This window comes from Acinetobacter lwoffii (assembly GCF_024129735.1).
GTDB lineage: Bacteria > Pseudomonadota > Gammaproteobacteria > Pseudomonadales > Moraxellaceae > Acinetobacter > Acinetobacter lwoffii_H.
On record NZ_JAMXXK010000023.1, the window covers coordinates 1 to 49,730 of the forward strand.

Sequence of the window (49,730 nt, forward strand, 5' to 3'; positions counted from 1 at the left end):
GCTGGACACTTGATTTCTAGAGTTATTCGCATTTCTCTATTTTATCAAAATCCAACCTGCTTTTTTTCAGCATACTTTTTGAAACACCACCAAATAAAAATGAGCCAATCGATAAGATGGTAAAAGAGAAGTATTTTTTGTTTTGAATGGGCTTTTAAATTGTATTAAATCCGCATATAAAAGTAATAAAGCGTAGCGTGATGATCAAGTGCAAAAGAATTTTCCTGTTGAAAACAAACATTCACGCTCGTAAACAGATTTCTTTCAGGCATTTCATAAAATGCAGTTTGGCTCTCTGCCGAAACAGGCCTGCACCCATTCAGTCGTAAAATTATTTGACCTTTCACTCACTTCCTACTCTAATACCGGCTCTCAGGTACATTCCGGAATTGCGTCCCATGCACCCAAAAGTTATTCTACTCGACCTCGAAAATAATTTCCCCACAGCCAAGTTAATGCGTGAGATTGTGGCGCATTATTCGACTTTATATCTGTTTAGCTGTGCCGGAAAATTTGAATTCTCCTTAGAGGACTTAACCGAGCTTGCCGGCTGGATTAGCAGTGGTCAGGTGGTGGTGCTGGACACGCCTGAATCGCCACAAAAAGAATATGAGTATGCAGTCATTGTCGGTCAGCTTATGGCGCTACTGGAGCCAGAAACCGAGGTTGAATTGATCTCGGCGATGGACAGTTGCGAAATGTTGCAACAGATGCTGCAAACTTCTGATATTACGTGTCACCTGATTCAGATTCAGCCTGATGAGACAAACATTCCAACAGATCAACCTAAAAATCATCTTCCGAGTCTGGACGCCATCAAGAACAAACCTGCCTTGCAACTGGTGAAAAAATACTGTGATGCGTTAGGCAAAATGAGTGGCAAACCGAATACGGTGGAAACCCTAAAAAACTCAGTGGCGAATATTCTGCAAGTGATGCCGGTAAAAGCTCAGCATGTGGTCGGCATGTTGATTAACCTGAAAATCGTCAAGCGCTATGATGAGCAAATCAGCTTCCGCAAAAAAGTCCTGAAACAATGGCTGCAACTCAATCTGGATGAGCAAAACCCGGTTGAAAATCCGAAACTGGATCAGGTCATTTCCCAACTGAAGGCAGATGAAGCTCCAGTTGAATCTGAAATACTCAAGTCACCAATCCAGTCGGCACAGCAAGACCTGTTCAAGAACTTTGGCCGGATCGATCCGGTACAACTGGAAGTGGCGCGTAAACTGCGTGAATTGCAGGGCGATAAACCCAAAGACATTTATGAGCTGCGTGATTTACTGGAACAGTTATTTCCAAAATCGGACATTCGCTTGCTGCTGAAAGAGCTGATCGAGAAAGGTTATATTTACTGGAATGGTCACGAAATTTTATATAGTCATGAAATGTTCCTGAATTAATTTTATCGTGCAAACTTGCGTTTTATATTGTGCTTATGCAACTCTAATAATAGAACATAAAGGTTGAACTATGGAAAACACTGGAATCTGGGTGACGGTGGTCATCATCATTTTCGTCATAGGGTCGATTTTCGGGTTACGTGTAAGTCCCCGAGAAAAAGCCTTGGGGCTGATGCGTGATAAAGCCCGTAAAATGGGTTTGCATCCACGTCTGGTGGTGGCACCGGACTGGACCAAAATCCCGAAGGCGACTGAAAGTCGTGCCAGTATGGTCGCATACTACAGTGTGCTGATGCCAGATGCACGTTTGCCCTTGATGCGCGCCCGTGTTGTCGATAATAAACTCGAAATCGTGCAGGGTGATGAGAAATTTAAAGATTTTCCCATTGCATTAAAAGGCATTTATGCTATTGATATGCAGGCCAACTGTGTCGGCGTGTATTGGGATGAAGAAGCTGATTTAAGAGCGACCCAACTCGACGACATCAAAGCGCTGTTACACGCTTTGGCTGAACTTTAATTTAGAAATAAACAGGATTAACGGTTAATTATGGCGAACGCTCCTCGGTCCACATCAAAAAGCAGCACAGCGAAGTCTCCCGACGCTGGAAGCAAGCGTGCCCTAGTGATTGTGGAGTCGCCTGCAAAAGCGAAAACAATCAATAAGTACCTTGGTCCGAACTACATCGTAAAATCATCAGTGGGTCATGTGCGTGACTTGCCGACAGGCGGTTCTGCAAAATCGACAGAGAAAAAACCGGCGACACGTACCAAACTGACGGATGCAGAAAAAGCTGAAAAATCACAGAATGCGTTGATTAACCGCATGGGTGTCGATCCGGAACATGACTGGAAAGCCAAATACGAAGTCCTTCCTGGCAAAGAACATGTGGTTGCCGAACTGAAAAAACTGGCATCGCAAGTCGATGAAGTCTATCTGGCAACGGATATGGACAGGGAAGGAGAGGCGATTGCCTGGCATTTAAAAGAAGTCATCGGTGGTGATGATTCGCGTTATCAGCGTGTGGTCTTCAACGAAATTACCAAAAACGCGATTCAGGATGCCTTTAAGCATCCGTCACGTCTGGATACCAATAAAGTCAATGCACAGCAGGCACGCCGTTTCCTGGATCGTGTCGTGGGCTTTATGATTTCGCCATTGCTTTGGGAAAAGATTGCCCGTGGTCTGTCGGCCGGTCGTGTACAGTCGGTTGCAGTGAAGCTGGTGGTCGAGCGTGAACGTGAAATTCGTGCCTTCATTCCTGAAGAATACTGGCAGGTGTTTGCCGATACCAAATCGAAAAAAGATGATATTCGTCTCGAAGCGGTCAAGCAAAATGGCAAGACGCTCAAGCTGCGCAACAAAGCCGAAACTGATGCCTTATTAAACCTGATCAAAGATGCGGATTATACGGTTTCTGCACGTGAAGATAAGCCAACCAAGGTTAATCCAAGTGCGCCGTATATCACGTCAACGCTACAACAGGCAGCCAGTACCCGTCTCGGTTTTTCTGTGAAGAAAACCATGATGCTGGCGCAGCGTCTGTATGAAGCCGGCTTCATTACCTATATGCGTACCGACTCGACCTTCTTGAGTGATGATGCGGTGAATATGGTGCGTGGGCATATCGAATCTGAATTTGGCGAGAAGTATTTGCCTGCCAAACCAAACCGTTATGGCAATAAAGCCGGTGCGCAAGAAGCGCATGAAGCCATTCGTCCATCCATGGTTGGCTTAAAAGGCGACAGCCTGGTGGGTGTTGAGCGTGATGCACAGCGTCTGTATGACCTGATCTGGCGCCAGTTTGTTGCTTGTCAGATGACTCCGGCAGAATATCTGTCTTCTACCATTTTGGTGGATGCCAATGGCGTAGAACTGAAAGCCAAAGGCCGTACCTTGGTCTTTGATGGCTTTACTCGCGTGCGTGGTGCCAATAAAGCCGATGACGATATTTTATTGCCTGCGGTCAAAGTCGGTGAAGTGCTTAAACTTGAGAAACTTGATCCATCTCAACATTTCACCAAGCCACCGGCACGTTTTACCGAAGCCTCACTGGTCAAAGAACTGGAGAAAAAAGGCATTGGCCGTCCATCGACCTATGCTGCAATCATCTCGACCATTCAGGATCGTGGTTATGTGAAACTGGATAACCGTCGTCTCTATGCCGAGAAGATGGGCGAAATCGTCACCGATCGTCTGAATGAAAATTTTAGTAATCTGATGAACTATGCCTTTACCGCAGATCTTGAAGGTCAGCTGGATAAGGTAGCAGATGGTGAGCGTAACTGGAAAGAGCTATTAGACAGCTTCTATGGCGATTTTAAACAACGTTTGACTACAGCGCAGGGTGAAAACGGAATGCGCCGTAATCAGCCTGTAGAAGTGGATGCGGTACACTGTAAAGAATGTGACCGTCCGATGCAGATCCGTACCGGAACCACAGGTGTATTCTTGGGTTGTTCAGGCTATAACTTGCCGCCGAAAGAGCGTTGTAAGGGAACCTTGAACCTGACACCAGTTGAGTCTCTGGCTGCATTGTCTGATGATGAGGCTGCGGAAACTGCTGACCTGATGTCGAAGAAGCGTTGTCCGATCTGTGAAACTGCCATGGACAGCTATGTGATTGATGGTGGTCGTAAACTGCATATCTGTGGGAATAACCCGGACTGTAGTGGTTTTGAACTTGAAGAAGGCGAGTTCAAAATTAAAGGCTATGATGGCCCGAGTATTCCATGTGACAAGTGTGATGGCGAAATGCAGCTGAAGACGGGGCGTTTTGGTCCGTATTTTGCCTGTACCAGTTGTGACAATACCCGTAAAGTCTTAAAGAGCGGTCAGCCTGCGCCTCCACGTGTGGACCCGATCAAGATGGAGCATTTACGTTCTGCCAAGCATGACGATTTCTTCGTACTGCGTGACGGTGCAGCCGGTTTATTCCTGGCGGCAAGCAAGTTCCCGAAAGTGCGTGAAACCCGTGCACCGAAAGTGGCCGAGATACGTTCTGTTGCTGATCAGCTTGATCCAAAGTATCAGTTTATCTTGCAGGCACCTGATGTGGACCCGGAAGGGAATCCAACTCTGGTAAAATTTAGCCGTAAGAACCAGTCACAATATATTGGTTCGGAAACTGCAGAAGGCAAGCAAACCAAATGGTCTCTGGTTTATCAGGACGGAAAATGGGTTGAAGCCTAAACTCTAAGATTCAAAAAAATGCTGACGAAAGTCGGCATTTTTTATGTCAGAATCATGTATATAAAAAATTAAAAATAATATCTTGGGGTGGATGTGGATATTCAGACAAAAAAGTTCGCTGTATTAATCGATGCGGATAATTCTTCTATCAACGCGATTTCATCGGTATTGGAGGAAGTTGCGAAATATGGAATTGCCAGTGTCAAACGTGTGTATGGGGACTGGAGCAGCGAAACTTTAAAGAAATGGCGAGATGTACTCCTTCCTCATGCCATCACTCCGGTACAACAATTCGCTTATACCAAGGGTAAAGATGCGACGGATATGATCCTGATCATTGATGCTATGGATTTACTTTATGCAGGTGCATTAGATGGATTTTGTATCGTATCCAGCGATAGCGATTTCACGCCCTTAGCTTCACGTATTCGTGAAAATGGTCTAACAGTGTATGGCTTTGGCAAAAAAGCTACGCCTGAAGCATTTAAGAAAGCCTGTGACAAGTTCATTTATATCGAAAACTTACTTGTAGATAGTGAAATTAAAAATAATGAGGATGGTGAAGAAACAGGATCAATAGATAAAAAAGTTTCGGAGATTATCAAGACTAATGGACAAAAAACTATATCTGCGCAAAAGGAAATTCAGTTACCTGAAGGGATGGATCGAGCTACGCTTAACTTAATTTATAAAGCTGTAAAAGATAATGCCGATGATAATGGATGGGCGAATTTAGGGATGGTCGGGCAGTATATCAGTGCAGTAAAGCCTGACTTTGACTCTCGTAACTATGGTAGAGCCAAACTGTCAGGATTAATAAAAACTTTAAATTTATTTGAAACTAAAATAGAAATGAGTCAGATGTATTTAAGAAAAATGAAAAAGCAGAGTGTGTAATCATTATGTGGAAAAAGATTCGGATTCTGATTTTATTAATCATCTTGTTGATTGTCGCAGTCAATGCCTATCGTGATCAAAACCAGGACTGGTCAAAGCCGATTATGGTTTTGTTGCATCCGATTAATGCCGATGGATTGCCGACCACCCAGCAATATATTCAGCAACTGTCAGTTCAGGACCTGAATGGAGCAAGGGAATATCTGGAAAAAGCAGCTCAGCACTATCGCGAACAGCCGACTTATTTTTATTTTAATTTAGGCCGTGAGCTTAAAGTTCTACCTCCCCAAGTCCCTGAGCAGGCCTCACTCATCAATACAGTTTTATGGAGTTTAAAATTCCGGTTCTATGCCTGGAAACAGCAGCAGAGCTCTGATCCTTCAGCCAACCTGACGCTATTTTTAAATTACTATGATCCTGCACAGAGCAAGCAGTTGAAGCATTCAACCGCCTTGCAAAAAGGCCGGATTGGTTCGGTAAATCTATTTGCATCCAAGCAACAGACTGAACAGAATAAAATTGTATTGGTGCATGAGTTGCTGCATGCCTTTGGCGCCTCGGATAAATACGATTTGGCGACCGGTCAGCCGATTTATCCGTTGGGTTATGCATTTCCAGATCAGCAACCCTTATTTCCGCAAGCCAAGGCAGAGCTGATGGCAGGGTATATTCCAGTGTCTCAAACCACCAGCAAAATGCCAGAGTCTTTAAATCAAACCTTGATTAATGAGATAACTGCAATTGAACTGGGCTGGAAATAAAGACTTGTGGATACTTCTGGATTTATCCACAATTTAGACTTCATTTGTGGATAAAAGATCACACCATGCCGCTCACCTTTGTGCTTGCTCCTGACTCGTTTAAAGAAAGTATGTCTGCTGCGCAGGCTTGTCAGGCCATGCAACGCGGTATCCAGAACGTCATTCCGGATGCCCATATCATTCATGTGCCAATGGCTGATGGCGGTGAAGGCACGGTCGATGCGCTGATTTCAAGTTTAAAGGGACAAAGCATTGCATGTGACGTGACCGGGCCATTACCTGAGCAACGTATTCAGACCTATTGGGGTTTGGTTGATGCAGGCCAGACTGCCGTGATTGAAATGGCCAAAGCTAATGGTATGCATTTGCTTGAGCCTGCTCAGCGTAATCCGATGCTCACTTCGACTTATGGCACAGGAGAGATGATCAAACAGGCATTGGACTTGGGTGTGAAAAAAATCATCATTGGGCTGGGTGGTAGTATTACCAATGATGCGGGTGCGGGCATGCTGCAAGCACTGGGTGTACGGTTTCTAAATCATGTGGGTGAATCAATTCAGGTCCGTGGTGGGAACTTAGATCAGGTCAAATCAATGGATTTATCCGAACTTGATCCACGTTTAGCAGATACTAAAATACTCATTGCATCGGATGTCAACAATCCACTGTGTGGACCAAATGGTGCCTCAAATATATTTGGACCACAGAAAGGTGCAACCCCGGAAATGATCAAGCAGCTGGATCAAAACCTCGGTCATTTTGCCGATGTGGTTGCTCAGCAGATTGGCTGTGATTATCGTCATGTGGCAGGTGCGGGCGCTGCCGGTGGATTGGGTTTTGGTTTAATGGCATTCACTGCTGCTTCCATTCGATCAGGTGTAGAGCTGATGATTGAACAGTTTCAACTCAACGAGAAAATAGCGCAAGCAGATCATGTGTTTACCGGGGAAGGTAAAATTGATTTTCAAACCAAATTTGGCAAAACGCCATTTGGTGTGGCGCAGGTTGCAAAACACTTCAATAAACCGGTGATTGCTTTTGCGGGTCTAGTCGGTGAAGGGATTGAGGATTTGTTTGAGTCAGGATTTAGCCAGATTGTTGGGATTAATCCGCCAGATTGTCCTTTAGAGGAAGCCTTAAATAATGCAGAAATGAACTTGGAGAAAGCTGTCGCTGAGATAGTTAAAAATCTTTTGACAGAGTGAAAGTATTTCTCTCTCCTGTAATCCAGCACGCCCTGTCGTTAGCTAATATCAAATCAGGAAATAAAATTGGAGACAGTTTCAGGACAACTGAAAAGCCATAATTCTGGAAGCGATCTGTTAAACTACATACATCCACAAAATGATGAGTGAAAATGAGTTTAGCCACCCTGATTGATGAATTAAACCCCCAACAAAAGCAAGCAGCGACCACAGAAGCAAAACACAGTTTGGTGCTGGCCGGGGCAGGTTGTGGCAAAACCAAGACTATCGTGGCACGCGCAGCTTACTTGATTGAGCAGGGTGTGCCTGCCAACCAGATTCAAATTCTGACCTTTACCCGCCGTGCAGCCAGTGAAATTGTGGCGCGTGTCGAACTTGCACTGGGTGAACAAGCCAAGGGACTGCGGGCCTCGACCTTTCATACCTTCTGTATGTATCTGCTGCGCCGTATTCCGAAAGCTTTTGGTCTGGAACAGTTTTCGATTATTGATCGTGATGATCAGTTGATGATGTTTCGTTTGATTCGCGGCCGTGATGACAAGAAAAATCCCAATCATCTGCCGAAGCCTCAGGAATTATGTGATTTGTATTCTTTTGCAAGGAATACCCGGCAAAAGCTCAGTCTGGCGCTGGAAAAACAGATGCCGGAATATCTGGCCTTAAAGGACCAGATTGCCGAAATTATGAAAGAATATGAAGCACGTAAGCAAGCGCGAAGTTTTCTGGATTATGACGATATTCTGGCGGTAGTAGCTACGGCGCTGGCACAGTCCGAAGGTCTGGTCGACTATGTCGCTTCAATCTGTCGGCATATGCTGGTCGATGAAATGCAGGATACCAATCCATTGCAATGGGCTTTGCTGGAGCCACTGAAAGACCGGATCAGCCTGTTTTGTGTCGGAGATGATGCGCAGTCGATTTATGGCTTTCGTGGTGCAGACTTTGAAAATATTCACCATTTCAAAGAACGTGTGCCAGATGCGCAAATTTTTAAATTAGAAAAAAACTACCGTTCGACCCAGGAAATTCTGGATCTGTCCAACTGGCTGCTCGATCAGTCTGAAATCAAATATGACAAACGTCTGGAAGCGTATCGTGGAGAAGGTGTAACGCCGCGTATGCATATCTTCCCGAATGAGTTTGATGAAGCCAAATGGATTGCGATTGATATTAAAGAACGCCATTATCTGCAAGGCGGCAAATGGGGCGAGCATATGGTGCTGGTTCGTTCCAGCTTTGCCGCGCGGCACATTGAAGCGGCCTGTATTGCAGCCAATGTACCTTATCGCTTTATTGGTGGTATGAAGCTGCTGGAAACGGCGCATGTCAAAGATTTGCTCAGCATGCTGCGGGTGGTCGCTAATCCATTGGATGATATTGCGTGGATGCGTTTCTTGACCCTATGGAATGGTGTTGGTGATGTGGGGGCCAGTAAGCTATCGCAGCAGTTATTGGCTGAACCGGAAATGGAAGCTATTGCAGATAATTTGGAAAAATTTGGCAAGATACCATTAGAAACCATTCTGATCATGCAGCAGATGAGTGTGCTCAAAGGCGAAGTGCAAGCCTGTGTCGGTCTTGCGATTCAGGCGATTGAATCGCAGTTGGCGGAAAACTATAAAAAGGATTGGCCACGTCGCCAGAGTGATTTTGAACTGGTCAAACAGCTGGCCTCCAAGCATTCGCAGCTGAGTGAGTTTTTAGAGGAATATGTACTGGATCCGGTGTCAATCTCGGAAATTGAACGCCAGTCGGACCATGATGTGGTGACCTTGATTACCATTCACTCGGCCAAAGGCACCGAACAAAATGTTTGTTATGTGGCCAATGTCACGCCAGGCAATTACCCGCATGCACGTGCTCAGGGTGACTTTGATGATGTCGAAGAAGAACGTCGTGTGCTATATGTGGCGTTGACCCGGGCAAAAAATGAATTGATTCTGACCAAACAGAACCTGAATCATTGGGCGCGGGAAACGGTCGATGAGCAGGGGCGTAAAGTCGAAAGCTATTTCCTGAATGATCTCCCCCGGCATTTATGCACCACAGAAACCCATTACAAGACCCGGCAGCAAACGGTAAAAAGTGCCTTGATTGAACGCAAGTCGATTAATTTAGATTTTGGGATTGATCTCGATTAAACTATAACAAAGTTGTTTCATGCAAAAAGTAGAGTAGGCGCGTGCTTTTTGATATTTTTTGCCTATCTTCTTAAGGTTGTAAGATGAAAATTTTAGTTCGTAATTTAGAACGTACGGTCACAGAAGCCGAATTACTGAAACTGTTCCAGGAATATGGCACAGTGGAGACCTGTACTTTGGTGCTTGATGCAGCAACAGGCAAATCAAAAGGTTTTGCTTTTGTAGAAATGCCACATGGCCGTGAAGCAGTCAAAGCCATTAAAGGCCTGAATACTTTGCGCCTGCACGGACATGGGATCCGCGTGAAAGCCGCAGAAGATAAGCCTCAGGCTTAAACTCAAAAAAGGAGCACTTGATAGGCTCCTTTTTTATGGCTGAAATTTATTATCGCCGTACTTAATTAGTGAGCTCAATGCTCTGAATTTCAGTGCTGGATGGATTCAGTCTAAACATCTTTTGATTGCGAAATGCGGGCGAACCTTTTACTTTATAAAAGCCAAAATTTGTTTTAACCCTTAGGAAATCTCGATGACCCGTGTTGCTCGCTATCATGCGGACCGTACCAATCAAAAACTGTATTTTGCCCGCCTTTCCTGCCAGCAAGCAGAGCAAACTGAACATGTACAACAGGCTCAGGCACAACGTGAAGCAACTGTGTTTCATTTGCATGGTGCTTTGTTAGCATTTTTACAGGAACTGGTGCGTTACTATCGCCTGAATGATCCTCATCCGACGCTAAAATCGATCGAAGAACTCATGGCGGCCAAAGGCCAAATTTCGCCAGAAGTCGCTGTGCTGCAACATTTGTCCAAGAGCGGTTTCATTGCTGAACTGAAGCACGCTTACCGTCTGTGCCAGTATGCGCCCGAACCAAGTACCCCAGAACCTGAAGACGAAACCTCCTCAAATCTCATCATTAAAGTCACACAGTCTCCACAAGCATGGTTACCTGATACTGCTATATTGAGAGAGTGGCATCGTGACCTGACCCAATTAATTGATGGTTTTCGTAATGAGATGATTGAATTTTAATCGGATCGGCTGTACTTGAAAATGCAATTTTTAACCCTATATCAATTACTCTAATGATGCAAAGTGCACCCGGTGCTTTGCCACCATGTTGAACATGGAGGATATATGTCTATAGAACAGTTGAAAGATTTATTTGGTAATCAAGACGCGATTTTAGAACTCGTTCAACTTGAAGGTGGCGCGTTGGCTCTACGCAATGCAGGCTCACATAAACAGCCTTTGGTCATGATTCAATTTAATGATGAGGTAAAAGCTCTACTTGGAGAGCAGACCCCCGTGATTGCGCAACAGATGATTCAGGCAGCACTCTATGGTTTGCTGGAACAGCAGGTCAATGAATGGCAGGCTGAAGTTGTGGATGAAGAACCAAAGTATATGAGTTAATCGTTGAAATTTATTTAGAAAGCACACTATCGGTGTGCTTTTTGAGTTTTATAGGTTATTAAATTAGGCAGATTTTAAGTATCACAAAAACATTCATTTAAAATGAAGATGAAAAATCAGTATTTTAAAATTTAAGTCGTGAGCAGTCTGAAGCCAGTGTGTTAATAAAATCTTTGGCTCAGAGATATATTGATGTCCATAAAAAAAGTTGCCAGATCCGGCAACTTTTTTATTCAGTGTTTATTCAAAGAAAAACTTTAATGAGAAGGCGTATGCTGATGCGCGATCTCAATCTGGTTCAAAATATGATTGCTCATATTTTTCGCCATTTCTTCTTTGGCATAATAAACCGCACCGACATTATCCCGACGAATGGCTTCAGCTTCTTCCTTGCTTTCTGCACAGACCAGTACCTGAATTTGTGGATTCAAGGTCTTAGCAATGTCGACAATTTTATGAATATCGATGATATCCATAGGGGAAATGACCAGTAAGCGCGCATGCTGAATATGTGCCTGAATCAGGACCCCGGCTTCAGTAGCAACACCAGACACCGCAGCAATACCTTTTTCACGCAGATTTTCGACGATGTCACGGTTTTCTTCGGCAATGACCACCTTGATGTTTTCTTCCATCAATGAGCGGGTAATGCGACGACCGACCTCACCATGGCCAATAATCACCACCTGATCGCGCAGGTAATCCTGTGAGACTTCATCGGGTAACATTGCCAGAGGGTCACCACTGCGTTCCAGTAAACGTGCCAGGGTCGAGCGTTCCCGAATCCATTTCTGTACTGGCTCAATTGCGGAAAAGATAAAGGAATTGAGGGTAATCGAAATCAAGGCACCTGCCAGAATCAGGTTTTGACCTTCCAGCGAAAGCAGGTTGAGTGAAACACCGAGTGCAGCCAAAATAAAGGAGAACTCACCAATCTGTGCCAGAGAAGCACCGACGGTTAAGGCGGTATTGATCGGATAGCGAAAGAACAGCACCAGTGCCATCGCGGCAATAGTCTTACCAATCATGATAATCCCGACCACTGCCAGTACATGTAAAGGCTGTTCCAGCAAAATGCGCGGATCAAACAGCATGCCGACGGAGACAAAGAATAAAATCGAGAAAATTTCACGCAGTGGCAAGGTTTCTTCTTCAGCACGATGACTGAAATCAGATTCCTTAACGACCATTCCGGCAAAGAAAGCACCTAGTGCCATCGACACGCCAAAGACTTTATAGGCACCGAAGGCGATTGAAACCGCAGCAGCCACCACTGTTAAAGTAAACAGCTCACGTGAACCGAGACGCGCCACCACCCGTATGATCATTGGAATCAAGCGTTTACCAATAATCAGCATGAAGGCAATAAAGCCTGCGACTTTGAGCAGGGTAATGCCTAAGGTGAGCCAGATATTCTCATCGCTTGCACCTTCCAGCGCTTGCCCACCTAAAAGCACCGCAGTGGCAGGTAACAGTACCAGCGCCAAGACCATGACCAGATCTTCGACCAGCAACCAGCCAACAGCAATTCGGCCATTGATTGAATCCAGTAAGCCACGATCACCAAGGGCTTTGAGTAGAACCACGGTACTGGCACAAGACAGGCTTAGGCCGAAGACCAGTGCTGAGCCAAAGCTCCAGCCCCACAGCATCGAAACTCCAACCCCGAGCAAGGTGGCAACTGCAATCTGTAAAATCGCACCAGGCAGGGCAATCCGGCGGACCTGCATCAGATCGTTCAGGGAAAAATGCATTCCGACACCAAACATCAGGAACATGACGCCAAGTTCTGCCAGTTGGTTGGCCAGATGAATATCACCGACCACACCGGGTGTATGGGGACTAATCAGAATGCCGGCAATTAAGTAACCGATCAAAGGGGGAAGACGTAACCGTGCAGCGAGATAGCCAAAGACCAAAGCTAAGCCAAAACCAACAGCCAGTAATATAATGAGCTCTACGTCATGTGGCACTAAATACTCCTTTAGCTAGGTTTGCTGGGAAATAAGCACAAAAAGTGCCAAAACATGCAGAAAGTTTATCAAGTCGGATAAAAAAAGTGCAAAAAAAACGACCCGCAAAGGTCGTTTTTTTAAAGAAACTAAAATTATTTGATTTTAGCTTCTTTGAAGATTACGTGTTGACGGATTTTTGGATCAAATTTTTTGATTTCCATTTTTTCCGGCATAGTACGTTTGTTCTTAGTCGTGGTATAGAAATAACCTGTACCAGCTGAAGAAACTAAGCGAATTTTATCACGCATGGTTCAGACTCCTTAGATCTTTTGACCTTGAGCACGTAGGTCAGCAACAACCTTTTCAATGCCCAATTTGTCGATAATACGCATACCTTTAGTGGTTAAACGAAGACGTACAAAACGTTTTTCGCTTTCTAACCAGAAACGGTGGTGGTGCAGGTTCGGCTCGAACCGGCGCTTAGTTTTGTTGTTGGCGTGTGAGACGTTGTTACCAACGACTGGACGCTTGCCGGTAACTTGGCAAACCTTAGACATGGTGTAACTCCATTGATTTAGCCAACAGCAAATCTGTATGGCCAGTCAAAAATAAACGGATTGAAATCATTCAAGGGGCGTTTTATATCAAAAATGCGCTTAAAAGACAAGCGATTTTCGTCAAAACGCGGCACGAACTATATCGATAGCTCATGCCTTGATCATTTAGCGGAGAAGTGTCTTCGAAATCAGCTTGTGAATCGGTTTATTGAACGGTGGCAGAATGTATTTCAAGCTGTACAGCTTTGGATTCGACATTACTGAGCGTTCATGCGACAAACTGAAGAAGCCTTCTGGGCCATGGTATTTACCCATACCTGATGCACCGACACCCCCAAATGGTAGATCGTCCTGCGCAACATGGGTCAGTACCGTATTTTGCCCGAAATGCCCTGAATGGGTACGCTGTGCGACATAATCGGCACGCGCCTGATCAAAGTCGAAGTAGTATAAAGCAAGTGGGCGTGGACGGCTATTAATAAAGTCGATGACATCGTCAATTTGATCATATTCCATGATCGGTAACAGCGGACCAAAGATTTCATGCTGCATGATCTGCATCATCGGGGTGACATTGGTCACGATGGTCGGTGCAATCTTGCGCAGATCAGCCGAGTTTTCACTACGCGGATTAATTTCAATGACTTGCGCACCCTGTTCACGCGCATCATCCAGATAGCCTTGCAGACGGTTATATTGTTTGACATTAATAATCGAGGTGTAATCCTGATTATGGGTGATATCCGGATACATGCTTTCGACACAGGCTTTAAAGTGATCAATGAACTCGGCAGTTTTTCCGAGAGGCAGGAACATATAGTCTGGCGCTACACAGGTCTGACCGGCATTCCAGAGTTTACCCACCGCAATCCGCTGCGCGACATCACGCAGATCAATCGATGGATGCACCAGTACTGGCGATTTACCGCCCAGTTCTAGAATCACCGGAACCAGATTTTCGGCAGCGGCTGCCATGACGGTTTTACCGACCGCAGTTGAGCCAGTGAAAATCAGTTTATCGAAAGGCAAACGACAGAAAGCATCTGAAATCACACCGCCACCATTCACCACAGCGACCAATTCTTTAGGGAAGGCTTCAGCCAGGGCTTTTTCCAGAACTTCACCAAAGGCAGCCGATGCACTGGAAATTTTGATCATGGCATGGTTGCCGGCCGCCAGGGCACAAATTAGTGGGCCAATCGAGAGCAACAGCGGATAGTTCCACGGTGCGATAATTCCGACTACACCCAAAGGCTGATATTGCACCCAGGCTTTGGCCGGCTGATGAATAATGCCCACATGACGCTTGGAAGGTTTCATCCACCGGGTCAGGTTTTTGCTGTAATATTTGATATGTTCCAGACAGGTGAGCAGTTCACCAATCTTGGTTTCCCCAATGGAACGGTTACCATAGTCCTGATTAATTGCATCAGCAAATTGATCTTGATACTTAACTAAGATACGCTTAAGTCGAGCTAAACGATCGATACGTTCCTTTGCAGTCGGCAGAGGGTAGTGTAAGTAAGCGTGTTTTTGTTGCGCTAAGACTTCATTCAGATATTGGCTATCAAAAAAATGTGGTGTCATTGATGTTGTTTTTGTGTGACTGTTCATGCCGCACTACCATTATTCAAAAATCGATTAATTAATTTTTAGAGCAAATACTCTAATTAGTCAAGTGACTTTGTGTGTTAGCCTGCTAATGCATGAACTGAATGGTTATTTTAGGATGTCCCAAACCAAAACCTTAAAAACTAAAGAGCGTATCTTGCAGCTCAGTTTGCAGCTGTTTAACGAGCGTGGCGAACGATCGGTAACCACCAATCACATTGCGGCTGAACTCGGCATGAGCCCGGGTAACCTGTATTATCATTTCCGCAATAAAAATGAAATTATTAAAGAATTGATGGAACAGTACCAGCATCAGACCCTGGAAATGCTGGCGCTGCCGGATGACCGTGCACTGGATGCCAATGATAAGGTGCATTATTTTCAGGTGCTGAGCAGCCAGTTATGGGCTTACCGTTTCCTGCATCGTGATGTCTATCATCTGGTAGAAAATAACGAAGATTTTCGCAAGATGTATCCACGCTTTGCCGGTCAGGTGATGCAGCAGGGCCAGAAAATCTATAAAGGCTTTGTTAATGCAGGCCTGATGGACATGACCGATTCAGAGATTGAAGCACTGATTATTAACCTGTGGATTGTGCTGACCAACTGGACCAACTTCCTGTATATGTCGGGTCATCTGACCGATTCCAATACGCTGGAAGAAAAATGGGTCTGGCAGGCACTGCGTCAAATGGTATTCCTGGAAGGGGCGTATTTACGTGGTGAAAGTCGTCAAACCTATGAAGGTTTATTGAATAGTTTGGGCTCTTCGGAACTTTTTGCCAGCCTGTCGTCGTCTAAAGATTCTGAATCTGAACAAACTATTCAGAATATCCAAGAAACGCGCTAGAATACTCGGCTTATTTTTTAATTTAACTGATTAGTGACTTAAACCAACATGAATATGACGACTGCTAACACCGCACGTTTATTGATTACTTGTGAAGACAAGCCGGGCATCGTGCAGGCTGTTTCGAGCTTCTTGTATCATCAAGGTGCCAACATTACTGCGCTTGATCAATATGCGACAGCAGCGCAGGGCGGACGTTACTTCATGCGCGTTGAATTTGAATTAGATAATCTTCAAAGTCGCAAAGAAAGTATTACCCAGACTTTTGCAGCGAATGTGGCAGAACGCTATGGCATGCAATGGCGTCTGGCTCTGGTCAGTGACGTGAAGAAAGTCGGTATTCTGGTGTCTAAAGTCGATCATGCCTTGCTTGAGCTGTTATGGCGTCATGCGCGTGGTGGTTTGCCTTGTGAAATTACCAAAGTGGTATCGAATCACGAGACTTTACGCGAAGCAGTTGAAAATTTTGGCATTCCATTCGAAGTTGTGCCGGTGACCAAAGACAACAAACCAGAAGCTTATGCAGAAATCGACCAGTTGATGCAGGGCAATGACCTGTTGGTGCTGGCGCGTTATATGCAGATTCTGGATGAAGAATTTGTCAGCAAGTGGGAAATGAAAGTGATCAACATTCACCATTCTTTCCTGCCGGCTTTTGTAGGTGCCAATCCGTACAAACAGGCCTATGAAAAAGGCGTGAAGCTGATCGGTGCAACTGCGCACTATGTGACTGCTGATCTGGATCAAGGTCCGATCATCGAGCAGGATGTGGAGCGCGTGAACCATGACTTTACTGTTGAGCAGTTACGTGAACTCGGTCAGGACGTAGAACGTAATGTATTGGCCCGTGCGGTAAAATGGCATTTGGAAGACCGTATTATTGTCGATGGCAACAAGACTGTCGTGTTCCAATAAGACTTGCATTGAGTTTTAAAAAGGCATACTTTTAGTGTGCCTTTTTTGTTTTGATGCAAAAAAAGTCAGTCAAAGGTAGGATTAGCGGTTGCAAATGAAAACACTTCTCATTTATTATTGGCATACTTTAATTGTGCTAACCGATGAGCTTGATAGTTTGTTCCACATCATCTCCTCAAGGTAATAGATTTAATGAGTCAAGTTGCTGCGCCCCAAATGCCTACACCGCCAAATCAGATGAAAAAGAAAGTCATCTCTATCGTGGCGGCTGTACTGGTTGGGCATGTGGGTGTGTTATATGCGATCAGCCAGATGAAAGCACCTGAGCTGGCACCCATTGATAAGCAACCCTTAAAAGTGCGCTTTGTAAAACTCCAGGAAGCGCCAAAACCTTTACCGCCAAAGCCGAAGGCCGAGCCACAAAAAGAGCCGCCTAAGCCAAAAGAAGTCAAAATTGTCGATAAACCGCTGCCACCACCACCGAAAAAAGTAGAAAAAATCGAGCAGGTGAAAAAGGCTGAAGAGCCAAAAGTGGTTAAAGCACCGCCAGTTGAAGCAAAACCAACCCCAAGTCCGGTTGTACCGACAGTGGTCACTGAAACTAAAGTTAAACCGGCACCTGCTCCAGTCGCGCCGCCTGCGCCTGTGGCACCGCCAGCACCTGCTGCGCCGCCATCCCCGAAAAGTGTATCGATTGGTGGGGGCGTGTCTTGGCAGCGTTCACCAAAAGTCTCACTCTCTGCAGGTGAATTAAAATCAGCCTGTTCACTGGTAGTAGATGTTTCAGCGAATGAGCAGGGTAAAGTAGTTTCTGCGACTGCACGAAATTCAAGTTGTAGCCCGGCGGTAACGCGCAAAGTAGAAGCAGCGGTACGTCGTGCACAACTCACCAAATATGTTGAAAATGGTGTGGCTTATCCAACCCGTGTGGAACAGCCTTTCGATTTTCAGGTTAAATAACGGCTCACCCATTAGGAGTTCGAATATGAACTTTTCAGTTTATTGGCAACACGCTGATGCAGTCAGTAAAACACTGTATTTCGTGTTATTGGCAATGTCGATTGCGACATGGACCATATTTGTGCTGCGTTTGATGGGCACTCGCCAACTGAAACAGATTGCCTATGCTCAGTTATCTAAGGCATTGGAACAACTGAAAACCAAACTGGCTCCTTTGGGCTTTGAACAGCGTAAGGCAGTGGCAGAACAGGCGCTGTTACGCCAGATTTCAGCAGAAAAAGCCAATGCCGAAAAAGGTGTATCAGTTTTGGGTACGATTGCCTCAATTTCACCGTTCGTTGGTTTATTCGGTACGGTATGGGGTATCTTCCATGCGCTGGTTGCTGTTGGTAAAAGTGGTCAGGCTGGTCTGGCACAAGTGGCAACCCCAGTCGGTGAAGCCTTGATTATGACCGGCTTAGGTCTGGCAGTCGCAATTCCCGCGGTACTGGCTTATAACATCTGTGTCCGTGCTAATCGTGGCTTGGCTCATGAATTACAAGATCAGGCACACGGTCTGTTGATTGATACCATGCTGCAACAGGAATCTGCTGCAAAAAAGTCTGATGAAAAAGTTACACAACAGAGTTTTGTGGGAGGTCAAGCTTAATGGCTTTTCAACTGGGTGAAGACAACGATGTAGGCATGAATGAGATGAACCTCATTCCCCTCATCGACATTATGTTGGTATTGATGATCATCTTTCTGGTGACAGCGACCGTTGCGAACCCATCAATTCCATTAACCTTGCCACAAACGACTGCGGAGATTATCGATCTGCCGCCTGAAAATGTCACGATTAGCATCAATGCCGAAGGTGACATTGCCTGGAATGGTGATGTATTGACGCTGGAACAGCTTGAAACCCGTTTTAATGAAGCGGGCCAAGCTGAACGTCAGCCGACCATTGTGTTGAAAGCGGATAAAGAATCACGTTATGACTCGGTGGCGCAAGTCATGTCGCGTGCGAGTGGAGCCGGACTCAGCGATATTGCCTTTGCAACCGATAACTAAGATTCAGATAATAAAAAAAGTGACTGCAATCAGTCGCTTTTTTTATGCCCATTTTTCATGAAACTTAATGGGTTTTTAATAAGGTGGTAAATTTGCTGCGTAATTTGTTCAATTTTGGCGGAATGGTAAAATTGCAATAGCCCTGGGTCGGATTCTTGGCAAAGAAGTTTTGATGATAGTCTTCCGCCGGATAGAAAGTCGGGGCAGGGCTCAGTTCAGTTACCACATTGATGCCATCGGCTTTCAGGGCATCCATCGCCTGCTGCGCCTGTTGCTGCTGTTCATCATTCAGATAATAAATTACAGAACGATACTGGGTGCCGACATCATTGCCTTGACGGTTTAATGTGGTTGGATCATGGGTCGCAAAAAAGACATCGAGCAATTGGTTATAGTTAATCTGGTTTTCATCGAAATCGATCAGAATGACTTCGGCATGGCCGGTATTGCCACCACAGACATCATCATAGTTTGGCTCAGTCGTATGACCACCTGCGTAACCGCTGACGACTTGCTGAACTCCCTGAATCTGTAAAAATACGGCTTCAGTACACCAAAAGCATCCCCCACCGAAAAGTGCCTGTTGCATGGTTGATTCCTCATTCAATTAAATAACTCAATCGGGCTGATGGTTAAATTCCAGCTCATCAGTATGAAAGATAAAAAAGCCTGTCCATACAGGCTTTTTGTTGTAGGGAAGTATTAACGCGGCTGAACAGCACTTTCCAGCTGGATCAAGAGATTTCCATGGCGATCCAGTAATTTTAAGGTTTTACCAAACACTTGATAATGAGTCACTTTGGCTAAAGCTTCATTAAATTTCTGATCAAGCTGATCGTTGTTCATGCAAGCCATACGGGTAGTGGCCATCTGGCTCAGGGTCAGCGTGTCTTTTGCTGCTGTGTAGCTACCCATAATCCGGTTACAGCTATCTGAACCTGAAACGCGCTGGGTACTGGCATCAAATTGCAGACTCGGAACATTGCGTGCGGTTGGCACCGTCTTGATTTCAGTATTGCCAATCTGGGTTGCAATCCAGATACGATTTTGCAAAAGTTGTAAATGATTCGCGGTTTGTGTCGTGGCTGTATTGGGTACAGTTTCGCAGCCCATGACCGTTAAAACCGAGCCTAAAATCGCGATTGCAGTTAATTTTTTTAGCATGAAAGATACTCTGATCATTGACTAGCTGTTTGTATATAAACAAAAAGATGATCAAGGTTCCAGTTGATTTTGTATCTTTATTGAAGTGGATTTGCTACACAGTTATCGCATGTCGGGTTTTGGTAGGCCCTGCCGGATCAGGCGTGAATAGTCCTGACTGGAGAGATTAGCGGTGCGTTCTACCCGTGGATTGACATGTGCCCGTTGATACCAAGTGTGCATATCCCAAGACTGTTCCAGTACTTTAAGATCATAGAGATAATTCGGTAAATAGCCGGAGGCCAGCAACCGGTAATCTGAAGGTAGCTGTTGTTGCGATATCGCCTGAACCATATCAAAGACTAGTGTGGTGCAATTACTGGTCAGGGTATTGTACCATTTTGGCTTTTGGGCCAGCTCATCGGCCTGACGCAGATATTCCTTGAATAGCGCTTTAGCCTGAGCTTGCGGCATTTTGACTGGGAAAAAATAGACCTGTTCACCACGGACATTGCTACGGGTATAGACAATATCCTTTTCATCCGATGCGACCAGACTCAGTTCATATTTTCGGAAAAAGCCACCAATCGCTGAAAACTCTTCATTCTTTTCCTTGCGGATTTCAATCGAGAAGGTGAGTGGCTTTTGATTGGCAAAATCGAAGCTGACCAGGGTATGGGCAATTTTAGGCCCCATCCAGTAGGAAGTAATGATGTTCACGCCAGTAATCTGATTCAGATCAAAACTGCGGCTTTCCCAGCGTTCGATATAGTGACCATCGGCCTGCCAGTCAAAGTTGCGGATATTGTGTAAGGTAACCTGATCGCCTTGCTGCTCATAATGCAGAAGCTGGGAAACCTCAGGATTCCACTCTCGATCCTGACGCGCTTCCAGACTGAAATATCCCAGCAGACAGAATAAAAAGGCCAGAAGATAAAGAACGCTATCCACTTGGCGGGAGATCAGATGCCGGGTGAAATAAATCCCGAGAACGACCAGCGCAAAGGTCAGCCAGAGTCCAATCAGCATCAAGCTGCCGATTTTTCCGAGGGGTTGATGAACCCAGAGCATCAGGCTGAACCACAGGCTCGACAGAATGACGAATAAAGTAAACAGACTGCCCAGCAGCCACAGACTCCAGTGCCTGGAAATATATTCGCGTCCCTGCATCATCACTTTTTCATGAGAAATAGGTTTTATTTTCTGTAGGTTGCGAACTCAAAAGCAATGCCGGTTTTGTCGTCGATATGTTGCTCGGCAGCGACTTTTTTAAATTCTGCTGGAATCGCTGGATAATAGGCATCGCCCTGTACATCCAGTTCGACATGCGTCAGTTCTAGACGGTCTGTGATCTCCATGGTCTGTTTAAAGATTTCACCGCCACCAATGATGAAAATGGTTTCAGGCTTTTCTGAAGCTTTCACATCTGCCACGGCTTGGCTCAGTGCATCTTCAATGCTATAAGCGACTTTGGTGCCTGCAAATACCCAGTCTGGATCACGGGTAATCACCCAGTTCACGCGTTTAGGCAATGTACGTCCCATCGATTCTAGTGTCTTGCGACCCATCACCACCACACCACCTTGGGTGATTTCCTTGAAGTGTTTCAGATCTGCCGAAATATGCCAAGGCAGATCATTACCTTTGCCGATACAACGCTGCTGATCCATGGCGACGACGTGTACAACTTCTAAATCTTGAAATGACATGTATTGAATCCTTCTTATCAAACCCAAAGTCCTTCGTGTAATTTTTTACTGGTACGAAAGAAAGGTTAAAAATCTATATTGATTGCCTTCACGCTTTAGGGCCGGAAATATATTTTGAAAGGAGTTGGCGATTCACGCGTGGTAAAAGACCTCTCCCTAGCCCTCTCCTAGGAGGAGAGGGAACTTTATAATAAAGAAAATTAAACAGCGACAGGGGCTTTAATGCCTGGATGAGATTCATAACCGACAATTTCGATATCTTCAAATTTAAAATCGAACAGGTCTTTGATCTCAGGATTTAGTTTTAATTGACAAAGGCCGAGTGGCTCACGGCTAAGCTGCAACTGTGCCTGTTCAAAATGGTTGCTGTACAAATGGGTATCGCCGCCAGTCCAGACAAAGTCACCAACATCCAGATCACAGACTTGCGCGATCATATGCGTCAACAAAGCATAGCTGGCAATGTTAAATGGTACACCCAAAAATACATCGGCACTGCGCTGGTATAACTGACAAGACAATTTTCCATTGTGTACAAAGAACTGGAACAGTGTATGGCAAGGGGGTAATGCGACCTGACCTGCCTCATTCGGGTTCCAGCCCGATACAATCAGACGGCGCGAATTTGGATTGGTTTTAATTTCATTGATCAACCATTTGATCTGGTCAAAACCGTCCTGATTATAACTATTGTCTGCATTTTTGCTGGCCCCAAAATTACGCCATTGGTGGCCGTAAACTGGACCCAGTTCGCCTTCAGGACGGCCAAAACGCGCAGTTTGTTCTGCGGTCGCCCATTCATCCCAAATCGAGACTTTATTGTCTTTTAAATACTGAACATTGGTATCGCCTTTCAGGAACCACAACAGTTCGATCACGATAGAGCGGAAATGAACTTTTTTGGTGGTCAGTAAAGGAAAACCTTGGGAAAGATCAAAGCGCATCTGATGACCAAATACCGAACGTGTACCTGTACCGGTACGGTCGCCTTTATCGCCGCCGTTGTCGAGGATATGTTGTAATAGGTCAAGATATTGGCGCATAGGTCTCTCTTAAAAATTTGTTTAAATTACCTTTTTTTTCAGCAGAAAAAGTTTATCTCGGATAAATCCACTTTCTGTCGAGCTGGGTAAATTGAATTGAATGCATCATAACATTTTTTTCTAATATTTCTGATATTGCATCTTCTGCAAAAAAGATCGGCAAGCACCCAATCAAAAAAAATACCCAGTGCGGGTGCTTGTTGTAGAAAAGGTTTAAGCGGTTTTATGGCCCGTATGGACGGTATGAATCAGATCAGACAGATCATAACTAAGGGTGCTGCATAACTTAAATATTCGCGTTGAGTCGCTTCGTCCAGACTGGTGTCGCGATGTAATCACCATAAATATTCTTTATTCGGCTCGCCCACGAGTGCCGTCTGATAATCCGGATCGATTTTTAAGACCCAATAATCGCCCTTGGTAAACGGGATCCCATGCAAGCCTTCAGGTAAAAATCTGATTTCAAGCTTGGCATGTTCTGCATCGACAATGATCGCCTCAGCAATGGCTTCATCCACCTTGCCATTTTCATTCAAGCTCTATACCGCAGAAATATCGGTGCTGTCTTCAGGTTGGCGCTTCATCGGCAAGTGTGCAAAGTCATACCAGGTACTTAAATATTGTTCTAAATTAAAATTTGAAACGGTACTTAAAGTCTGACTCATTTTTCTTCTCTGTTTAGTTCAATAGTTAAAGTTTAGTTCAAGGTTTAAAAATGCTGCATCAGTGTAATACAGGCGGTAAAGCTCAAAATGATGTAATCATGTGGTGAAATGTTATCTGAAAATGGCCGAGCTACAGATTAAATCCACACGTTTGAGTAGAAAAAATAACGGCTCATTTTGTATAGTTCAGGCTAAAAAGGCTTTGCAAGGCATCGAAGTTAGCTTTGCTTTACATTTTTTTGCAAAGATGATGGGTTTTGTAACTGTATTAGAAAGAACGGCTTAATTTGAATGCCGCAAAAATAGACAAATTTATTTACATTTTTAATGTGAAAGATAACATTTAAACGACTAGTATTCTCGGCTTGTTAACAATATGAAAGCCTAAATTACAGGCGAGGAGCGGTTGGTAAGGCATGATCTATGATCATCAAGTAAACATGAGCGAAGTATATGCTCCTGTCCAAGCGAATATCATGGTGCGTTCCCAATCGGAGCAAAGACCTAAAAAGTCATCCCACAAAGCCACTGTCCGTAATGCTTCAGGCGTAAGCAATGGCCATCGTATCAATATCGAGAAATTTACCAGTTATCTGCAAGGCATTACCCGAAATACCAGTACACAGAAATGTGCGCGCAGTATTCGTGTCGGTCTGCAATCCTCTGGTGCGAAAATTGTGAACCATCCAGTCGCAGCGGCAGATTGGGGAAGTACCCTGATGCAGCTGGGCTATAAGAAAATTAATGCTTCTTTTGATCGGCCGAAAAAAGGCGATATCTATATTATTGACCGTACTCAGGGACATAAATATGGACATATCGCGGCTTATTCAGGTAGTGCCTGGGTATCGGATTTCAAACAGCGAGATCATGCGGTTTATCGCAATAAAAACGTGACTTATAGTTACTATCGTCTGGAAACTTACTTCTGAGAAAATACTGCGAAGTGATCAGTCCTCAAAACGCTTCGCACGGCTTTCATAGATTGAAACGATAAATAATCCAATCGCGGCAAAGCCAAGACATTGCAGACCCCAGGCAAATTTGCCCCATTGTTGGTGCTGTTCAGGCAAATAGCCAAACAGGGTAATTAAGGCAATGATGGGAATCACCCGGCTCAAGGCGCTAAAGCCATTTGCATAGGGATTGGATTTTGAGATTTTTAGGCGGAAATGGTGCAGTAAATGCACAACAATTCCAATCGCTAAACTCACCCCAACAAATATCGGACCTAACTGGGCCACAGTCGATGCTGCATAAATCAAAATACAGGTCGCGATGATGACAATGAGTTTGATTTGACGGCTACAGCGTTCCGAATACCAAAATTCAAGCATGTGGTGGCTCTGGATCCTGAGAGTTCTGATTGAGCAGCGACAGTGGAGAAAACAAACAAATTGCCAGTGCCATAAAGGCAATGCCTTGTGCACCCGGAATCAGGATTTCGCCCTGTTGCATATTCATAAAAACTAAAGCAATCAATAAGGCAATTGGAATCCAGGTCAGTAATCTATACAGCAAACCGGTCGGATTTTTGCTGGCAAAGTGGATTTTGCAGTAACGACAGATCAGAAAAATGATGCCGGTACCGACAAACATCAAAATAGAATCTAAGGGCAGTGGTTCCATCCAGTACAAGCCTGCAGCTGTCGCTGCAATCACAATAAAGATCAATAGTTTTTTGAGAACAGATACCTGCGGATTAAACCAGAACTCAAGCATAATGATGAAAGAATAGAAGAGATAATCGGCACTTTAGCATATTTTGAGTATAAAAAAGCGAGGCCTTTGCCTCGCTAAATTACGCGATTTTCTCAGCTATTTTTTTGTGGACCCCAGTCATATATTTTCTTCTGATAGGCATACCACATCATCCACAAGCCAATCAGGATCATTGGTAGGCTCAGGAATTGTCCTTTGCTCATCCAGCCAATAAACAGTTGGCCATTGTCCGGCTCACGGAAGAATTCAACCACAAAACGTGCCAAGCCATAACCGATCAGGAACAGCGCAGAAACTGCCATACGTGGACGTGGCTTCGAGCTGAACCACCACAGTATAATAAACAGGATCAGGCCTTCACATAGTGCCTGATAGAGTTGAGATGGATGACGAACCAGTTGCAGCGGATCGGTCGGAAAGATCATGCCCCAGGCAAAGTTTGGGTCGGTGACCTGACGGCCATACAGTTCGCCACCAATAAAGTTACCAATTCGGCCAAACATCAAGCCTGTCGGTACGCAAGGTGCGATAAAATCCAGAGTCTGGAACCAGGTCATCTTATATTTCTTGCACCACCACAACATGGCCAGAATGACCCCGAGGAAACCGCCATGGAAACTCATACCGCCGGTCCAGATCTGGAACAGCCATAAAGGATCGGCCAGGAACTGAGAAAAACCGTAGAAGAAGACATAACCGACACGGCCACCGATGATCACACCGAGTGCACCGAAGAAAATCAGGTCAGACACCATATCCGGTGTCCAGCCACGTTGTTTGGCGCGAAACGTCGCCAATCCCCAGGCAAATAAAAATGCCAGTAAGTACATCAGTCCATACCAGTGGACTTGTAAGGGCCCGAGCGAAATCGCGACGGGATCAATATTGGGATAGGTGAGCATTCCTGTTCCTTGTGATTCTGTTTTGCACAGATTTTAGCTTAAAGCAAAGAAAAATGTTGTACATTCAATGTGTAAAGATCGAGAGCGTAAATTATGTGTATCGTGGCATTGGCTTGGCGGGTTCTGGATCAGAGTTCATTATGTCTGATTTCAAATCGGGATGAGTTCTATCAGCGTCCTACGCAGGAGCTGCATGAATGGGAGAATAGTCCGATAATTGCCGGGCAAGATTTACAGTCGGGCGGTACCTGGATGGGGATTACGGCTTCTGGTCGCTGGGCGGTGATTACCAATTTTCGTGATGGGCAGGACAAAGGGCATTATCCGACTTCACGTGGACATATCATCCAGAACTTTTTAGATTCTGACTTAACGCCGATTCGTTTTGCTCAAGATCTTGAACAACGCCAGTGTGACTATGCCGGCTTTAATCTTTTTATGGGGGATCAAGATCAGGCCGTATATATGAGCAATCGCGGTGAAGCACCACAAGTACTGGCGCATGGCGTCTATGTGGTTTCGAATGGCCTGATGAGCGAAGACTGGTACAAGACCCGACATTTACGTAAACGCTTTACCCAGGAATTTTTACCGATGCTGCAACAACAGGAGATCGCAGAAGCAGATTTGTGTCATGCAGTCTGGGATATTCTGGAAGACGAACGCAAGGTGATTCCTGAACTTCTGCCAGACACCGGCATCTCGGTTGAAATGGAACAGCTGCTGTCTTCGACTTTTATCCAGAGTCCGGCCTATGGCACCCGATGCTCCAATTTTTTGAGAATGCAGCAGGGACAATGGCACTGGATTGAGAAGTCACAACAAGGTACAACCGCAGGTCAAACTATTGAGAAAATAATTAGCCTAAAATAATCACCGGATATAAAAAATGCCGACAGATGTCGGCATTTTTTAGGTCACTTCAGGGTTTAAGCTTTAGGGGTTTCTAACGACTCACCTGCAATGACACCGCCATCTTTACGGGTAATCACGACTGTTGCTGAGCGTGGACGTGAATACGCACGACCAGTACTGATTAAATGTTCAGCTTGGTTTGCAGGCCAAGTGCCACCTGGATGTTGCACGTTTACAAAAATGGCTTTGTAGTCAGGTGTCATAGTGACCCCTGTAATTTCACAGCCAGCAGGACCAACCAAGAAACGGCGTAGCTTCGAGTCATCGAGCTTCGCACCCATAGGTGTTTTTTGTGTGCCTGTCCCCGCTGTTGCGGTTTGTACAGAACCATCGCTCACTGAACCAGGAAGTGCTGCCAGCATCATGCAGTTGGTTGTATCCGTATATGCACCATCGTCAGTTTGTAACCATAATACGCCTCGGTCATCAAACCACATACCATCTGGGCTAGAGAAGTCATTTGCATCCGTCAAGCCAGAAAGGTTTACACCTGGGATTGAATCTGCTTCGGCACCAAATAGGAAAATATCCCATGTAAATGATGTTGCAGTAACATCGTCGCCTGTTTCACGGAAGCGAATCACGTGACCATTAATATTGCCACGTAGGCGGTTCGTTGCATCATCATCATCTGAATATTGGCGTGGATTAGCTGCATCAATTACATGTGCTGAACCGCGTTGTGAGTTATTGGTTAATGTGACATACACTTCGCCATTATGTGGATTTACCGCAACCCATTCAGGGCGGTCCATTTTAGTTGCGCCCGCTGCATCGGCTGCGATACGTGCATTGACCAAAATATCTGCTCGGTCTGCAAATTTGTATTCTGCATAGTTGGCAATCTTTGGATTAGACAAAGAGAGTTCTAACCATTGGCCTTTAGCTTCACCCGTTGCTTCATTGAAATCAAATTGCGCAACATAAAGCTTACCGTTATTCATGTATTTGTCGCCAGCCGCATAGCCACCGTTGACATCAGTAGGATTCCACGGAGTATCTGAGACAAATTTATAGATGTATTCGCCTTGTGAATCATCACCCATATAGAATGCAAGTGGTTTACCTGCAATGGCACGGCTAGCACGGCAGTCTTCATGAGCAAAGCGACCTAAAGCGGTACGTTTTACTGGCATACTACGATTATCAAACGGATCTATTTCAACAATCCAACCGAAAGTATTAATCGAGTTGCGATAATCCTCTTGTTCCGATGCACCGCTGATGACTGTGTTCCAACGGCTGAAATAATCTGGCGTAAAGATTTGTGGATTTCTAATGCTTTGCCAGTTATAACCACGTGCGCCATTATTGACTTTATAGCGTTTTAACGCATGTTCGGTATTGGCATCGCGTACATCCCCGCCTTCGGTGTCTTTTTGACGTGCGAGATATTGGTTGAAGTTTTCTTCAGTGGTGAGATAAGTGCCCCAAGGGGTATAGCCGTTACCACAGTTGTTGATGGTGCCACGTGTTTTGGTACCATCTGGGCTAAATGCTGTTTGTACCAACGTATTACCACGTACAGGGCCACGGTATTCCATTTCAGTTGCTGCTGTAATACGGCGGTTAAATGGCGAGTTTAAATCGACCGTGATTTCTTGTGTCTCAGGATTTTTGTTGATTGCAACAATAGAAACACCATGAGAGTTCACTTCACGGATCACTTCATCTTCAGTGATATCATCTTGATCAAATATGTTACCACGAGGGTGTAAGTCATCACGTTGTAAATATTCGTGATTCATCACCAATAAGCCAGTGTCCGATACAGTCGCATCAAAATTTTGCTTGCTGGTATTTAAACCAAAAAAGGTCATACCATCATGGTTGTCACCGACACGGCGTTCGTAGGATACACCACTAGGAATATTGTTTTCATCCCATACAGGTAGGCTTGGGTGTAAAGGATCACCTACCGCATGTAGGACTTTAAAATCATAGCCTTCAGCCACAGTAAATTGCTCTAAAGTGTTTTTATCCACTGGTTTGAAGGTTAATGATTTAGGTGTTGCAGTTAAATCTGGTTCATTCGGTGTTGCAGGTGTGCTTGGCGGAGTTGATTCTTCATCATTATCGCTACAGCCCGTAAGTGAGGCTGCTAAGGTTAATGCTACTGCACCACCAGCCGTCTTTTTAATTAAATCGCGACGACTCATCTGTTGGTTAAACAGTTGGTGAAATTCTGGGTTCCCCGAAGTGTTGCTGTCATAATCATCATTAAAAGCAATTTGATCAGTCATATTTTGTTCCTAGCAGTATGTGCTTGGTTGTTTTAAATGGTTATGAGTAAATTAACGGCTAAAAATGACAGGGAAGTGAAAGAATTGTTTCAATAAAATTAAATAAATCAGTATTTTATTGAAAATTAAAAACAAAAAGACAGCAAGAGCTGCCTGAGTAAATCGATATTTTTGTTGTTTTGGCTGGTTATTGTTATTCGGTCTTTAAACGACGTTTTTCAATCAGTTTTCCTGCCAGTAAACCCAGTTCAAACAGTAGCCACATTGGGACAGCCAGCATGATCATCGATAGGGCATCCGGAGGTGTAACAAACATTGCCACAAAAAAGCAACCCACAATAATAAAGCGCCGTTTCTCTACCAGAGTCTGTGTCGAAACTGCGCCAATCAAGATCAGAACCAGGGTAATAATGGGAATTTCAAAGGTAAAACCAAAGACCAGAAACAGCTTTAAACAGAAGCTGAGATAACTGTTGATGTCGGTCATCGGGGCCACAGTTTCCGGCGAAACACTGATAAAAAAATGCAGAATCGAGGGCAATGCCACAAAGTAGGCAAAACTGATACCGGTATAAAACAGCACGATACTGCCGATCAAAAGTGGCAAGGCCAAGCTCTTTTCTTTGGCATAGAGCGCAGGCTTAATAAAGGTCCAAAGCTGATACAGGATGAACGGCATCGCGATCATCAGCGCGACAAAGAAGTTCAGCTTAAAAGGTGCCATGAAGGTTGCAGTGACATCCGTGGCAATCATGGTTGAACTGGCTGGTAGCTGTGCACGCAACGGTTCGGACAACCATTGATAAGTCTGATTAGCAAAGGGTAATAAGCAGAAAAACAGGCCAATCAGGACCGCAACCACTTTAAACAGATGCTTTCTTAATATGATCAAATGCTGAGTAATCGGCATCTGTTCAAGGTTCAGCTCTGCAGCATCATTTGAGGCTGGTGTGGTCGGTAAGGATGTCATACGGCCACCTTCATTTCTGTATAGCGTGGTTCTGAAATCACGGTTTGAATTGCTTTAGGCTTGGGTAAATACACGGGGGATACAGGCTGTATCACCGGCTGATAGCTGAGCAAGGGCTGAACAGCTTGCGATTTTATTTTTACTTCATCGGTTGCCATCGGCTGCTGCAAATCTGTTATTTGTGCCTGCATCTTGGCTTCCAGTTCCTGAATCCGTTGCATTTCAGCTTGCATCTGTTCACGTAGCTCGGACAGGCGCAATTCACGGTCAAGATCATTCTGAACATTGCTCACCATACGCTTGATCTTGCCGTACCATGTTCCGACAAAACGGACTGCTTCCGGAAGCTTATCTGGCCCAAGGACCAAAAGTGCAATAATCCCGAAAATCAGCAGCTCGGTCATTCCAATATTGAGCATAGCGAACTCTTAACTTTTAACCGAATGTTCAGGCGTTTTGACTTGGGCCTCAATAGTGCGCGGCTCTGCAAGTTTGGCCTGTTCAGCTTCTTCATCTTTGACTGATTTTTTAAAGTCTTTAATCGCGCCGCCGACGTCTTTACCCAGATTTTTAAGTTTCGATGTGCCGAACAATAAAATCACTACAATTGCAAAAATCAGCACATGCCAAATTGATAATCCTGCCATTATTTTATCCTCTATATTTCATGCACCTATCTCAGCAGGCTTGTATGACAGCGCGGTGACGCTTTGATGACAGTTTGCCGACACAGCAGCGGGGTAATGAATCACTCAGATCAAAAATTCTATCATTTGAGAAAAACTAAGCTGTGCTAGCATACAGCCTGATATGGAAATCTCAGCAGCATTGTCATGGCCTTAATTCTTCCCCTCCTGTCTTTTCTGATCGGTTATTGGGGGGTGCAATATTTAAAACCAGTTCGACCTCTCTTGGCGTCTTTATTGGCCCGAGTACTGATTCCAGTACTGATTATCTACAACATGGTGTTTTACCAAGAGGGCAGTTTGTGGCTGATTGCCTTCAGCTTTTTCTGTTCCTGTCTGTTCTTTGCCCTATTTTATTTCACCTTGAAAAATAAACTGCGTGCCTTATGCCTGAGTTATTTAAATGGGGCATGGCTGGGGATTCCTTTTGCACTGGCAGTTTTTGGCCCGCAAGCGACCAGTACCGTGGTGGCCCTGTACATCGGTGGTTCCTTGTTTGGCAATGTCTGTGCGGTAATGGCAGTCAGTGAAGCCAGACAAGATAGTGGCTATATTTTAAAAAATGTACTGCTCTCACCACCTGTGGTGGCACTGTCGGTGGCAGCTCTATTATCATTTTGGGATTTGAGTCACTGGCAGCAAGTGCCTGGGATAGAGATACTGTATCAGGCCAATAAAGTGCTGGTCACTTTTAGCGGCATGTGTGTGCTGGGGATGTGGCTAAGTAATGTGCGGATCAGCCGCTTCGATTTAATGCGTAGTCTGCAACTGATTTTTTATAGAGGACTGTTTGCGGTTCTGCTGTGTGTTGCCGCTTATTATTATTTACCTATTCCGCAGCAGATGCTGATTTATGCGGTAATGCTGATGTTCTTTTTATTGCCGCCTGCAGCCAATATTGTGGCGCTGGAAACCCATTATCAGGGAACAGGCCATTCCGCCAAATATATTGCTTCGGGAACTTTGGCCAGCGCGATCTTGATTGCCTTATATGGGGCAGTCGTGCATGCATTGATGCCTACACTATAGATTCCCTCTCTTTTTAGGAGATGAGAAACGCTGTTTCGCAAGGGGAGAGGTGTATTTTAAAAATCTCTCACCCCAGCCCTCTCCCAAAGGGAGAGGGCTGGGGTGAGAGGAGGAACTTACTTCTCCAAACTCTTCTTAAACAACTGCATCGCCTGTCCACGATGACTGATTTTATTTTTCTCTTCCTTACTCATTTCTGCACTGGAAATTCCGAGTTCCGGTAACCAGAACAACGGGTCATAGCCAAAACCATTTTCACCACGCGCAGCTTCCAGAATTTCCCCGTGCCAGATACCCTGAAAGACTTGCGGTAAGGGATCTTCGGCATGTTGAACCAGTGCCAGTACGCAAACAAACATGCCCTCAATCACTTCACCATCTTGGCGTAAGGGTTTGAGATCGGCCAGCAGTTTTTCATTATTGGCGGCATCGTTGCCATGCTCACCGGAATAACGAGCCGAGTAAATGCCGGGAGCGCCGCCAAGAACTGGCACACAAATGCCTGAATCATCTGCAATAGCAGGTTTTCCGGAAATTTTAGAAGCATGACGAGCCTTAATAATGGCATTTTCGACAAAGCTTAGACCATCTTCGATCGCATCTTCGATATTCAACTTGCCTTGAGCCACGACTTCAACCGGCAGTTGCAGCTCGGCAAACAGTTTTTCAAACTCGGCAATTTTACCTTTGTTATTACTCGCCAATACCAGTGTGCCTTGGGATAACCAGTCAGTTGCAGCCATGTCAAAAACTCATTATTAGATAAAGAATGAGTACTATTTTAGCAATGGATCAGGAACTTGCGGCAATAAAAAAGCACCCGAAGGTGCTATTTATACCATTCAGCTTATTGTGCCTGAATCCATCTGTCGGCACGGTCACGCGCCTGACGGATCTGTTCTTGGGTCAGGTTGGCCGCCAAGGCAGTTTTTCTGCCTTCCGACAGCGTAATCACTTTATTGTCGAGCATGCCATCACGGGTAGATAGTTCATACCACTGGTAAGCGCCCATATAGTTTTTCTTTTTCTCTTCCATCATGGCAAGATTAAAACTGGCACGGTTATCGCCACGGCTGGCGGCTTTTTCAAAATACTGACGCGCCAGCGCTTCATCTTTTCGGGTGCCCATGCCATCTGCCAGCATACGGCCGACATTCAGCTGGGCAACCGCTAGACCCTGATCCGCAGCAGCTTTATACCAGGCAAAGGCCTGACGTTCATCTTTCTGGATGTCTTTACCATACTGGTATTTGGTGGCCAGATAAAACTGTGCACCCGCCTGACCGGCTTTCGCCGCTTTGGTCAGACTATTGATATCCATAATGGAATACTGAGCCGCTTGACTGGCAACAGAAGGACTCGGTGCAACATAATCTGCATGGGCTTGCATGCCAAAAAGTCCAGCCAGTAGCGTCGTACTTAATAATAATTTTTTCATAGCGCGCTCACTCGATAAATTGCGACTTCACCAAATAGATTAGGGAGATGCTTGCTCAGCAAACTATCTTCTTGATTCCCGTTCACAGCGAGTCGATTAATAATTTTGATGTTATTTTCCGCACAAAGTGCTTCAAAATCACGAAATGTACATAAGTGGATATTCGGGGTGTTATACCACATATACGGCAAGGCTTCAGAAACCGGCATTCTCCCTTTGATTGCCAAGAAAGACCGGGTCTTCCAGTGCGCAAAGTTCGGGAAGGTAATAATGGCCTGTTTCCCCACACGCACCATATCACGTAATAATACGTCAGGCGCATCTACAGCTTGCAAAGCTTGTGCCATGACCACATTGTCAAAAGACTGGTCAGCAAAGCGGCTTAAGCCGAGGTTTAAGTCCTGCTGGATGATATTTAACCCGCGACTGACGGCAATTGCAATCTTTTCCTGATCAATTTCTAATCCGTATGCACGAATATCGTGCTTTTTACTCATTTGTGCCAGCAGTTCACCATCGCCACAACCGAGGTCAAGTACGCTAGAACCGGGCTTAATCCACTTTTCAGCGAGTTGTTGATCGATACGCATTATATGGTCTCCTTCGGTGTTGCTTTCAGGTGTTCTTCACCCCCGAGAAATGCACGCAAAGATTTTACATAGAGCGGAATCGGGAACAGGAAGGAGTCATGGCCTTGTTCCGCATCAATATCCAGATAGCTGACAGGTTTATGGTTGCTAATTAAGGCATCCACGATTTCTTGCGAGCGGGCAGGGGTAAAACGCCAGTCAGTGGTGAATGACACCACCAGGAATTTGCACTGGGTATTGGCCATGGCTTTTTTGAGCGACTGTTCATATTCACGCGACGGATCAAAGTAATCCAGTGCCTTGGTCATGATCAGATAGGTATTGGCATCGAAGTTACGGCTGAACTGTTCACCCTGATAACGCAAATAGCTTTCGACCTGAAATTCAACATCGAAACCATACATAAATTTGCCTGATTTCAAATCGCGGCCAAACTTCTGCTTCATGGCTTCTTCGGACAGGTAGGTAATATGGCCGACCATACGTGCCAGAATCAGGCCACGTTTAGGATAGCTGTCATTTTCCAGATAACGACCATTATGGAAATCCGGGTCTGACAAAATCGACTGACGTGCCACTTCGTTAAAAGCAATATTCTGTGCAGAAAGCTTTGGAGCGCTGGCAATGATCACGCATTTTCTTAAACGGTTTGGATAATCCACTGACCATTGCAATGCCTGCATGCCACCCAGTGAACCGCCAATGATGGCATCCCAGGTATCAATTCCTAAACGATCAGAGAGCAGGGCTTGGGTTTTGACCCAGTCACGTACCGTAACCAATGGAAAATCGGGGCCATAAGGACGGTTGTCATTTTCAGGGTTGGGCGAGATCGGGCCGGTAGAACCGCTACAGCCACCAATATTATTCAGTGAAACCACAAAGAATTTTGAAGTATCAATGGCTTTGCCGGGGCCAATACATGAATCCCACCAGCCGGCTTTTTTATCATCTGCATGATGATAGCCTGCGGCATGGTGATGACCGGAAAGGGCATGACAAATCAGAATGGCATTGGACTTATCGGCATTGAGTTCGCCATAAGTTTCAACCATCAGTTCAAAACGTGGGAGGATGCGACCGCATTCAAGCTCTAACGGCTCTTCAAATTGGAACTTTTGTGGGACAACAATGCCCACTGAGTCAGCTGGAAAAGACACGGGGAGGATTCGCCTTAAATCTTTAGTATGAATAATAAAAGGATACCATTTGCCGGTATCCTTCTAAAGTCATTTTAGTGCTATGAATTATTGCTAATTCTAATACAGCCGTTTAGACCGCAGCAGCAATCACCTGATCAGTGCTTAAAACACCCTGATCAATCAGACGGTTGGTCGAGGCAATAATTGCTTCGATGGAAGAGGTCACGATGTTGTCATGTACCCCGGCACCAAAGGCAGATTTACCAGTACCTTTCACTTGAAGTTCGATCAAGGCCAAGGCTTTGGCATGAGCACCTGAACTGATGCTGCGCTCTTCATAGTTCACCACGTCAATCGGCAACTGAAGTGCATCCAAAATCGCAGAAATTGGACCATTGCCTTCACCACGAACACGACGTGACTGGCCATCAATTTCAAGATCAAGCTCAATCACCTGATTGCCATTGTCATCCGACAATTTATAGTTTTTCGCAGAATAGTGAACGTTTTTAGCATCCACATAAGTTTCTTTGAACAACTTCCAGATTTCAGTCGCACTGATTTCAGTGCCTTGCTCATCGGTACGTTTTTGTACAATTTGAGAGAATTCAATCTGTAAACGACGCGGCAAGATCACGTTGTAGTTCGATTCTAACAAGTAGGCAATACCACCTTTACCTGATTGTGAGTTAACACGGATCACGGCGTCATAGTCACGGCCCAAATCTTTCGGGTCGATTGGCAAGTACGGCATATCCCAGATTTCTTCGTTCTTCTGGAACTCGAAACCTTTTTTGATAGCATCCTGATGCGAACCCGAGAATGCAGTAAACACCAAATCACCGGCATAAGGATGACGCGGGTGCACAGGTAAACCAGTACATTCTTCCACAGTCGCAATGATTTCATTGATGTTGGAGAAGTCTAAGTTTGGTGCTACACCTTGAGTGTACATGTTCAAGGCAATCGCAGCCACGTCGACGTTACCGGTACGTTCGCCATTACCAAATACACAACCTTCGACCCGGTCAGCACCAGCCATAATTGCCAATTCAGAAGCGGCAATGCCACAACCACGGTCATTGTGACAGTGAACTGAAATGATCACGCCGTCACGACGCTGGATGTTGCGGTGCATCCATTCGATTTGATCGGCATAGATGTGTGGGCCTGAAACTTCTACGGTTGCAGGCAAGTTCAAGATCACTTTATTGGTCGGTGATGCTTCCCAGATTTCAGTGACGGCATCGCAGACATCTTTTGCAACTTCTAATTCGGTTGCAGTAAAACATTCCGGGCTGTACTGAAATACGAATTCAGTTTCCGGTTGTTTTGCGGCGTATTCTTTTACTTTCTGTGCAGCATTAATGGCTAACTGTTTTGCACCTTCAACATCAACATTCAAGACTTTGTTGCGGAATGTCGGCGAGTTGGAATTATAGATATGTACAATGGCACGTTTTGCGCCTTGTAAAGATTCAAAGGTACGTTGAATTAAATGATCACGTGCCTGAACCAATACCTCGATATAAACGTCATCCGGAATATGACCTTCTTCAATCAATTTACGGGTAAAGTCAAAGTCAATTTGTGATGCTGACGGGAAGCCGATTTCAATATGCTTGAAACCGATTTTCACCAACATCTGGAACATCTTGAATTTCTGCTCCATGTTCATTGGCTCAAAGATCGCTTGGTTGCCGTCACGCAGGTCGGTACTCATCCAGATTGGCGCTTTGTTGATTTCATTGTTCGGCCATTGACGGTCTGGTAAGTCCACACGTTGATACATGCGGCGGTATTTTTTACTTGGATCAGCCAACATCATGAGAGAGCTCCTTATGCTGACTCGGTTACCGTAATCTTGGTTAAAGCGGTGCGTGAGTCAGCGGCATAGATTTTGTCTATTCATTGGGTTTTAGTGACAGTCTGGTTCAAACCTGAAATATGGTCTAAATATTGGTGGTTTAGCTTCACCAAATGCACTAAATGCCTTATTTATAATTTAAAGTTTAATCCACTTATCCCGAAAAGTTTTTGCTATTTTTATGGATTTTAGTCGTATGGTAATAAAGATTTTCTTATAAAGTTTAAGTGGTGAAAAATATTTTCACTTATTTTAAATATTGTATTTTATATTTTCTTTATTTTAACATAATGCGTTATTTATTACGTTCAATTGTGCCATAAAGCAGTATATTTTGATAAAAAATAAATCCAGTTGTTTTCAAAGATCATTAACGTCAGGGCATGTTTTAAAGTTCAGCCCATTTACGCATTAAATTATGATACAGATTGGTCAGTTTCATGACTTCGGCGTGCTGATCACCTAGCTCAATTCTCAGATTTTGAATGCTCTGATCCAGATTAAACAGCATATGCCGCTCTGCATCATCCCGGATCATGCTTTGTACCCAAAAAAATGAAGCAATTCGACAACCGGAAGTGATTGGCGTGACTTCATGCAGGCTGGTCGACGGATACAGAATCATATCGCCGGCAGGCAATTTTACTTCGTGATAACCATAAGTGTCTTCGACCACCAGTTCACCACCGACATATTCTTCAGGTTCACTCAAGAAAACCGTACAGGATAAATCCGTTCTAAGGCGTTCATTGCTGCCACGGATACGACGAATCGAATTGTCGACATGAAAGCCGAAAGATTCATTATTTTCATAGCGGTTAAACAGGGGAGGAATAATATCCAGAGGAATTGCAGCTGATAAAAATAAAGCATGCTGTCCCAGAGATTCAAGAATGATTGTGCTTAAATGCTGGGTCAGGGGATGATCTTCAGGTAATTGCTGATTCTGTTTCACGGTGGCAGAGAGTGTACCCGCGGTAACTTTGCCATTGACCCACTCAATCTTATTCATCTCCTCACGGAAATATTGCACCTGTTCTTTGCTCAGTACATTTGGAATATGATGCAGCACGAGAAACCCCTGAATAATCGTATTTTAAAAATAACATAGCCCCCATCAGGAGGCTATGCGGTTGCATTGAATTAATATTTAAAGTTGACTGCTAACACTGCACTACGGCCTTCTGCTTCGGTCGCATAATGAGATGAATAGGCTTTTGTGAAATAGCGTTCATCAGACAGGTTATTAAGGTTTAATTGCAAATCAACGTTTTTATTCACGTTATAACGTGCCATGGCATCATAGCGAACATAGCCCGGAACATATTTTGTATTCGCAGCATCGCCATAGACTTTATCCATTGCCACAGCACCCGCACCTAAAGTTAAAGCTGGAGTTATTGCATAAGTCGTCCACAGGGTTGCGCTGTTTTTCGCGACGTTTTGAACCTGATTGCCATTAGTTGGGCTTGGAACATATACTGCTGGTGCTCCTGATGCCGCAGTATTAACAAAACCAGCATCAACAATTTCGCTGTCTAGATAAGTATAGCCAGCTGAAACTGCCCATTTATCAGTAATATTGCCATTTGCACCAAGTTCAATACCATCTACGCGAGTTTCACCAATATTACGAGTAAATCCATCTGTATCAAGAGCACGGGTATTCTCTTTTTCAGTTCTAAAAATAGCAGCAGTTAAATTTAACTTATCATTGAGTACATTCCATTTTGTACCAATTTCATATGTTTTAACTTCTTCTGGTTTTAGATTATTGATCGCTTTGGCCTGTTCTTCAGATGTATTTCTGCCCGGAACGCTAATACCTTCAGAGCCGTCACCAGCGTCCACGCCTACAGGGTTGGCAGAAGTGGCATAACTTGCATAAATCGCGCTGCTTTCAGTAGGTTTAAATGTTAAACCCGCTTGGTAATTAAAAAAGTCATTACTTGAAGTATATGCTGTTCCTGCTTTAATCGTTCCGGAATCTTTATTGTATTTCATATCCGTTTCGAACTTATCCCAGCGAACACCTAGGTCTACCAGCCATTGTGGGGTAATTTCTAGATTGTTCAAAGCATAGATAGATTGTGTTTTAGATGTGATATTAGTGACATTAGGATTTGGGGTAACAGTTCCTAACCAAGCATCATAAGAATTAGGATTGTTCAGATCGGTACACCAACCATTTGAATTGACTAACGAGCAGGCATTATTTGCATTGTTGTTATTGGAACTACCGCCAATTTTAGATGTATTCGGATCAGTGACTATATTCGATCCACGATCTGAATCTTGTTTAGAATATTCGGCACCAACATTGAACTTGTGCGTTAGCACCCCAGTATTGAACTTTCCTGTTAAAGCGAGTTGATCTGTAAAGCTGTCTGTACTGGTTAAATTGGTATTGAGGCGGCGCCAAATTTCATTATTTAAAATATTACCTTGGCTATCATCTGGTTGTGTCCACAAATAATTATTCTCAGACTTATTGTATACAGCGGTATTGCTAAGAGTAAGATCTTCATTTAGATCGTGTTCTAGTTTAATAGTACCAGATTGATTTTCTTGTTTTTGGAAGTCACGATTAAGCCATCCGTAGTAAATACCTTGTTTTACATCGACAGGTTTACCTACGGTTGCTTTTTTTACCGCATCATATTGATAAGGAACACCAGAATCAGGCGTATCATCAGACTTTAAGTAGTAATAGCTCAAAGTCGCGCGAGTAGGGGTGTCTAAGCCGAAACTAATGCTTGGCGCAATACCGGCACGTTTATATTCGGCACCATCTTTCTGACCAGCTTTTTCATTATGATGACCCATTACCGCAACACGTGCTGCGATACCATTTCCGAAATCTTTATTGCCATCTAAAGTAATACGTTGATAGTTATCTGTGCCGCCAGCGACTGAGCCTTCTAAAAAGTCACCTTTCTTCGCAACTTTAGAAATCATGTTGATGCTACCACCGGTCGCTCCTGCGCCGCCCATGGCAGACGCAGAACCTTTAGTCACTTCGACCTGTTCGACAGCAAACATTTCACGGTTTTGTGAAGTGGCATTACGAACGCCGTCTACATACATGGAGCTTTCAGAGTTATAACCACGAATAAATGGACGGTCACCGTTTGGGTTACCACCTTCACCTGCGCCCAAGGTAATCCCCGGAACTGTACGTAGTGCATCAGCTAAAGTCGTCACTTGTGTATCTGCAATCAGCTGTTTTGAAATCACTGAAACTGATTTGGGTGTGTCGAGTAAAGGAGCAACAAATTTGCTATTCGCAGATTGATCTACTTTTAAGCCAGGTGCTTGTTCAGCTTTGACTTCCTGATGGATAGTGTCGAGTCGAACAACATTGTCTTCAGCAATTGCATGTGTTCCCACAATAGACAAAGAGGAAATAATCGCAGAAGAAACGATCTTTTTACGTGTTTTAATAAAGGTCATGCGAAACCTGTTAATTATGTGATTAAACTGTATGCGAATAATAATGATTCTTGTTTTTCTTTATATCTTTGTATGATGGGAATTCATGATCTTTAAGAAAATATTAAATGAGATTTTAAATGTAATAATGTAACAATTTAATTTAAATCCATGTTTTTAATAAATATTGACAAAGCAGTCTGATTATTAAATTCTTATTGAGAATAATGATGTTTATAGAAGGGTAGATAGAGGCAGTATTTTGGGAAAGTATGGGTCTAACCATAAGAAAAAACCCTGCCGGGGCAGGGGGTTTTAAGAAATGTATTTCTTAGAATTTAAAAGTAGTGCTTAACTGAACGCGACGACCTTCTTGGGTATTGCTATACTTATTACGATACTTGCTACCACGACCAGTGAGTGTTGGTAGGTAAACATAATCAGTAAAGTCTTTATCAAATACGTTATACAGACCTACGCCTAAATCCCAGTTATTTGTAATGTTAAAGTTAGCCCCGATGTGGAATAGGCTATAACTTTTGTAATCACCTAAAGCATCTTGGATGATTTTATCATTACCGCTTAAATTACTTTTTCCTAAGAAACGACTTTTCTCAGAACGATATTCACCACGTGCCCATAAATTAGTATTGTCTGCTACTTGCCAATTTGCACTTGCATTCACTATATGTTCAGGTGTGTCATTAAGTTGTAAGCCTTTATCTTCACCTTTGGTAATTTCAGACTGAGTCCATGTATAGTTTGCTGCTAGTTTGACTGCATCAGTGACTTGCCACTGAGAACCTAATTCTAAGCCATAAAGTTCAACTTCTTCGGCATTGACATTGCGGCTAACTTCCCAACTATCATCCGGTTGAATTGCCCAAGGTGTACCACGATCACTTAAGTATGCGTTACATTCTGCATTAGAAAGTAAAGGTGCATCACTGGTCGATGTACCACATCTAAATTCACCTGCTCCACTAACAATTTTGTCATCAATAGTACTGTAGAAGCCTGTTAAATTGGCTTTAAATCCATTAAGGGCATCAAAGTAGAAACCAAGCTCCAGATTTTGACTGGTTTCAGGTTTTAAATTTGGGTTACCAAAACTTGGAGTGGCACCTTGACCACTGACATTATAAATGCCATCAACAAGCTGTTCTAAACGAGGAGCTTTATAGCCTTCTGCATATCCGCCTTTAACAGTCCACTGATCATTGGCATTCCATACTAAATATGCACGAGGTGTAAAGAAGTCACCGAACGTACTATGATCATCGAAGCGAGCACCTAAAGTTAGGGCTAAAGATGGCATGAATTGCCATGTATCTTCAACGAACAAACCTAATTGATCAAAAGAAACATCTTTATTGGTTCTTAGACCGTCGGTAATGGTTGCATCCCACCATTGACCACCAAAAACTAAATTATGGTTTTCGAAATATTGAGTAGAGAATTTAGTATCAAATACAACATCTTCACTTTCTAGGAGACGTGGAACATATTGTTCTGTGAGTTCTTCACCAACTAATGGAAGCATGCGTGCAGGTAATAAACGGCCTACAGTTTCTGTTTTATTTTGAGTAAGATTTGAATCTAATTGACCTAAATCAGTTTTCCACTCATGAATAAGTGCCCATTTCTCACGATTATATTCTTGAGCAGAGTCATAACCACCAGCAGCTCCTAAAGTACCTAACTGACTTTTACTGTTGTCATACCATTGATCTGTTTGTTCATATTCCAATGAGATTGCATGATCATCATTTGGAGTATAAGTCAGGCGGGTTCCAATCGTTTCTAAATCTGATTTAGTCGGGTTATTTCCTTGAGTAAGCTCGGCTGTATCTTCTTCATTCGTAAGATGAGATTGATCACGTTCTGCTTTACGTGCACGTAATTGAATACCTAATTTATCTTGAATCAATGGGCCGGAAATAAAAGCATCAGCTGAGCGCTGGTTACCAAACTCGGAATGGTTTGGAAGGATCGTGCCTTCTAAGGTAACTGCACCAGTCCATTCAGGTGAAACTTTTTTGGTAATAATGTTCACTACACCCCCCATAGCATCTGAGCCATACAGGGTAGAAGCAGGGCCTTTAATGACTTCAATACGTTCAATTGCAGAAATTGGTGGAATAAAACTATTATTTGATTCTCCAAAACCATTTGGAGTAATGCTGCCCACAGTATTTTGGCGACGACCATCAACAAGAATTAAAGTATATTCGGAGTCCATGCCACGCATACGAATATTTAAGCCACCAGTCTTGCCTGCTGAAGGAGAAATATCTACACCTTCAATATCAACTAAGGCATCTGCAATCGAGTTAATGCGTTTATTTTTCAAGTCTTCAGCAGTAATGACATTAATGGTAGCAGGGGCATCCGTAATCTTTTGTTCATAACCCGCTGCTGAAACCACAATCGTAGACATTTGATGTGTTGTTGTAGGAGTCGCTGTCTCGTTCACAGTCTCTGCGAAAGCAGATGTTGCTGTAACTCCAAGAATTGCCAATGTAAGTGGACGAAGACTAAAACTATGCATGACCAGATTCCCGAACCGAAGAATAAATTAGTATTGTTGCTCAAATAAGAAACTGGATATTAATGATAGTGTTTATCATTTGCAATAAAAATATACATTTTCTCCATTTAAATTGGGTTGACTGGGCATCTGGAAAGGTGGCAATTCAACTAAAAAAAGGGCTTAAAAACTGGAACTCGCGCGTATTTTTTGTATATCCTTAAATGTTGTCATATAATGTGGCACATTTTTATAAACCTGTTATAACCTAATATATAGAGGAAGCCATGCAAGTAACTTCTGAAGCGGTTTCGGGCGTTGCCCGTCGTTTAAATGTTTCTGTACCGACGAGCCGTATTAATGAGCAATTTGAAGCTCGTTTAAAACGCACTGCTAAAACTGCGAAGATCAACGGCTTCCGTCCAGGTAAAGTGCCTGTAAACGTAGTTCGTCGTGAATACGGCGCGGGTATCTACCAAGAAGTGGTAAACGATATTATTCGTGACACGGTATTCGAAGCGATCCAGCAAGAAAAAATCAATGCTGTGGGCATGCCAAACATCGAAAAAACTGAAATGAAAGACGACGCGCTGGTATATACAGCGACTGTTGAAGTTTATCCAGAAATCGAAGTGAAATTCGACGGCTTGGAAGTTGAGCGTAAAGCAGCTGAAGTAAATGACAAAGATGTTGAGAAGATGATTGAAAATCTTCAAAAACAACGTGCTGCTTGGGCTGAAACAAAAGGCATGGCTAAAAAAGACATGCAAGTAACTTTTGATTTCGAAGGTTCAATCGACGGCGAAAAATTTGAAGGCGGTTCTGCAGAAGACTTCAAACTAGTACTTGGTTCTGGTCGTATGATCCCTGGCTTCGAAGACGGTATCGTTGGTATGAAGAAAGGCGAAGAGAAAGTGATTGATGTAACTTTCCCTGAAGACTACCAAGCTGAAAACCTTGCTGGTAAACAAGCTCAATTCAAAATCACTGTGAAGCTTGTTGAAAAACAAAAACTTCCAGAAATCGATGCTGAATTCCTGAAAATCTTCGGTGTATCTGAAGAAGAAGGCGTTGAGAAGTTAAAAGCTGACGTTCGTAAAAACATGGAACGTGAAGTGAAGAATGGCCTTCGCAACCAGGTTAAAGGCGCGACTTTCGATGCATTAGTTGCTGCAAACGAAGTTGAACTTCCAGCTACTATGCTTGCTCAAGAAATTGACCGTCAACGTCAACAAATGATCCAGCAGTTCACACAGCAGTTTGGTGCTCAAGGTGCGAAAGCATTTGATTCAAGCATGCTTCCAGACGAATTGTTCAAAGAACAAGCTGAAAAATCTGTAAAACTTGGCGTACTTGTAAGCCGTGTTTTAGCTGATGCGAAAATTGAAGTAGATGCTGCACGCGTTGAAGCGTACATCGAAGACATGGCTTCTTCTTATGAAGATCCAAACGAAGTAATTGAATACTTCAAAAACGATGCGCAACAACGTGCCCAAATCGAAGCAGTTGTACTAGAAGACCAAGTTGTTGATTACATTTTGGCTTCTGCTAAAGTAACTGATGCGACTGTAAGCTATGAAGACTTATTGAAAGAGCAGCAAGCTCGTCAACAAGGCTAATTTAGCTTTCGATAAAAAAGGCGCTTAATGCGCCTTTTTTTCATATTGATGCCTGAAAAAAGCATTTCTGTTTTTCACAAAACTAATGCAAAAAATATAATGGATTTGTTGGCGAATTTTTTGCAATTTCAGTGATTATCCCTCATATTGTGATTATGGGTTAGGTCACAAAAAATTTAGGAATAAATAAACGTATGTATGTTCCAACGATTGAAAACGCTTTAGTGCCAATGGTGGTAGAACAATCCTCTCGTGGTGAGCGTTCTTTTGATATTTATTCACGCCTTTTGCGTGAACGTGTAATTTTTATGACGGGCGAAGTTGAAGACAACATGGCGAACCTGATCGTTGCGCAAATGTTGTTTTTAGAGGCGGAAAATCCAGATAAAGATATTCATCTATATATCAATTCACCAGGCGGTTCGGTAACTGCGGGTATGGCGATTTATGACACCATGCAGTTTATCAAACCTGATGTCGTAACGTACTGCATGGGTCAGGCAGCATCAATGGGTGCGTTCCTGCTGAATGCCGGTACCAAAGGCAAGCGTTATTGCCTTGAAAATGCCCGTGTCATGATTCACCAGCCATTGGGTGGTTTCCGTGGTCAGGCTTCAGATATTGAAATTCATGCACGTGAAATCCTGTTTATTAAAGAACGTTTAAACCGTTTAATGGCTGAACACAGCGGTCAGGATTACGAGAAAGTTGCACGTGATACAGACCGTGACAACTTTATGACTGCTCAGCAAGCGAAAGAATACGGTCTTGTGGACGAAGTTTTAACTAAACGTCCATAAGTTTTAAAGATTGAGATAGTGGAGTAAATATGTCCGAACATCCTCAAGGACAAAAGCATTGTTCATTTTGCGGTAAAACGCAGTCTGAAGTCGGGAAGCTGATTGCAGGCGAGGACGCATACATTTGTAACGAATGTGTGGACGTATGCTTAGATTTGGTTCAAACCAGTCAGCAGGTGGAAACCAATGACTGGGCCAATCGACCTTTGCCGAAACCGCATGAAATTCGTGCGGCCTTGGATCAATATGTGATTGGTCAGGACGTCGCGAAAAAAACCTTGTCAGTTGCGGTTTATAACCATTACAAGCGCTTGAAAGTGCAAAATAATGGCAAGAAAGCTGATGATTCAGTCGAGCTTTCAAAAAGTAATATTATGTTGGTTGGTCCGACAGGATCGGGCAAAACCTTGCTTGCACAAACGCTGGCACGTCTTCTTGATGTTCCATTTGCCATGGCAGATGCAACGACACTGACCGAAGCCGGTTATGTGGGTGAAGATGTAGAAAACATCGTACAGAAGCTACTGCAAAAAGCCGATTACGATGTCGAAAAAGCGCAAAAGGGCATTATCTATATCGACGAGATCGACAAGATTACCCGCAAGTCTGAAAACCCATCCATCACGCGTGATGTATCGGGTGAAGGTGTTCAGCAAGCATTATTGAAAATGATTGAAGGTACGGTTGCATCAATTCCGCCACAAGGTGGACGTAAGCATCCGCAGCAAGAATTCATTCAGATTGATACCTCGAACATCCTGTTTATCTGTGGTGGTGCATTCTCAGGACTTGAGAAAATTGTACAGCAACGTCAGGAAAAAGGTGGCATCGGCTTTACTGCAGAAGTGCGTAAAAAAGATGAAACCAAGAAGCTGTCTGACTTGTTCCGTCAAGTTGAAGCAACTGACCTGGTAAAATTTGGTTTGATTCCAGAATTTATTGGTCGTTTGCCAGTAATTGCCACTTTGGACGAGTTGGATGAAGAAGCATTGATGCAGATTCTGACTGAGCCGAAGAACGCTTTGACCCGTCAGTATCAACATCTGTTTGATATGGAAAATGTGGATCTGGTTTTTGAAGAATCGGCATTACGCGCAGTGGCTAAGAAAGCAGTTGAGCGTAATACAGGCGCGCGTGGTTTACGTTCGATCCTAGAAAATTCATTGCTGGAAACCATGTATGACTTGCCAAGCCGTAGCGATGTCGGCACTGTCGTCATCAATGAAGCTGTGATTAAAGGTGAAGCAGAGCCGGAATACCGTGCCGAGCGTCAGCCACATGATCAGCAAGAGACAGCAACAAAAATAGATTTAAAGGTCGTAAATAGCAAATCTGCTTAATTGCTATTCGTCCGAAACGTGCGAAAACTCCGTGTTTTTGCACGTTTTTTATTTCCAAAAATAAAACTCGGTGTTAATCTGGTTCACTAGGCGTGGATGCCTAAAACTTATAAAAAACAAATCGCAAAGCACTTGCATACAAAAGAATAAAGACGCAGTGAGGGATAAGCATGCGTGGAGTCGCAATTGTACTCATCAGCAGTTTGGCATTGCTGGGGTGTCATGGTAAGAAAGCCGTCGTTGAGCCTACACAGCCACTCAGCACTTTAAAAAATATCGATCTTGAAAAAAAACCGGGCTTTGTCGAGCAGCATCGTATTGGTATGTTCACCATTGGCGGTTGGGTCAATCAAAAGCAAGGCAACCAGTTTCAGACGGTGAAACCGCAGCATGATGAAGCCGCTATCGTCTATTTATACCGACCAGATTCCAGATGGAACCGTCAGGAAATGGTTGCTGCCAGCCTGTTTATTAATCAAGAGCATATTCCAAGCTTATTGCATAATCATTATTACTGGATTGAAGTACCTGCAGGGACGTATCGTTTGAGTACCAGTCGACCGCTAGGCGCGCTACATTTCCAGAAGCCTAAATATCTGGATTTTACTGTCGAAGCGGGACAGTCTTATTTTATTAAATATGATGAAGAAAATATCAGTACACGCCGGAGTGTTTCCGGGCCGCTCATGCTAATGCCGGAAAAAGTTGGCCTGAATGAAATTGCTTTTACTCAGCTAAAATCAGACAGTTTTAACTTCGTGGCACAAGATCAGGAAACAGGCCAGATGCGTAAAAAAGCCCAAAAAATTGAACCGACTGCTTATGACCCATCATTAGATGTACAGTTGAAAGCACCTTTTAAACTTTGGGATCCGCGGACTTGGTAATTTGGACATTTCTTTGAGCACACATCATAAAAAAGCACCCATTCAGGGTGCTTTTTTATACAGTTTTAATTAGCCCGCAGCAGCGTCAACTACTGGAATCTTACCAATTTTTGCTTGCCAGATTTTTGGTGCAGTTGCGTGAATAGAAGTACCATTCACATCAACCGCTACAGATACCGGCATATCTTTTACCACAAACTTGTAAATTGCTTCCATACCCAGGTCAGCAAAGGCAACCACTTCAGCTTCGCGAATAGCTTTAGACACGAGGTAAGCAGCACCACCGACAGCCATCAGGTAAGTTGCCTGGTTGTCTTTAATGGCTTCAACGGCAGCAGGACCACGGTCTGCTTTACCGATCATGCCGAACATGCCAGTTGCTTCAAGAACTTGACGCGTAAATTTATCCATACGCGTAGCCGTTGTTGGGCCAGCAGGGCCTACAACTTCGTCGCCGACTGGATCAACAGGGCCAACGTAGTAGATAAACTTGCCTTTCAGATCAACAGGAAGTTCTTCACCGTTGTTCAGCATGTCGACCATACGTTTGTGTGCAGCATCACGACCTGTATAGATTGTACCGTTAAGAAGAAGTGTATCGCCTGGTTTCCAGCTATTCATTTCTTCTTGGGTAATCGTGTCAAGGTCAACACGTTTAGAAGATGAAGAATCCCAAGTCACAGCAGGGTAGTCTTCAAGTTTAGGTGCTTGAATATGTGCAACACCTGTACCATCTAACTGGAAGTGTGCATGACGAGTCGCAGCACAGTTCGGGATCATACCAACTGGTTTACCTGCAGCATGACATGGATAATCTTTGATTTTAATATCAAGTACAGTGGTTAAACCGCCAAGACCTTGTGCACCAATACCCAAAGCATTTACTTTTTCGAAGATTTCGATACGAAGCTCTTCCATTTTGCTTTGTGGACCACGACGAAGCAATTCGTCCATGTTGATCTCTTCCATCAATGCTTCTTTGGCAAGCATCATGGCTTTTTCAGCAGTACCACCGATCCCGATTCCCAGCATACCTGGTGGACACCAGCCTGCACCCATGGTTGGAACAGTTTTCAGTACCCAATCCACGATTGAATCAGATGGGTTTAACATTGCTAGTTTAGATTTGTTTTCTGAACCGCCACCTTTGGCTGCCACAGTGATATCTACTTTATTACCAGGCACAAGCTTGTGGTAAATCACGGCAGGAGTGTTGTCTTTGGTGTTCTTACGACCAAATGCAGGATCAGCCAGAACTGATGCGCGAAGCACGTTCGAGTTTTCTAAATAACCCTGACGTACGCCTTCATTGATTGCATCATCCAGGCTCATGGTTAAATCGAATTTAACGTCCATGCCCACTTCAACAAATACGTTGACGATACCGGTATCTTGACAGATTGGGCGGTGGCCTTCTGCACACATGCGTGAGTTAATTAAGATTTGTGCGATCGCATCTTTAGCAGCTTTGTTCTCTTCACGATCATACGCACGGCTCATCGCTTGGATAAAGTCTTGTGGATGATAATAAGAAATGAACTGAAGCGCATCTTTAACTGATGTGATCAAGTCATCTTGCTTGATAATAGTTGTCATACAAATATCTCTTGAGCGGGCTGATAGCTAGCGGGCTAAATTATAAGACAAAAGAATCGGGTTGTGGGCATTTTGGGCGAGCATTGGCCGAAAGTTTATAGTTTAAGCAATCTGAGCAAGGACTTTAGCTATTCCATGGGTCAAATATGACAGCAAGTTGTCATATTTCAGATAAAAAATACGCATAATTTTGCTTATTCCGTCTTAAGTGATTGAATTTTATTAATTGTTTTAAATCTAATAAAAAACCAGATTGTCATATAACTGTCATAAAACTTTTACATAATGCAGCTATCAACTAAAGGAGATCCTAACAATGGTTACAGGTATTTTGATGGCAGCTGGTTTTTGTGTATATATCGCTGCAACTTGGATGTACGGTCAGAAAGAAGATCAAGCCTAAGCTTTATCTTCTTTTTTATTTTAAGACCTCAAAGAATTAACCTATCTTCAAATCTTCAAATCTTCAAATCTTCAAATCTTCAAATCTTCAAATCTTCAAATCTTCAAATCTTCAAATCTTCAAATCTTCAAATCTTCAAATC

50 protein-coding genes are annotated in these 49,730 nt (G+C 43.9%); 23 read left to right on the forward strand and 27 right to left on the reverse strand.

The window, feature by feature from the left end; translation table 11 throughout:
* Positions 1-398 precede the first annotated feature (398 nt).
* The 10 genes from NI469_RS08130 (at position 399) to NI469_RS08175 (ending at position 11,016) form a co-directional block, all read left to right on the forward strand.
* Positions 399-1,403 carry a hypothetical protein gene (locus NI469_RS08130; protein ID WP_253144918.1) on the forward strand — a complete coding sequence of 335 codons (1,005 nt, stop codon included), beginning with the start codon at positions 399-401 and terminating at the stop codon, positions 1,401-1,403.
* 70 nt (positions 1,404-1,473) lie between these two features.
* Positions 1,474-1,923: a hypothetical protein gene (locus NI469_RS08135; protein WP_004278475.1), complete on the forward strand. Its 450-nt coding sequence runs from the start codon at positions 1,474-1,476 to the stop codon at positions 1,921-1,923.
* A 30-nt stretch (positions 1,924-1,953) separates the two neighbouring features.
* Positions 1,954-4,596, forward strand: coding sequence for a type I DNA topoisomerase (gene topA, locus NI469_RS08140; RefSeq protein ID WP_253147102.1), 2,643 nt, complete (start codon positions 1,954-1,956; stop codon positions 4,594-4,596).
* Between the two features lie 93 nt (positions 4,597-4,689).
* Complete coding sequence (locus tag NI469_RS08145) at positions 4,690-5,493, forward strand: NYN domain-containing protein (RefSeq protein WP_034439084.1); 804 nt, start codon at positions 4,690-4,692, stop codon at positions 5,491-5,493.
* A gap of 5 nt (positions 5,494-5,498) precedes the next feature.
* Positions 5,499-6,254, forward strand: a complete 756-nt coding sequence (locus NI469_RS08150; RefSeq protein ID WP_253147100.1) for a hypothetical protein — start codon at positions 5,499-5,501, stop codon at positions 6,252-6,254.
* 65 nt (positions 6,255-6,319) lie between these two features.
* Positions 6,320-7,459, forward strand: a complete 1,140-nt coding sequence (locus tag NI469_RS08155; protein WP_253174827.1) for a glycerate kinase — start codon at positions 6,320-6,322, stop codon at positions 7,457-7,459.
* A gap of 152 nt (positions 7,460-7,611) precedes the next feature.
* Entirely contained in the window at positions 7,612-9,600 is a 1,989-nt protein-coding gene (locus tag NI469_RS08160; protein ID WP_253174829.1) for an ATP-dependent helicase, read from the forward strand.
* Between the two features lie 83 nt (positions 9,601-9,683).
* Entirely contained in the window at positions 9,684-9,935 is a 252-nt protein-coding gene (locus NI469_RS08165) for an RNA recognition motif domain-containing protein (RefSeq protein WP_004729489.1), read from the forward strand.
* A gap of 193 nt (positions 9,936-10,128) precedes the next feature.
* Positions 10,129-10,632 carry a DUF6586 family protein gene (locus tag NI469_RS08170; RefSeq protein ID WP_004729491.1) on the forward strand — a complete coding sequence of 168 codons (504 nt, stop codon included), beginning with the start codon at positions 10,129-10,131 and terminating at the stop codon, positions 10,630-10,632.
* 105 nt (positions 10,633-10,737) lie between these two features.
* Positions 10,738-11,016, forward strand: a complete 279-nt coding sequence (locus NI469_RS08175; protein WP_004278462.1) for a hypothetical protein — start codon at positions 10,738-10,740, stop codon at positions 11,014-11,016.
* A 257-nt stretch (positions 11,017-11,273) separates the two neighbouring features.
* On the opposite strand, the gene NI469_RS08180 is transcribed toward NI469_RS08175, so the two are convergent.
* The 4 genes from NI469_RS08180 to NI469_RS08195 form a co-directional block, all read right to left on the reverse strand.
* Positions 11,274-12,989: a cation:proton antiporter gene (locus NI469_RS08180; protein ID WP_004729493.1), complete on the reverse strand. Its 1,716-nt coding sequence runs from the start codon at positions 12,987-12,989 to the stop codon at positions 11,274-11,276.
* Positions 12,990-13,123: 134 nt separating this feature from the next.
* Positions 13,124-13,279, reverse strand: coding sequence for a 50S ribosomal protein L33 (gene rpmG / locus NI469_RS08185; protein WP_001205031.1), 156 nt, complete (start codon positions 13,277-13,279; stop codon positions 13,124-13,126).
* Between the two features lie 12 nt (positions 13,280-13,291).
* Positions 13,292-13,528, reverse strand: a complete 237-nt coding sequence (gene rpmB / locus NI469_RS08190) for a 50S ribosomal protein L28 (RefSeq protein WP_000048256.1) — start codon at positions 13,526-13,528, stop codon at positions 13,292-13,294.
* Between the two features lie 165 nt (positions 13,529-13,693).
* A complete protein-coding gene (locus tag NI469_RS08195) occupies positions 13,694-15,142 on the reverse strand; it encodes a coniferyl aldehyde dehydrogenase (protein ID WP_004278439.1) in 1,449 nt (482 codons plus the stop codon).
* A gap of 115 nt (positions 15,143-15,257) precedes the next feature.
* Between NI469_RS08195 and NI469_RS08200 the strand changes: the two genes are divergently transcribed.
* From NI469_RS08200 to NI469_RS08220, 5 genes are all read left to right on the forward strand, one after another.
* Positions 15,258-15,989, forward strand: a complete 732-nt coding sequence (locus tag NI469_RS08200) for a TetR/AcrR family transcriptional regulator (RefSeq protein ID WP_180082934.1) — start codon at positions 15,258-15,260, stop codon at positions 15,987-15,989.
* A gap of 48 nt (positions 15,990-16,037) precedes the next feature.
* Positions 16,038-16,904: a formyltetrahydrofolate deformylase gene (purU, locus tag NI469_RS08205; protein WP_004278437.1), complete on the forward strand. Its 867-nt coding sequence runs from the start codon at positions 16,038-16,040 to the stop codon at positions 16,902-16,904.
* A gap of 192 nt (positions 16,905-17,096) precedes the next feature.
* Positions 17,097-17,864: an energy transducer TonB gene (locus NI469_RS08210; RefSeq protein WP_005267494.1), complete on the forward strand. Its 768-nt coding sequence runs from the start codon at positions 17,097-17,099 to the stop codon at positions 17,862-17,864.
* Between the two features lie 25 nt (positions 17,865-17,889).
* Positions 17,890-18,513, forward strand: coding sequence for a MotA/TolQ/ExbB proton channel family protein (locus NI469_RS08215; protein WP_005250649.1), 624 nt, complete (start codon positions 17,890-17,892; stop codon positions 18,511-18,513).
* The gene (locus tag NI469_RS08220) at positions 18,513-18,917 is read left to right on the forward strand and encodes an ExbD/TolR family protein (RefSeq protein ID WP_004278434.1); all 405 of its coding nucleotides are present in this window, start codon (positions 18,513-18,515) and stop codon (positions 18,915-18,917) included. Before NI469_RS08215 ends, NI469_RS08220 begins: the two co-directional genes overlap by 1 nt.
* 64 nt (positions 18,918-18,981) lie before the next feature.
* Here the strand turns inward: NI469_RS08220 and msrA are convergent, their stop codons facing one another.
* The 7 genes from msrA to NI469_RS15860 form a co-directional block, all read right to left on the reverse strand.
* Entirely contained in the window at positions 18,982-19,506 is a 525-nt protein-coding gene (gene msrA / locus NI469_RS08225; RefSeq protein ID WP_253147093.1) for a peptide-methionine (S)-S-oxide reductase MsrA, read from the reverse strand.
* Positions 19,507-19,619: 113 nt separating this feature from the next.
* Positions 19,620-20,081, reverse strand: a complete 462-nt coding sequence (locus NI469_RS08230; protein ID WP_004647415.1) for an META domain-containing protein — start codon at positions 20,079-20,081, stop codon at positions 19,620-19,622.
* Between the two features lie 102 nt (positions 20,082-20,183).
* Positions 20,184-21,233, reverse strand: a complete 1,050-nt coding sequence (locus tag NI469_RS08235) for a DUF4105 domain-containing protein (protein ID WP_253147092.1) — start codon at positions 21,231-21,233, stop codon at positions 20,184-20,186.
* Between the two features lie 23 nt (positions 21,234-21,256).
* Entirely contained in the window at positions 21,257-21,769 is a 513-nt protein-coding gene (locus tag NI469_RS08240; protein WP_253147090.1) for a dihydrofolate reductase, read from the reverse strand.
* A 200-nt stretch (positions 21,770-21,969) separates the two neighbouring features.
* Complete coding sequence (thyA, locus tag NI469_RS08245; protein ID WP_180180903.1) at positions 21,970-22,812, reverse strand: thymidylate synthase; 843 nt, start codon at positions 22,810-22,812, stop codon at positions 21,970-21,972.
* 335 nt (positions 22,813-23,147) lie between these two features.
* Complete coding sequence (locus tag NI469_RS08250; protein WP_005250658.1) at positions 23,148-23,348, reverse strand: lipocalin family protein; 201 nt, start codon at positions 23,346-23,348, stop codon at positions 23,148-23,150.
* Positions 23,349-23,351: 3 nt separating this feature from the next.
* Positions 23,352-23,477 (reverse strand): lipocalin/fatty acid-binding family protein, encoded by a 126-nt coding sequence (locus tag NI469_RS15860; protein WP_257221172.1) that lies wholly within the window; start codon positions 23,475-23,477, stop codon positions 23,352-23,354.
* A 121-nt stretch (positions 23,478-23,598) separates the two neighbouring features.
* Here NI469_RS15860 and NI469_RS08255 point away from each other — a divergent pair, with 121 nt between their 5' ends.
* The gene (locus tag NI469_RS08255; protein ID WP_253147088.1) at positions 23,599-23,763 is read left to right on the forward strand and encodes a hypothetical protein; all 165 of its coding nucleotides are present in this window, start codon (positions 23,599-23,601) and stop codon (positions 23,761-23,763) included.
* A 130-nt stretch (positions 23,764-23,893) separates the two neighbouring features.
* Positions 23,894-24,409 carry a CHAP domain-containing protein gene (locus NI469_RS08260; RefSeq protein ID WP_085064497.1) on the forward strand — a complete coding sequence of 172 codons (516 nt, stop codon included), beginning with the start codon at positions 23,894-23,896 and terminating at the stop codon, positions 24,407-24,409.
* Positions 24,410-24,427: 18 nt separating this feature from the next.
* Here NI469_RS08260 and NI469_RS08265 read toward each other — a convergent pair whose 3' ends face one another.
* The 3 genes from NI469_RS08265 to lgt form a co-directional block, all read right to left on the reverse strand.
* The gene (locus tag NI469_RS08265) at positions 24,428-24,814 is read right to left on the reverse strand and encodes a hypothetical protein (RefSeq protein ID WP_085064498.1); all 387 of its coding nucleotides are present in this window, start codon (positions 24,812-24,814) and stop codon (positions 24,428-24,430) included.
* Complete coding sequence (locus NI469_RS08270; protein ID WP_005103145.1) at positions 24,807-25,199, reverse strand: hypothetical protein; 393 nt, start codon at positions 25,197-25,199, stop codon at positions 24,807-24,809. Before NI469_RS08270 ends, NI469_RS08265 begins: the two co-directional genes overlap by 8 nt.
* 92 nt (positions 25,200-25,291) lie before the next feature.
* The gene (gene lgt / locus NI469_RS08275; protein ID WP_005250665.1) at positions 25,292-26,101 is read right to left on the reverse strand and encodes a prolipoprotein diacylglyceryl transferase; all 810 of its coding nucleotides are present in this window, start codon (positions 26,099-26,101) and stop codon (positions 25,292-25,294) included.
* A 93-nt stretch (positions 26,102-26,194) separates the two neighbouring features.
* On the opposite strand from lgt, the gene NI469_RS08280 reads away from it, so the two are divergent.
* Positions 26,195-26,974: an NRDE family protein gene (locus NI469_RS08280; protein WP_253147086.1), complete on the forward strand. Its 780-nt coding sequence runs from the start codon at positions 26,195-26,197 to the stop codon at positions 26,972-26,974.
* 56 nt (positions 26,975-27,030) lie between these two features.
* Here NI469_RS08280 and NI469_RS08285 read toward each other — a convergent pair whose 3' ends face one another.
* From NI469_RS08285 to tatA, 4 genes are all read right to left on the reverse strand, one after another.
* Complete coding sequence (locus NI469_RS08285) at positions 27,031-29,259, reverse strand: PhoX family protein (protein WP_005107927.1); 2,229 nt, start codon at positions 29,257-29,259, stop codon at positions 27,031-27,033.
* 193 nt (positions 29,260-29,452) lie between these two features.
* Positions 29,453-30,229, reverse strand: a complete 777-nt coding sequence (gene tatC, locus NI469_RS08290; protein WP_253147085.1) for a twin-arginine translocase subunit TatC — start codon at positions 30,227-30,229, stop codon at positions 29,453-29,455.
* A complete protein-coding gene (gene tatB, locus NI469_RS08295; RefSeq protein WP_253147083.1) occupies positions 30,226-30,648 on the reverse strand; it encodes a Sec-independent protein translocase protein TatB in 423 nt (140 codons plus the stop codon). The genes tatC and tatB overlap by 4 nt, the downstream gene beginning before the upstream one ends.
* A 9-nt stretch (positions 30,649-30,657) precedes the next feature.
* Positions 30,658-30,876 carry a Sec-independent protein translocase subunit TatA gene (gene tatA, locus NI469_RS08300; protein ID WP_004278419.1) on the reverse strand — a complete coding sequence of 73 codons (219 nt, stop codon included), beginning with the start codon at positions 30,874-30,876 and terminating at the stop codon, positions 30,658-30,660.
* A gap of 186 nt (positions 30,877-31,062) precedes the next feature.
* Here tatA and NI469_RS08305 point away from each other — a divergent pair, with 186 nt between their 5' ends.
* A complete protein-coding gene (locus NI469_RS08305) occupies positions 31,063-31,944 on the forward strand; it encodes an AEC family transporter (RefSeq protein WP_253147081.1) in 882 nt (293 codons plus the stop codon).
* 116 nt (positions 31,945-32,060) lie between these two features.
* On the opposite strand, the gene rdgB is transcribed toward NI469_RS08305, so the two are convergent.
* The 8 genes from rdgB to NI469_RS08345 all read right to left on the reverse strand — a co-directional run bounded on the left by rdgB (position 32,061) and on the right by NI469_RS08345 (position 42,964).
* Positions 32,061-32,687 (reverse strand): RdgB/HAM1 family non-canonical purine NTP pyrophosphatase, encoded by a 627-nt coding sequence (rdgB, locus tag NI469_RS08310; RefSeq protein WP_005245951.1) that lies wholly within the window; start codon positions 32,685-32,687, stop codon positions 32,061-32,063.
* Positions 32,688-32,791: 104 nt separating this feature from the next.
* Complete coding sequence (locus NI469_RS08315; protein WP_253147080.1) at positions 32,792-33,382, reverse strand: tetratricopeptide repeat protein; 591 nt, start codon at positions 33,380-33,382, stop codon at positions 32,792-32,794.
* The gene (gene metW, locus NI469_RS08320; protein WP_004278415.1) at positions 33,379-33,972 is read right to left on the reverse strand and encodes a methionine biosynthesis protein MetW; all 594 of its coding nucleotides are present in this window, start codon (positions 33,970-33,972) and stop codon (positions 33,379-33,381) included. Before metW ends, NI469_RS08315 begins: the two co-directional genes overlap by 4 nt.
* Complete coding sequence (metX, locus tag NI469_RS08325; protein ID WP_253147079.1) at positions 33,972-35,132, reverse strand: homoserine O-succinyltransferase MetX; 1,161 nt, start codon at positions 35,130-35,132, stop codon at positions 33,972-33,974. The genes metW and metX overlap by 1 nt, the downstream gene beginning before the upstream one ends.
* 112 nt (positions 35,133-35,244) lie before the next feature.
* Complete coding sequence (gene leuA, locus NI469_RS08330; protein ID WP_005250679.1) at positions 35,245-36,942, reverse strand: 2-isopropylmalate synthase; 1,698 nt, start codon at positions 36,940-36,942, stop codon at positions 35,245-35,247.
* Between the two features lie 427 nt (positions 36,943-37,369).
* Positions 37,370-38,053 carry a Fe2+-dependent dioxygenase gene (locus tag NI469_RS08335; protein ID WP_253174831.1) on the reverse strand — a complete coding sequence of 228 codons (684 nt, stop codon included), beginning with the start codon at positions 38,051-38,053 and terminating at the stop codon, positions 37,370-37,372.
* 71 nt (positions 38,054-38,124) lie between these two features.
* Positions 38,125-40,434, reverse strand: coding sequence for a TonB-dependent receptor (locus NI469_RS08340; RefSeq protein ID WP_253174833.1), 2,310 nt, complete (start codon positions 40,432-40,434; stop codon positions 38,125-38,127).
* A 310-nt stretch (positions 40,435-40,744) separates the two neighbouring features.
* The gene (locus NI469_RS08345) at positions 40,745-42,964 is read right to left on the reverse strand and encodes a TonB-dependent receptor domain-containing protein (RefSeq protein WP_253147074.1); all 2,220 of its coding nucleotides are present in this window, start codon (positions 42,962-42,964) and stop codon (positions 40,745-40,747) included.
* Between the two features lie 266 nt (positions 42,965-43,230).
* Between NI469_RS08345 and tig the strand changes: the two genes are divergently transcribed.
* From tig to NI469_RS08365, 4 genes are all read left to right on the forward strand, one after another.
* Positions 43,231-44,562, forward strand: coding sequence for a trigger factor (tig, locus tag NI469_RS08350; protein WP_044111907.1), 1,332 nt, complete (start codon positions 43,231-43,233; stop codon positions 44,560-44,562).
* A 194-nt stretch (positions 44,563-44,756) separates the two neighbouring features.
* Positions 44,757-45,362, forward strand: coding sequence for an ATP-dependent Clp endopeptidase proteolytic subunit ClpP (gene clpP, locus NI469_RS08355; protein ID WP_004647427.1), 606 nt, complete (start codon positions 44,757-44,759; stop codon positions 45,360-45,362).
* Between the two features lie 29 nt (positions 45,363-45,391).
* A complete protein-coding gene (gene clpX, locus NI469_RS08360; protein ID WP_253147073.1) occupies positions 45,392-46,702 on the forward strand; it encodes an ATP-dependent protease ATP-binding subunit ClpX in 1,311 nt (436 codons plus the stop codon).
* A gap of 170 nt (positions 46,703-46,872) precedes the next feature.
* Positions 46,873-47,589 (forward strand): DUF2846 domain-containing protein, encoded by a 717-nt coding sequence (locus NI469_RS08365; RefSeq protein ID WP_253147072.1) that lies wholly within the window; start codon positions 46,873-46,875, stop codon positions 47,587-47,589.
* Between the two features lie 69 nt (positions 47,590-47,658).
* Here NI469_RS08365 and NI469_RS08370 read toward each other — a convergent pair whose 3' ends face one another.
* Positions 47,659-49,185 (reverse strand): fumarate hydratase, encoded by a 1,527-nt coding sequence (locus tag NI469_RS08370; protein ID WP_004278405.1) that lies wholly within the window; start codon positions 49,183-49,185, stop codon positions 47,659-47,661.
* Positions 49,186-49,730: the final 545 nt, after the last annotated feature.

Coding starts and splice junctions, on each gene's coding strand:
- NI469_RS08130 (WP_253144918.1), top strand. CDS start 399: ATGCACCCAAAAGTTATTCTACTCGACCTCGAAAATAATTTCCCCACA.
- NI469_RS08135 (WP_004278475.1), top strand. CDS start 1,474: ATGGAAAACACTGGAATCTGGGTGACGGTGGTCATCATCATTTTCGTC.
- topA (WP_253147102.1), top strand. CDS start 1,954: ATGGCGAACGCTCCTCGGTCCACATCAAAAAGCAGCACAGCGAAGTCT.
- NI469_RS08150 (WP_253147100.1), top strand. CDS start 5,499: ATGTGGAAAAAGATTCGGATTCTGATTTTATTAATCATCTTGTTGATT.
- NI469_RS08155 (WP_253174827.1), top strand. CDS start 6,320: ATGCCGCTCACCTTTGTGCTTGCTCCTGACTCGTTTAAAGAAAGTATG.
- NI469_RS08160 (WP_253174829.1), top strand. CDS start 7,612: ATGAGTTTAGCCACCCTGATTGATGAATTAAACCCCCAACAAAAGCAA.
- NI469_RS08165 (WP_004729489.1), top strand. CDS start 9,684: ATGAAAATTTTAGTTCGTAATTTAGAACGTACGGTCACAGAAGCCGAA.
- NI469_RS08170 (WP_004729491.1), top strand. CDS start 10,129: ATGACCCGTGTTGCTCGCTATCATGCGGACCGTACCAATCAAAAACTG.
- NI469_RS08175 (WP_004278462.1), top strand. CDS start 10,738: ATGTCTATAGAACAGTTGAAAGATTTATTTGGTAATCAAGACGCGATT.
- rpmG (WP_001205031.1), bottom strand. CDS start 13,279: ATGCGTGATAAAATTCGCTTAGTTTCTTCAGCTGGTACAGGTTATTTC.
- rpmB (WP_000048256.1), bottom strand. CDS start 13,528: ATGTCTAAGGTTTGCCAAGTTACCGGCAAGCGTCCAGTCGTTGGTAAC.
- NI469_RS08195 (WP_004278439.1), bottom strand. CDS start 15,142: ATGAACAGTCACACAAAAACAACATCAATGACACCACATTTTTTTGAT.
- NI469_RS08200 (WP_180082934.1), top strand. CDS start 15,258: ATGTCCCAAACCAAAACCTTAAAAACTAAAGAGCGTATCTTGCAGCTC.
- purU (WP_004278437.1), top strand. CDS start 16,038: ATGAATATGACGACTGCTAACACCGCACGTTTATTGATTACTTGTGAA.
- NI469_RS08210 (WP_005267494.1), top strand. CDS start 17,097: ATGAGTCAAGTTGCTGCGCCCCAAATGCCTACACCGCCAAATCAGATG.
- NI469_RS08215 (WP_005250649.1), top strand. CDS start 17,890: ATGAACTTTTCAGTTTATTGGCAACACGCTGATGCAGTCAGTAAAACA.
- NI469_RS08220 (WP_004278434.1), top strand. CDS start 18,513: ATGGCTTTTCAACTGGGTGAAGACAACGATGTAGGCATGAATGAGATG.
- msrA (WP_253147093.1), bottom strand. CDS start 19,506: ATGCAACAGGCACTTTTCGGTGGGGGATGCTTTTGGTGTACTGAAGCC.
- NI469_RS08230 (WP_004647415.1), bottom strand. CDS start 20,081: ATGCTAAAAAAATTAACTGCAATCGCGATTTTAGGCTCGGTTTTAACG.
- NI469_RS08235 (WP_253147092.1), bottom strand. CDS start 21,233: ATGATGCAGGGACGCGAATATATTTCCAGGCACTGGAGTCTGTGGCTG.
- NI469_RS08240 (WP_253147090.1), bottom strand. CDS start 21,769: ATGTCATTTCAAGATTTAGAAGTTGTACACGTCGTCGCCATGGATCAG.
- thyA (WP_180180903.1), bottom strand. CDS start 22,812: ATGCGCCAATATCTTGACCTATTACAACATATCCTCGACAACGGCGGC.
- NI469_RS15860 (WP_257221172.1), bottom strand. CDS start 23,477: ATGAGTCAGACTTTAAGTACCGTTTCAAATTTTAATTTAGAACAATAT.
- NI469_RS08255 (WP_253147088.1), top strand. CDS start 23,599: ATGGCCGAGCTACAGATTAAATCCACACGTTTGAGTAGAAAAAATAAC.
- NI469_RS08260 (WP_085064497.1), top strand. CDS start 23,894: ATGATCTATGATCATCAAGTAAACATGAGCGAAGTATATGCTCCTGTC.
- NI469_RS08265 (WP_085064498.1), bottom strand. CDS start 24,814: ATGCTTGAATTTTGGTATTCGGAACGCTGTAGCCGTCAAATCAAACTC.
- NI469_RS08270 (WP_005103145.1), bottom strand. CDS start 25,199: ATGCTTGAGTTCTGGTTTAATCCGCAGGTATCTGTTCTCAAAAAACTA.
- lgt (WP_005250665.1), bottom strand. CDS start 26,101: ATGCTCACCTATCCCAATATTGATCCCGTCGCGATTTCGCTCGGGCCC.
- NI469_RS08280 (WP_253147086.1), top strand. CDS start 26,195: ATGTGTATCGTGGCATTGGCTTGGCGGGTTCTGGATCAGAGTTCATTA.
- NI469_RS08285 (WP_005107927.1), bottom strand. CDS start 29,259: ATGACTGATCAAATTGCTTTTAATGATGATTATGACAGCAACACTTCG.
- tatC (WP_253147085.1), bottom strand. CDS start 30,229: ATGACATCCTTACCGACCACACCAGCCTCAAATGATGCTGCAGAGCTG.
- tatB (WP_253147083.1), bottom strand. CDS start 30,648: ATGCTCAATATTGGAATGACCGAGCTGCTGATTTTCGGGATTATTGCA.
- tatA (WP_004278419.1), bottom strand. CDS start 30,876: ATGGCAGGATTATCAATTTGGCATGTGCTGATTTTTGCAATTGTAGTG.
- NI469_RS08305 (WP_253147081.1), top strand. CDS start 31,063: ATGGCCTTAATTCTTCCCCTCCTGTCTTTTCTGATCGGTTATTGGGGG.
- rdgB (WP_005245951.1), bottom strand. CDS start 32,687: ATGGCTGCAACTGACTGGTTATCCCAAGGCACACTGGTATTGGCGAGT.
- NI469_RS08315 (WP_253147080.1), bottom strand. CDS start 33,382: ATGAAAAAATTATTATTAAGTACGACGCTACTGGCTGGACTTTTTGGC.
- metW (WP_004278415.1), bottom strand. CDS start 33,972: ATGCGTATCGATCAACAACTCGCTGAAAAGTGGATTAAGCCCGGTTCT.
- leuA (WP_005250679.1), bottom strand. CDS start 36,942: ATGATGTTGGCTGATCCAAGTAAAAAATACCGCCGCATGTATCAACGT.
- NI469_RS08340 (WP_253174833.1), bottom strand. CDS start 40,434: ATGACCTTTATTAAAACACGTAAAAAGATCGTTTCTTCTGCGATTATT.
- NI469_RS08345 (WP_253147074.1), bottom strand. CDS start 42,964: ATGCATAGTTTTAGTCTTCGTCCACTTACATTGGCAATTCTTGGAGTT.
- tig (WP_044111907.1), top strand. CDS start 43,231: ATGCAAGTAACTTCTGAAGCGGTTTCGGGCGTTGCCCGTCGTTTAAAT.
- clpP (WP_004647427.1), top strand. CDS start 44,757: ATGTATGTTCCAACGATTGAAAACGCTTTAGTGCCAATGGTGGTAGAA.
- clpX (WP_253147073.1), top strand. CDS start 45,392: ATGTCCGAACATCCTCAAGGACAAAAGCATTGTTCATTTTGCGGTAAA.
- NI469_RS08365 (WP_253147072.1), top strand. CDS start 46,873: ATGCGTGGAGTCGCAATTGTACTCATCAGCAGTTTGGCATTGCTGGGG.
- NI469_RS08370 (WP_004278405.1), bottom strand. CDS start 49,185: ATGACAACTATTATCAAGCAAGATGACTTGATCACATCAGTTAAAGAT.